Raw genomic sequence first — 54,269 nt, forward strand, 5'->3', positions numbered from 1 at the left:
CGGTGTTCATCCGGTCGGGGCCCAGCTCGCGCGAGGCCCGTACGACGCGGTGCAGGTCGCCGTGCCGTACGCAGGCGAAGGCGTCGGTGACGCCGAGGTTGGGGTACTGGCCGAGGCCGACGATCAGCATGAGCTCGTCGGTGCCGGCGTGGCAGTTGAAGTAGTAGCGGTCGTAGAAGTTGCGGTCGGAGGTGGCGACGTGCCGCATGACCTGGGCGGTCTGGTGCACGGGGTGATCGTCGAGCGGTGACAGCGCCATGCCCGGAGTTGTAGCAAGCGCTTGGTATGCCGTCAACAGGCCGGGGGAACACGAAGCGCGCCCCCGCTCTCACGAGAGCGGGGGCGCGCTTTTCGAGCCGGATCAGGGCCTGTGGTGAGATGCCTGGTCCGTCTTGTTCTGCACGTTGGACGCCATCCGGTCCGCCGACTGCGCGGACCTGTCCGCCTTCTCGCTGACCCAGCGTGACGCATCGGAGGCAGAGTCCTTCATGTGCTCGGTCCACTGCTGGGCGTTGCGGCGGTAGGCCATGTAACCGATCGCGCCGACCGCAAGACCGGTCAGCAGCACCATCGTCGGCCACCGCCGTGACCGGGACGGTTTCGGGTCGATTCGCTTGGCCGCCGCCGTCAGCATCCTGCTGACCTTGGGGGCGACCTGATCCTCGAACCCGTGCGCCGCGGCGTCGAGCCTAGGCGCCGCCCAGTAACGGGCGTCTTCGATGCGCTGGGCGGTGGCCACCTTGGCCTGGTCCGCCATTGGCGCCATGCGATGGCCGGTCTTGACGGCCTGGGCCTTCATTCGGCCCATCCACGTGGCGGGTACCTCTATTACCACGCGGCGTCTCTTCAGTGTCAGGGACACGACAACCTCCCCTGTCGTTGGGGCCCCGCGCTTGACCTTCCCTGGACAAGGCGGCTCAATCATGGCGGTCCATGGGAGGATGACCGAGGAGGCCGAACGGCCATATTCCTCAGGACATCACATACAACCCTGTACATAGAGGGGGGCAGCTGTCTCGTGGCTGAGAAGCTGATCGCTAATTTGAAGACCAATCGCGGCGACATCAAGGTCGAGCTTTTCCCGAACCAGGCGCCGAAGACCGTCCGGAACTTCGTGGAGCTCGCCGAGGGCACCCGCGAGTGGACCCATCCGGAGTCGGGCGAGAAGAGCACCGCCCGTCTGTACGACGGGACCGTCTTCCACCGGGTCATCTCCGGTTTCATGATCCAGGGCGGCGACCCGCTCGGCCAGGGCATCGGCGGCCCCGGCTACGAGTTCGACGACGAGATCCACCCGGATCTCTACTTCAACCGGCCCTACCTGCTGGCCATGGCCAACGCGGGCGTGCGGTTCGGCAAGGGCACCAACGGCTCGCAGTTCTTCATCACGGTCGTGCCCACGCCGCACCTCAACGGCAAGCACACGATCTTCGGTGAGGTCGTCGAGGGCCAGTCGGTCGTCGACGCCATCGCCAAGACCGACACCGACCGGCGCGACCGGCCCGTCCAGGAAGTCGTCCTGGAGTCGGTCACCATCGAGCGCGTACAGGGCTGAGCCGATCCCTGCGGGGGGCGGGCCACTCTCGGGTCCCGCCCCCTGGGGAAGCCCCAGCACCCCTGATCGACGGCACACAGCTGGGTCTGGTACGTCATAGGCTCTGGACATGACCAGCCAGCCGCCCAGCCCGCCCTCGCAGCCCGAGCAGCCCGCCGAGGCGGTCCCCACGTGCTTCCGGCACCCCGGCAGGGAGACCTGGGTCCGCTGCCAGCGCTGCGACCGGCCCATCTGCCCCGACTGCATGCGCGACGCCGCCGTGGGCTTCCAGTGCCCCGAATGCGTCGCCCAGGGCAACCAGGGCTTCCGCCAGGCCCGTTCCACCTTCGGCGGCCAGGTCGTCAGCACGCCGTACGTCACCTGGGCCATCCTGGCCCTCAACGTCCTCGTCTTCGGCGCCCAATACGTCATGCCCACGGTCACCGGCACGCTGCAGATGTGGCCGGCCGGAGTGGCGGTCCTCGGCGACTACTACCGGCTGGTCAGCGCCGCGTTCGTGCACGCGGGCGTCTTCCACATCCTGTTCAACTGCTGGGCCCTCTACGTCGTCGGGCCCTACCTGGAGCGCGCCTTCGGCCACGTGCGCTTCGCGTCGCTCTACCTCATCAGCGCCGTCGGCGGCAGCACGCTCAGCCTCTGGCTCGACCCGCTGAGCCAGCCGACGGTGGGCGCGTCCGGAGCCATCTTCGGCCTGTTCGGCGCCATCTTCGTGGTGAGCCGCAAGCTCAACATGGACGTACGCGGCATCGCCATGCTCATCGTGATCAACCTGGTGATCACCTTCGTGTTCCCCGGCATCAGCTGGACCGGGCACGTCGGCGGCCTGATCACCGGCTCGCTGCTGGCGGGAGCGATGGCCTACGCCCCCAAGAACAACAGGACCCTGTGGCAGGTGCTGGCGATCGTGGGAGCGCTGGCCGTGCTAGCCGTGCTCGTGATGGCCCGGACCTCGGCGATCCTGAGCTCGATCTGACTTCCCCAGGCTGTGGAAAAGACTGTGGAAAGAACTAACGCCAGCGGGTGGAAAGAACCACACCGAAGATGATGAACACAAACCCGATCAGCAGGTTCCAGTTCTGGAGGTCGCTGAAGAAGGGCGCCTGCGGGGCGACGTAGTAGATCGCGATCCACAGGATGCCGATGATCCACGACACCACCATGGTGGGCGCCAGCCAGCGCGGGCTGACCTTGATCTGCTGGGACTTCTGCGGCGGCGTGTAAACCGCCTTCTTGCGAGCCTTGGACTTGGGCACTGGGTAACTCCTGCTGAGGGCCTGGGCTTCCGGATCGTCCACAGGCTCTTCGTTAAGCGTAGTTGAAGCGTGCCCCAGGATAGTCGCCACGCGCACGCCATGGCGATCCCCCGCGTCGGGAGATGTGACGAATACGCTGACGACATGCGGTCCATCTTCCGGGCCGTGGGGGAGCTGAGCATCACCGCCGGCCTGGTCCTCATGCTGTTCTGCGCCTACCTGCTCTGGGGCACCGGCGCCTACACCAAGAGCCAGCAGTTGCTGCTCCAGCGCGAGCTGGCCGCCGAGAAGGCGGAGCACGACCGCGGCCGCATCGACAAGATCGAGCTCGGCAAGGCCGTCGCCATGCTGAGCATCCCGAGACTCGGCCACGACTACCGGTACGCCATCGTCGAGGGCGTGGACGCCGAGCACCTGAAGAAGGGCCCGGGACACTATCCCGACAGCGCCATGCCCGGCCAGATCGGCAACTTCGTGCTCTCGGGCCACCGGACCACGTACGCGGCCCCGTTCAACGAGATCGACGAGCTCGAACGCGGCGACGAGATCATCGTGGACGCCCCCGAGGCCCGCTACACCTACCGCGTCACGTCCCAGGACATCGTGGAGCCCACCGAGGTGGACGTGCTCGCCCCCGTGCCCGGCAAGCCCGACATCCGCCCCATCCGCGCCTACATCACCCTCTCCACCTGCCACCCCGAGTACTCCGCCGCCCAACGCCTCATCGTGTACGGCGTCCTCAAGAAGACCGAGCTCAGAAAGGAATGACATGTACGGCTGGATCTGGCGCAAACTGCCCGGCGACCCCCGTACCAAGGTGCTGACGGCCGCCTTGCTGGTCGTGGTCGTGGGGGTCGTACTCTGGTATGCCGTGTTCCCGCTCCTGGAGCCCGCGGTGACGCTCGACGAGGTGACCGTAAGAAGATGACCCGCCTGCTGGTCGTGGACAACCACGACAGCTTCGTCCACACGATCGTCCAGTACCTGCGCGTCCTGGGCGCCGACTGCGACGTCCGCCCCCGCGACGTCGTCGGCGTGCGCGACGGCGACGGCTTCGACGGCGTCCTCGTCAGCCCGGGGCCCGGCACGCCGGAGGCGGCCGGCGTGAGCGTGCCCCTGGTGCTGCGCGCCGCCGAGCGCGGCACGCCCCTGCTCGGCGTCTGCCTCGGTCACCAGGCCATCGCGGTCGCCTTCGGCGCCACCGTGGCCCGCGCGCCCGAGCTGGTCCACGGGCGCACCAGCCCGGTGTTCCACGACGGCAAGGGTGTCTTCGAGAGCCTGCCGTCGCCGGTGCCGATGACCCGCTACCACTCGCTCGCCGTGCTGCCGGAGACCGTCCCCGAGGTCCTCGACGTGACCGCCCGCACCGACGACGGGGTCATCATGGGCCTGCGCCACCGCCACGCGCCGATCGAAGGGATCCAGTTCCACCCCGAGTCGGTGCTGTCCGAGCACGGCCACCGGCTGCTGGGGAACTGGCTGCGCGGGATCGTGTAACGCCCGGCTCGCGCAGAGCGACTACCAAATGAGCGCCCCCGCCGTTGCCCCCGAGCGGCGGGGGCGCTCTTCGCGCCCGCCCCTGGACGGCCGGCGCCGCGGAACCCTTCCGGGAGAACGACGAGGGCCGCCCTCCCCGTGGGGAAAGGCGGCCCGTCGTGCTTCGTCAGCCGTCAGAACTCGTCGTCGCCGATCGGGTTGTCCTCGGTCGGCTCGTCGGACGGGAAGTCCGTCTGGTCGTCGGTCGGCTGCTGGGTCGGCTGCTCGTTGGTGGGCGGCGGAGCCGTCTCGGGACCGGTGGACACCACGATCGTGATCGTCGTGCCCGGCATCAGCTTCTGGCCCGCGGGCGGGTTCTGCTGGATGACCGTGCCCTCGGCCTGATCGTTGGCCTGCGGCGAGACCTTCACCTTGAAGCCGGCGCCCTTGAGCGTGGCGGTGGCGTCCTGCTGGGTGTAGCCGGTCACGTCGGGCAGCTCGGTCAGCTCGAAGGGCACGTAGAGGGTGACGCTGGTGTCCTTCTCGATCTCGGTGCCGGCCGCCGGCTTGGTCTCGAAGACCTTGCCCTGCGGCTTGCTGGACTGCTTGGTCTTGACCACGCCCTTCAGCCCGACGTCGTCGAGGGCCTTGATCGCCTCCGTGGTGGTCATGCCGATGAGCCCGTCGGGCACGGCGACCTTCTCCTTGCCCTTGGAGACGAACAGCTTGACCGTGGCGCCCTTGTCGACCTTCTCGCCCTCCGCGGGCTCGGTCCTGATCACCGTGCCCTTGCCGAACTCGTCGCTGGCCTCCTGCACCACCTCGGGCTTCAGGCCCAGGCCGATGAGCGCGCGCTGAGCGGGCTCCAGCTTCTGCGTGGCCAGGGCCGGGATGGGGATCCCGGCGTCGGTGGGCGTGGCCTTGGTGCCGAACACCAGGTAGCCGACCGTGACGAAGGCGCCGATGACCAGCAGCGGGATGACGATCCACAGCGCGGTCCTGAGCGCGTTGCCGCCACCGCCGCCGGACGCCCTGCGCCGCCCCACGCGGCTGCCGCCGTCGCCGCCTTCGTACTCGTACGGCGGGATCGCGCCGGTGCGCTGCGTGGCCGGGCCCTGGGCCGCCTGGGTGGCGGTCATCATGCGGGTGCCCTGGTTGAAGTTCCCGTTCATCGCCATCGTCTGCGCGTCGACCGGCATGCCGGACATGGCGCGCTGGATGTCGGCCCGCATCTCGCCGGAGTTCTGGTAGCGGTGGGCCGGGTCCTTGGCCATGGCCTTGAGCACGATCGCGTCGGCCCACGCCGGGATCTCGCGGTCGATCTGCGAGGGCGGGATCGGGTCTTCGCGGACGTGCTGGTAGGCGATCGCCACCGGGGAGTCGCCGGTGAACGGCGGCTGGCCGGTGAGCAGCTCGTACAGCACGCAGCCGGTGGAGTAGATGTCGCTGCGGGCGTCGACGCGCTCGCCGCGGGCCTGCTCGGGCGACAGGTACTGGGCGGTCCCTATCACCTGCGCGGTCTGGGTCATGGTGGCGGCCGAGTCGGCCATCGCGCGCGCGATGCCGAAGTCCATCACCTTGACATCGCCGGCGCGCGTGATCATCACGTTGGCCGGCTTGATGTCACGGTGGACGATGCCGCCGCGGTGGCTGTAGTCGAGCGCGCGCAGGATGCCGTCGACCAGCTCGGCCGCCCGCTCGGGCAGCAGCCGCCGGTCCTGGCGCAGCAGGTCGCGCAGCGTCCTGCCGTCGACGTACTCCATCACGATGTAGGGCACGGGGGTGCCGTCGGTGACGTCTTCGCCGGTGTCGTAGACGGCGACGACGGCGGGGTGGTTCAGCGAGGCCGCCGACTGCGCCTCACGGCGGAAACGGGCCTGGAAGGTGTGATCGCGCGCCAGGTCGGAGCGGAGGGTCTTGATCGCGACTATGCGGTCCAGCCGGATGTCTCGGGCGCGATACACCTCGGCCATGCCGCCGCGCCCGACGACACCGTCGAGCTCGTAACGACCTCCGAGTAGCCGAGGCTGAGTCATTTCCTGCACTGTCCCTTACCGTTCATCTTGGGTACCGGCCTGCTCGGGGGGCCGCCGGTGTCCATCATCGACCCCGTAGCGCATCACGTCTCCTCCTGCGGCGGGTTTGTACCACCCGGGTCCGGCGAAGCGGTTGGTGTCGGAGTTGTCGGTGTCCTGCTGGGCGTTGGGGTGGTGGGGGTGGGAGTCGGGGTACGGGTGGTCGGGGTTGGCTTCGGTGACGGCTTCTTCGTAGGTGCAGCCGACTTGCTTACCGTAGCCGACCGCGAGGGTACCGGCCGCGTCGACTTCACCGGAAGCGCGGGTGGTCGGCGCGTGTGCTTCTTCGTCCGCGTGGGCCTGAGCAGCTCAGGCGACTGCATCGGGGAGTGGCTGGGTTCGGCGATCTCCGGAAGCGGCGGCGGCGTCGTATCGCGATTGGCGAACGTGATCGCGCTCAGGCCCACCGCGGCCACGCAGCCGGCGGTGGCGACCAGCGCCAGCGTCCTCGCACTGCGGCGGCTGCGGGCCGGCGGCTCGGGCGGGCTCTGGACCGTCGTCGCCGGGGCGAGGTTCTCGGTCGCCTGCTGGTCCTCCGTGGCCGGCTCGCGCACCCGGAAACCCGCGGGATCGGTGAACATGCTGAGGACGGCGCCCTGCTCGACGCCCTCGACCAGCGACTGGCGCAGCACGTACGCCCGGTCGGCCGCCTCCAGCGCCGAGGCCGGACGCATCCCCGGCTCCTTGGCCAGCAGCGTCATGACCAGATCGCGCACCGGGACGGGCACGTCCGCGGTGAGCGGCGGCGGCTGCTCGTTGAGGTGCAGCAGCGCGATCGCCACCTGGCTGTCGGCCCGGAACGGCGTGTGGCCCGCCAGGCACTCGTAGGCCACCACGCCCAGCGAGTAGAGGTCGGTCGCGGGGGTGAGCGGGAAACCCTGGGCCTGCTCGGGGCTGACGTACTGGGCCGTGCCGAGCACCGTGCCGGTCTGCGTCACCGGCGCGGCCTCCAGGGCGCGGGCGATGCCGAAGTCGGTCACCTTGATCGTGCCCTCGCGGGTGACCAGCAGGTTGCCGGGCTTGACGTCCCTGTGGATGATCCCGGAGGAGTGGGCCGCGTGCAGCGCCTTGGCGGTCTGGTGCACCACGTCGAGCGCCACCTCGGGCCCGAGCGCGCCGTTGCGCGCCAGGATGGCCGACAGCGGCTCGCCGTGCACCAGCTCCATCACGAGGTAGGCCAGGTCGCTCTGCTCGCCGTAGTCGAAGATCTGGGCCACCCCGGGGTCGGCCAGGGCGGCGGTGAGGCGCGCCTCGTTGCGGAAGCGCTCGCGGAACGTGGGGTCGGCGTGCATGTGGCTGCGCAGGATCTTGACCGCGACCTCGCGGCCCAGAAGCTCGTCACGGGCGCGCCACACCTCTCCCATACCGCCCGTGGCGATGCGGGAGAGCAGGAGATAGCGGTTACGGAGCCGCATGACCCAGCACGTTACCGTCATTCACTTGTTCAGCACCGCCTCCAGCACAGCCTTTGCGATCGGGGCGGCGGTGTGGCCGCCCGTGGCCTCCGCGCCGACGTTGGCGGCGCCGGACTCGACGATGACCGCCAGCGCCACCTTCGGGTCCTCGGCAGGCGCGAAGGAGATGAACCAGGCGTGCGGTGGCGCGCCGTCGGCCGTCTCCGCGGTGCCGGTTTTGCCCGCCACCTGGACGCCCGGCACCTGCGCGAGGTTGGCCGTGCCGTTGTTGACCACGCTCACCATCATGTCGCGCAGCTTGCCCGCCGTCTCGGAACTGACCGCTTCGGTCAGCTCCTCGGGCTTGGCCTCCTCCATGACGTCGTTCTTGGAGTCGGTGATCTTGTTCACCAGGTACGGCTTCATCACCTTGCCGTCATTGGCGATGCCGGCCGCCACCATGGCCATCTGCAGGGGCGTCATCCGGTTGTCGCGCTGGCCGATCGAGGCCATGGCGAGCGCCGCGTCGTCGTACTTGCTGCCGAAGTCGCTCTGGGCCACCGACATCGGCACGCCGATCTGCTTGCCCATGCCGAACTTCTCGGTCTGCTCGTTGAGCTTGTCGTAGCCCAGCTGCATGCCGATCTTGGCGAACGGCGTGTTGCAGGACTTCTCCAGCGCGTACACGAGCTGGACCTGGCCGGCGCCGCAGGCCGCGCCGCCGTAGTTGGGCAGGCTGATGGTGGTGTTGGGCAGCGGCAGCCGCTGCGGCGCCTCGACGGTGGTGCTCGGGCCGCGCGAGGAGTCGTCCTCCAGGTACGCCGCCGCCGTCACCACCTTGAACGTCGACCCCGGCGGGTACGTCTGGGCGATGGCCCGGTTGAGCAGCGGCTGGCTCTTGTCCTTGTCCAGCTCGTTGTAGCGGCCGAACACCTTGCCCTTGTCGGTGCCCGACAGCTCGGCGGGGTCGAAGGTGGGCAGCGACACCATCGCCAGGATCCCGCCGGTCTTCGGGTCGAGCGCCACCAGCGCGCCGCGCTTGCCGCTCGAGCGCAACGCGTCGTAGGCCGCCTTCTGCGCCTTGGGGTTGATCGTGAGGTCGACGTTCGCGCCCCTGGTGGGCTCGCCCGTGAACAGGTCGATGCTCCGCCGCAGCAGCAGGTCGGCGCTGGAGCCGTCGAGCAGCTTGTTCTGGGTGCCCTCGATCGCGCTCGCGCTCTCGGGCGAGAAGTAGCCCGTGACGTGCGCGTAGAGCTTCCCGTCGGCGTACTTCCTGATGAACCGGAAGTTCTTGTTGTCGGTCTCCACCGACTGGGCGATCACCTTGCCGCCGGCGGTGATCCGGCCGCGCTCGACGGCGTAGCGCTCGTAGTAGTTGCGGCGGTTGCTCGGGTTGGAGCGGTAGTCGTCGGCCCGGACCGCCTGGAGGATGTTCACGTTGATCATCAGAAGCGCGAACATGACCAGGCAGGCCACGGCCGCGCGCTTCAAAGTGCTGTTCATCGCTGGAACACCTGGGTGAGTCCTTCGTTCTGGATCGCCTGGGGCGGGGGCCGTCGCGCCGCGTCTGACATGCGTACCAGGAGCGCGATAAGGATCCAGTTAGCCAGCAGGGCCGAACCGCCCTGCGACATGAACGGGGTGACCAGGCCGGTCAGCGGGATGAGGTTCGTCACGCCGCCGACGATGATGAACACCTGCCAGGCGAGGATGAACGACAGGCCGCCCGCCAGCAGCTTCGAGAACGGGTCGCGGGCCACGAGCGAGGTGCGCAGGCCGCGTTCGACCAGCAGGGCGTAGAGCATGAGCAGCGCCATCAGGCCGGTCAGCCCGAGCTCCTCGCCGGTCGCGGCGAAGATGAAGTCGGAGAAGCTCAGCGGGATCAGGTCGGGGTGGCCCTGGCCGAGCCCGGTGCCGAGGATGCCGCCCGCGCCGAACCCGAACAGCCCCTGCATGATCTGGTAGCTCTTGCTGCACATCGGGTCGCCCGGCGGGTCCTCCAGGCAGACGGGGGCCGTGCCGAAGTAGACCGGGTTGCTCGGGTCGAGCCAGGCGGCGAAACGCGCGCCGACGTGGTCGAAGACCTGCCCGGCGAGGAAGGCGCCGCCGACGAAGAGCAGGATGCCGATGAGCACCCACGAGGTGCGCTGGGTGGCGATGTAGAGCATCGCGATGAACGTGCCGAACACCAGCAGCGAGGTGCCCAGGTCCTTCTCGAAGACCAGCACCAGCAGGCTGAGCCCCCAGGTGACCAGGACCGGGCCGAGGTCTCTGGCCCGCGGCAGGTCGATGAAGAGCAACCGCCGCCCGGCCAGGGCCAGCACGTCACGCTTGGCCACCAGGTAGCCGGCGAAGAAGATCACCAGCGCCAGCTTGGCGAACTCGCCCGGCTGGATGGAGAAGCCGCCGATGCGGATCCAGATCTTCGCGCCCTGCACCTCGCTGAGCGAGCCGGGCAGCAGCGCCGGGATCGCCAGCAGCACCAGGCCCACCGCGCCCGCCGTGTACGTCAGGCGTTGCAGCATGCGGTGGTCGCGCAGCACGACCAGGGTGATCGAGAACATCACGACGCCGACCCCGGTCCACATGATCTGGTTGGTCGTGGAGGCGCCGCCCATGTCGGCCGACTCCAGCCGGTAGATCATCACCAGCCCTAGACCGTTGATCAGCGTCACCAGCGGCAGGATCAGCGGGTCGGCCCAGGGTGCGAACTTGGCCAGCACCAAGTAGGCCGCCAGCATCAGGCCGCCCAGGCCCAGCCCGTAGGCCAGCATGCCGGCGGGAACCTTGCCGTCGACGGCCAGGCCGACGTTGGCGTAGGCGCCCATGATGATCAGCACCGCCAAGGCGAGCAGGACCAGCTGGGCCATCCGCCGTTTGGCCGGCATCGGGACGGGGGTCGCGACCATTTCTGCCATTTATTGCGATTTCGTCTTGGTGGCGGAGGGAGTCGGGGACGTGGCCGTGGTGGAGGTCGTGTCGCCCGTGTCGCCCTTGTCGTCCTGGGAGAACTTCAATCCGTTTATCTTCGTCACGCCTTCGTCGACGTCGGTGACGGGGATGCCGCTCTTGATCAGGGCCTGGTCCGCCGGGGACAGCTTGGAGAGCGGACGGCCCGTGCGCTTCTCCACGTGGAAGAACTCGATCGGGCCCACCTCCTGCTTGATCCCCTGGAAGATGACCACTTCGTCGCCCCTGGCACCGACGAAGAACTGGTCCTGGGTCCACTGCCATCCGAGGTAACCGCCGGCGCCCAAGGCGACGACGCCCACCCCGAGCACGGTGACCAGCACGGGCCACACACGACGACGCCGCCCCGAACGCCGGGTCGCCTGCGCGACCGGCTCATCGAGGTCGTCGCCGTCGGTGATCGCCGGCTGGGGTGCGGTCACCGCGCTCACTCGCCCCGGCTGGGTCTCCGGGGCGCCTCCTCGTAGCCTGGTCATCCCCGCGGCGCCGACCACTGCGGGCTCCGCGGGAACCTCCTGGCCGTCGGTGATCTCCAGCACGTCGGCGAGCACGCACGTGATGTTGTCGGGCCCGCCGCCCCGGTTCGCCAGATCGATGAGCTGGCGGACCACCTCTTCGGGGTCGTCGATGTTGGTGAGCGTGGCGTGCAGTGTCTCTGCGCTCACCACGCCCGACAGGCCGTCGGAACAGAGCAGGTAGCGGTCGCCCACCTGCGCCTCGCGCAGCGTGAGGTCGGGGTCGACCTCGCCGCTGCCGTCGAGGGCGCGCAGCAGGATCGATCGTTGGGGGTGCGTGGCCGCCTCTTCGGGCGTGATGCGCCCGTCGTCGACGAGCTGCTGCACCAGGGTGTGGTCATGGGTGATCTGGTAGAGCTCGCCGCGTCTCAGGAGGTAGGCGCGCGAGTCGCCCACGTGCACCAGGGCGACCTGGGTGCCGTTCCAGAGCATGGCGGTGAGCGTCGTGCCCATGCCTTTGAGGCTGGGATCCCGCCCGACCATCTCGTGCAGCCGGCGATTGGCGTCGCGTACCGCTGCCTCGATGGCGTTGAGCAGGTCACCCCCCTGTTGGGCCTCTTCCAGAGAGGCCATGGCGGCGATGGCGACAGAACTCGCCACCTCGCCGTGTGCGTGCCCGCCCATGCCGTCGGCGACGGCCAGCAGGCGGCCGCTAGCGTACGCCGAGTCCTCGTTCCCTTCGCGGAGGAGGCCGACGTCCGAGCGGGCGGCGTAGCGGAGTGCGATGGTCATTTGCGCAATTCAATGACTGTCTTGCCGACACGGATCGGAACACCGAGCGGCACCGGGGTCGGACGGGTGACTTTCGAGCGGTCGAGATACGTGCCGTTGGTCGAACCGAGATCTTCCACGATCCACTGACCGTCCTGAGGGAAGAGCCGGGCATGCCGGCTGGATGCGTAGTCGTCGCTGACTACCAGCGTGGCGTCGTTCGCCCGGCCAATGGTGATGGGCGTCTCCGTGAGGTTAATGGTGGTGCCCTGCAATGGGCCACCGGTAACGATGAGCTGGCGTGGCTCGCCCTTCTTGCTCTTGGGCTTGGCCACCGGTTTGGCGGGCTTCACGGCTTTCCGTGGGCCCGCGGGAGCCGTGCGTGAACCGAACAAGTCAGTCCGGATCACGCCGACTGCGGCAATGACGAAGAACCACAGCACCGCCAGGAAGGCGAGCCGGATCAGCAGCAGCGTGAGCTCGGACATGGACCGTCTGTCTACCCCTAATCGCGCCGGAACACCAGAGTCGTGCGTCCCAGCGTCACTCGCGTGCCGTTCTGGAGCTCGATTCTGCGTACCGGCTGGCCATTGACGAAGGTGCCGTTCGTCGAACCGAGATCGACGAGGGCCACGAGCTGGCCCTCGACGCGCAGCTCCGCATGATGCCGCGACACTCCCGGATCGACAAGACGAAGATCGCAGTCGGTGCCCCTGCCGAGCAAGGTCACCGGCGTGGTGAGCTCGTAGGAGCGGTCGCCCTGCGGGTCGTCCTGGGTGGAGACGAGCAGCCTGGGCCGCCCGTTGAAGGCCCCGGGCCTGGACGGGGGCAGGTCGCTCGCCGGCTGGCGGATCTCGTCCTGCTCGACCGTCGCGCCGCGGATGACGCCCGACCGGATGCGGAACAGGCCCACAGCCAGGTCTCCGGCGGTCTCGAAGCGCACCCGGACCGGTCCCACGAAGGAATAGCCCTGTTCCTTGGCATACTCCCTGGCGAGGTTGGCCAGTTCGTGGCTGATGCTGTCGGCGTAGACCTCAAGCCTCTCGCTGTCGGTCGTGGACAGCTCCACCACGAAGTCGTTGGGCACGAGCGTGCGGCCCTGTGCGACGATCGCCGCCCGCTCATCCATCTCCCGCTGAACCGCGCTGGCGACCTCGACCGGCTGAAGGTCAGATTTGAACGCCCGCGCAAAGGCCCCCTCAACCAAGCCTTCGAGCCTTCGCTCGAAGCGCTGAAGGACTCCCACCGGGTACCTCCCTTCTTCCCTGCATATGATCGCGGCCCCAGACGCTTCTGGCGCCCGGTTTCCGCTCGTCCCACGTGGCGGCGTCGTGACGCTCGTTGCCAGTCGCGCCCAGCTCCTCCGCTTCCGTGTCTTCTGCGATCGTATCCGGGTTCAGTACCAGTGGCTGTTCCGTGCTACTGTTTCTCCGCACCCACAAACGGGCGGGTGGCGGAACGGCAGACGCGCACGGTTCAGGTCCGTGTGTCCGAAAGGACGTGAGGGTTCAAATCCCTCCTCGCCCACTTGGTGACTAGGGGATCCTTGGTCGCCGGCCTTACAGGCCGGCTTCCTCGGGTCCCCTCGTCATATCTGCCCGGGGGATAACCCCCGGACCCCCAGGGGGACAAGCTTCGGGGGATTCTCCCCCGGGCCCCCGTTCATGGTGGTTGCCCTCTCGCCTCTTTTGGACTGGCCCACCGTTTCGTACCGTGTCTTGGTTCGCAAGGGTCCTGTGGTTTCTTTCTTGTGACGTGGCTCAAACGACTTTAGATCGGGGTCCTTGCAGGGGGCTTTCGGGTGGCTTGCGTGATTTAGGTCACATTGGTTTGGTGGGCGGGTTCGGGTGATCCTGGGGGCTACGGCAAACTGTGGCCGCTGGGTTCCGTTCAGGGGGGTTGCCGCTCATGGATGACTCGATGGTTCAGTTGCTCACGCCCTCCGGCGAGCGCGTGGAGCATCCGGAATATCCGTTGCTTATCTCGGATGATGAGATTCGCAGTCTTTATCGGGATCTCGTGGTCGTCCGGCGGATCGACTCCGAGGCTGTCGCGCTCGCGCGGCAGGGGGAGCTGGGGCTGTGGACGTCCCTGCTCGGTCAGGAGGCCGCCCAGGTCGGTTCCGGGCGAGCCGTCGGCGATCTGGACGCCGTCTTCCCCTCGTACCGGGAGCACGGGGTCGCCTACTGCCGCGGGATGGACCCGCTCGACGTGGTCGCCATGTGGCGGGGCGTCAACCACGGCGGCTGGGACCCGGCCCGGCACAACTTCTTCCTCTACACGATCGTGATCGGGACCCAGGCGCTGCACGCCACCGGATACGCGATGGGCATGCAGCGCGACGGCGTCATCGGCACCGACAAGGCCGGGGCGACCATCGCCTACTTCGGCGACGGCGCCACGTCCCAGGGCGACGTGAACGAGGCGTTCGTCTTCGCGGGGGCCTGCCACGCGCCGATCGTGTTCTTCTGCCAGAACAACCAGTGGGCCATCTCCGAGCCGCAGGAGCGCCAGTCGCGCATCCCGCTGTACCGCAGGGCCGAGGGCTTCGGCTTCCCCGGCGTCCGGGTCGACGGGAACGACGTGCTGGCCTGCCTCGCGGTCACCCGCAAGGCGCTGGCGGACGCGCGGTCAGGGCAGGGGCCCACGCTCGTCGAGGCGTTCACGTACCGGATGGGGGCGCACACCACCTCCGACGACCCCACCCGCTACCGGGCCAAGGACGACGTGGAGGCATGGCGGCGGCGCGACCCCATCGAGCGGGTCAGGGCGTACCTGACCGCGGCCGGCACCGGGGAGGACTTCTTCGACGAGGTCGAGGCCGACGCCGCCAAGATCGGGGCCGAGCTGCGGAGGCGCTGCCTCGAACTGCCCGACCCCGTCCCTTCTGCGATGTTCGACCACGTCTACGCCGAGCCGCACGCGCTGATCGAGTCCGAGCGGGCCCAGCACGCCGCCTACCTCGACGGGTTCGCCGCCGGGGAGTAGGCGCGCGAGGCGGCCTTGGTGTCCAGGAGCTCGCCCAGCAGGTCCGTGAGGCTCACCATGCCGATGACCGCGCCGCCCTGGCCGGTGACCAGCGCCAGGTGCGCACGGGCTTCCTGAAGGGCCGTCACGGCCTCGGGGACCTGCGTGACGCAGGCGAGCCTCGGCAGCGGCCTGGCCAGTTCCCCGGCCGTCAGCGTGGGCTGCAGGAGGGCGTCGCGGGCGTGCAGGACGCCCTCGATCCCGGCGGGGCCGCCCACCAGCAGCCGCAGGTGGCCACTGCCCGCCGCCCTGGCCCTGATCTGGGCCGCTCCGGCGGTCGGGAGCACCTTGACGGCCCGGTCGATCGGGACCATCAGGCGCTCGATGCCCTCGGCCTGGAGCCGCAGCGCGCGGGTGAGCAGGTCGTGCTCCTCGCGGTCGAGCAGGCCCATCCGGCCCGACTCGCCCACCAGCATGGCGAGCTGCCGGGGAGTGCGGGTGGTGGCCAGCTCGTCACGCGGCTGCACGCCGAAGAGCCGCAGTATGAGGTTGGTCAGCGCGTTCAGCGACGACAGCAGCGGGCGCATGAGCTGCGTGAACCCGCGGAACGGCAGCGTCAGGACCAGCGCCGCCCGCTCGGGGTGCGTCAGCGCCCACGACTTGGGCGCCATCTCGCCCACCACCATGTGCAGGAACGTCACCAGCGCCAGCGCGATCGTCAACGCGATCGGCATGCGCAACGACTCCGGCACGCCGACGGCCGCGAAGGCCGGCTCCAGGAAGTGCTCGATGGCGGGCTCGGTGACCTGGCCCAGGCCCAGCGTGCACAGCGTGATGCCGAGCTGCGCGCCGGCCAGCATGAGCGAGAGCTGACGCCCGCCGCCCACGGCCGACTTGGCCGCGACCCTGACCAGGCGGTTGCCGCCCGAGGCCATCTCCTCCAGGCGGTGCCGTCTGGCGGAGACGAACGCGAACTCGGCGGCCACGAACAGCGCGTTGAAGAACAGCAGCGCGAGGCTGATGAGGATCATCGTCATCGGGACGCCTCCGCGTGCTGCACGGGCGCGAGCCGCACCCATTCGGGGACCCGGCGGTTGAGCGACATGACGGTCAGCTCCGCCAGGTGCTCGGCCGCGTCGTCGGCGAACGGGTCGGTGTCCCCCTCGATCGGTACGGTCACCACGTCGCCGGGGTCGGGCATCCGGCCCAGCCGGGCCAGCACCAGGCCGGCGAGGGTGTCGTAGTCGTCGCTCTCCGGCAGCGCGACGCCGGTCGCGCGCTCGACCTCGTCGAGCCTGAGCCAGCCGGGCACCTCCCAGACGCCGCCGGGACGCTCGACGGCGCCCGCCGGCTCGGGGTCGTTCTCGTCGACGAGCTCGCCGACCAGCTCCTCGGCCAGGTCCTCGACGGTCAGCACGCCGGCCAGGCCGCCGTACTCGTCGATGACGCAGACGATGTCGTCGTTGGCCGCGCGCATCCGGTCGAGCACGGCCGGCAGCGGCAGCGAGTCGGGCACCAGCAGCGCGGGACGGGTGACGCTGCCGACCAGGCCCTCGTCCAGGCCGGACTCCAGCAGTTCGCGCACGCCCGTCACGCCCACCACGTCGCCGTCGTCGCCGACCACGGGGTAGCGGGAGTGGCCGCGTTCGCGCATGACGTCAAGCAGGTCGGAGATGGGCTGGGAGTCGCGCAGCGCCACCACGCGGGGGCGCGGCACCATGATCTCCTCGGCGTTGTGGTCGCCGAACTCCAGGGCGCGCTCCAGCAGCTCCGAAAGCCTCGGGGGCAGCTCGCCCGCCTGGGTCGACTCCTCGATGATCCGGGACAGCTCCTCCGGGGTCGCGCCGTGCTCGACCTCCTCGACCGGCTCGATGCCGACGCGGCGCAGGAGCCCGGTGGCGGCGGAGTCGAACAGCTTGACGACCGGTCCCACGACCGCCAGGTAGACCAGCGTGGACCCGGCCAGGAACTTGGCCACGGTCTCGGGCCTGGCGATGCCGAGGTTCTTCGGCGCCAGCTCGCCGAGCACCATCTGCACCACGGTCGCCACGAACACACCGGCGGCCACGGACAGTCCCGTGATCGCGGCGTCGGGCAGGCCCGTGGTGCCGAGCCAGGGCCGTACCAGGACGGCGATGGCGGGCTCGGCCAGGAAACCGACGAGCAGGGCCGTGACGGTGATGCCGAGCTGGGCGCCCGAGAGCATGAACGAGAGCCGGGAGGTCACCTGCAGCGCCTTTTCGGCCGCAGGGTCACCGGCGGCGGCCTGCTCGCGCAGGAGACCCCGGTCGGCGGCGACGAAGGCGAACTCCTGGGCGACGAAGTAGCCGGTGGCGGCGGTGAGGAGGAAAAGGGCCAGCAGGCCGAGATAGGCGCTCACCAGAGTGAGCCCTCAGAGGAACCCGTGCCGAGGCACGGGCCAAGACTCCACGAGTCCGGAGCGGACACGATCATCCCTTCGATAGAGGTCGTCCATAACGCTAACGACGCAGTCCGCGTCTATGTTTCCGCAGTGACTCTCCGCTAGTTCTGTGTACTTGTCCGTGGGAGAAACTTGGTGAGATGTCTTCACTGCAAGGGGGTTGGACGTAGCGTCTATGGCAAATCGAAGGGAAGAAGGCGAAGTGTCTGAGGACGACCGTACGCGGGCCATGCGCTCGCCGGGCGACGGCCGCCCGCTGCCACCGAGGCCCGGCGACGGTCCCCGCTCCGGTGGCGCACCCGCCCACCAGGTTCCGCCGGGCGTGCCGAACGCGCCCACCCACAAGCTGCCCGCCTACTCCGACGAGCAGCAGTCCCCGCCGCCTCCCAGATCGGGCGGCAAGGTCTACGGGCGGGAGCGCGCCGGGAACAGCCCGGTCAAACCGCTCAGGTCGTCGGACGACGAGCCCACGCCGGAGGGGCCGCGCGGGCCCAGAAGGCCACGGGTGCGCGGCAGGACCGTGCTGAAGATCGTCGCCGGCCTGGTCGCGCTGCTCCTGGTGGCGGCCGTGGGCCTGTTCTTCTGGGTCGACTCCAGACTGGCGGGCATCGACGGCGTGCTCGACGAGTACGAGGGCCGTCCCGCCGACACACCCGGCACCAACTGGCTGCTGGTCGGCTCCGACAGCCGCAAGGGCCTGACCGCGGCCCAGCGCAAGAAGCTGGCCACCGGGCGCGCGGTCGGGCAGCGCACCGACTCGATGATGCTGCTGCACATCTCCGACAACGGCGACAAGCCCACCCTGGTCAGCCTGCCGCGCGACTCGGCCGTGACCATCCCGGGGCGGGGACGCGACAAGCTCAACGCGGCGTACGCGTCCGGCGGGCCGAAGCTGCTGGTGCGCACGGTCGAGACCGTCACCGGTGTGCACGTCGACAACTACATGGAGATCGGCTTCGCCGGGTTCGTGGGCATCGTGGACGCCGTCGGCGGCGTCGAGATCAACGTCCGGGCCGACGTGGACGACCCCAAGGCCGGGCTCAAGCTGAAGAAGGGCAAGCAGGTGCTCAACGGCTCCCAGGCCCTCGGCTACGTGCGGACCCGCAAGGGCGGCGCGCTGCCGGACTTCGAGCGCACCAAGCGGCAGCGGCAGTTCCTCGGCGCGGTGGTGAAGAAGGCCGCCAGCCCCGGTGTGCTGATCAACCCGTTCACGTCGATCCCGCTGGCCATGAGCGCCACGGACGCCGTCGAGGTGGACTCGAGCACGGGCGCGTTCGACATGCTCTCGCTGGGGCTGGCCATGGGCGACAGCCCGGTCACGACCGTGGTGCCGTTCGGCGGGAACGAGATCGTCGCGGGCGGCGGCGCGGCGGTCAAGTGGGACCGGCTCAAGGCGCTGGCCCTCTTCGACGCCCTGAAGGCCGACAAGCCGGTGCCGAAGGAGATCGTGGACGCGGGCTGACCCGCCCCCTGAGGCGCGCTCCCGGCGCGCCTCACAGGACCGCGGATCAGCTCGTGGCGGCGACGGTCGCGGCGGTGGTGGTGGTGAGGATGACGGCCGCGGTGATGGCGCTGATCGTCTTGGCGACCGCCTGGCCGGCCCACTCGCCCTCGGCGATCTCCTTGACGCGCCCGCGGTCGGCGCCGGGGAACGCCTTGAGGTCGAGCTTCGCGGCGTACATGATCGCGATCAGGGTGGCCGTGCGCTGGTCGGGCTCGGCGCCGGCGAGGACGGCCGTCACGCGTTCGCGCACGTCGGCCTCCACCTGAGGGTCGGACTCCGGCCAGCGGGTGGTCGGGAAGATCCCCAGGACCTTCCTGCGCTCCTCGGCCAGCACGCCCGACTCGGCGAGCCTGGTGAGCAGCCGCCGGCGCAGCTTGCCCGACTGCAACCGCTGCACCCACCACGCGGGCTTCCTGGCCTTGCCGTCCTCGGCCATGCGGGCGAGGGCGGCGTCGAGCTCCTCGTCGCCCAGCGGGGCCGGGTCCTTGACCGTCACCTTGTCGTCGGCCAGTTCCACGCGGCCCGCGGCGGCCAGCTCGGCGAGGATCGCGCCGCCGAGCGCGGGGTCGAGCTGGATGCCCCCGATGAGCTGCCTGCCTTCCTCCTCGCCGTAGGCGAGCAGGAGGAGTTCTTCGGCGATCGTCACGGTCATGCCTCGACACTAACCTCCCAGCATGAGCATCTCGGAAAGACTTCACGCGATCGGACGTCCGCTGCTCCAGGCGCAGCTCGACCATCCCACGGTGGCCGGGATCGGGCGTGGCGACCTGCCGGAGCCGGTCTTCCGGTCCTGGCTGGAGCAGGACTACCTGTACCTGCTCGACTACGTGCGGGTGTTCTCCAGGCTGGCCTGGCAGGCGCCGGACGGGCATCTGGGGGACCTGGTGGATCTGGCGCACGCGACGTACCACGACGAGTTGCGCCTGCATCGGTCGTTGTCGGCGGAGTTCGGGGCCGACCTGGACAACGCGGTGAAGGGGCCGGCGTGTGTGGCGTACACGGCGTTCCTGTTGGAGGCGGCGGGGTCTTATGGGGAGGGGCTGGCCGCGCTTTATCCGTGCATGTGGGGATATTCGAGTCTTGGGAAGATCCTTGCGGAGAACCCGCCGGCCGAGCCGCGTTACCGGGCCTGGGTGGACACGTACGCCGATCCCGGGTTCGCGGCGCTGACCGTACGGATCGGGCAGATGATCGACGAGGCCGACCCCGACCCCGTACGGGCGGAGGCGCTGTTCACCGAGGGCATGGCCCACGAACTCGCCTTCTGGGACGTGCCGTAGTCGCGTGACGGTCCGGCGCGCGCCATACCCTGGTGGCATGCCGGAACTTCCCGAAGTGGAGTCGCTCACCCACTTCCTGCGCGAGCGGGCGGTCGGCCGTTCGATCGCGGGCGTGGACGTCGTCGCCTTCCAGGCGCTCAAGACGTTCGACCCGCCGGTCACCGCGCTCGGCGGGCTCACCGTCACGGGCGTGTCGAGGCACGGCAAGTTCCTCGACCTCGACTGCGACGGCCTGCATCTGATCATCCACCTGGCCCGCGCCGGCTGGCTGCGCTGGCGTGACGACCTGTCCGGCGCGCGGCCGGTGCGGCCGGGCAAGGGGCCGCTGGCCGTACGCGTACGGCTGGCGCCCGACGACGACGGCCTGGCCCCCGGGTTCGAGCTGACCGAGGCCGGCACGCAGAAGCGGCTGGCCGTCTACGTCACCGACAAGCCGGAGGACGTCCCGGGCGTCGCCGCCCTGGGCCCCGACCCGCTCGACGACGCCTTCACCGTCGAGGCGCTCAAGCGCATCGTGGGCGGCAACCGTGCCCAGATCAAGGGCCTGCTGCGCGACCAGAAGGTGATCGCCGGCATCGGCAACGCCTACTCCGACGAGGTGCTGCACGCCGCCAGGATGTCGCCGTTCAAGATCGCGGCGACGCTGACCGACGCGCAGATCGCCGACCTGCACGAGGCCATCGTGACGACGTTGCACGACGCCGTGGAGCGGGCGCACGGGCTGGCGGCCAAGGACCTCAAGGCGGAGAAGAAGTCCGGGCTGCGCGTGCACAACCGGGCGGGCCAGCCGTGCGACGTGTGCGGCGACACGATCCGCGAGGTGTCGTTCGCCGACTCCTCGCTCCAGTACTGCCCGACCTGCCAGACGGGCGGCAGGCCGCTCGCCGACCGGCGGATGTCGCGCCTGCTCAAGTAGGGTCCCGGGCGCGGGATGATGGAAGCATGACCGTTCCAGAGATCGAGGCCACCGCCGTTCCCGACGACGCCTACCTGCTCGACGTCCGCGAACAGGACGAATGGCTGGCCGGCCACGCCCCCGAGGCCGTGCACATCCCCATGTCGCAGATCCAGGGCCGCGTCGAGGAGGTGCCCGCCGACCGCACCGTCTACGTGGTGTGCCGGGTGGGCGGCCGGTCGATGCAGGTCACGGCGTGGCTCAACCAGCTCGGGCGCGACGCCGTCAACGTGGGCGGCGGCATGCAGTCGTGGGAGTTCGCGCGCCGTCCGATGGTCAGCGAGACCGGGCAGCAGCCGTTCGTGGCCTGAATGCCCCACTGTGGCGGTTCCGCCGCCATTGAGGCATGATGAGGGCGCCAACTGCATAGTCGCGGGAGCTCGGGGTGCCGGGCTGAGAGGGCAGCAACACAGCCGCTGCCGACCGCCTGAACCTGTCCGGGTAATGCCGGCGTAGGGAGTGTGCGATGACGCATGTCGTCGACGAAGTTCCGCTGACCCTTGACGGCGCGCCCCCCAAGACCCTCGGCGTCCTCGACCAGGGCGCGCTCTGGGCCAACCTCGGTGTCAGCCTCCTCGGTTTCTCCGGGGCGCTCATCCTGATCGACCCGCTGGGCGGCGCGCCGCTCAGCCTCGTGGCCGCGCTCACGGCCGCCGTGGTCGGCAGCCTCATCGGCACCGCCATGGTGGGCCTGTCGGCCATTCCCGGCACGCAGACCGGGCGGCCGGCGATGGTGCTGCTGCGCGGGCTGTTCGGGGCGAAGATGTCGTACGTCCCGTCCGTGCTGAACATCGTGCAGATGCTCGGCTGGGGGGCCTTCGAGCTCTGGGTGATCGCCAAGGCCGCGAACGCCATCTTCGGGGACGTCCCGTACCAGGTGTGGGTGGTGGTGGCGGGCGTGCTGACCACCGCGCTGGCCGTCTGGCCGCTCGGGTCGATCAGGCTGCTGCGCCGGTACGTGACCGTCGGCGTGATCGTGTCGCTGATCTGGTTCACCGTGTCGTTCCTGGGCGAGGCGCCGACGTACACGGGCGGGTCGTGGACGGCCTTCGCCCCGGCCGTCGACTACGTGATCGCCCTGTCGGTGTCGTGGGTGCCGATGGCCGCCGACTTCGCCAGGCACTCGCGCTCCAGCCGGGCCGCCTTCACCGGCGTCGTCGGCGGCTACACCGTCGCCCAGGTGGCCTGCCTGGCCCTCGGCGTGTACGCGGTGGCCATCGCGGGCGCCCAGGCGGTCCAGGCCGACGGCATGGTCGTGTTCCAGCCGTTCGTCGTGGCGCCGCTGGGCGCGCTGTTCTTCGGCATCCTGGTGCTGCGCGAGACCGACCAGTCCTTCGCCAACGTCTACTCCACCACCGTCTCGCTCCAGAACCTCATGCCGAAGGTCGACCGGCGGGTCGTCTCCACCGCGATCGGCGTGCTCACCACCGCGATCGCCCTGGTCGTGGACGTCACCTCCTACGGCGCGTTCCTCGGCGTGATCGGCGCGGTGTTCGTGCCGATGTTCGCGGTGCTGGCCGTCGACTACTTCGTGCTCGGCGGCGCCGCCCGCTGGAACACCGCCGAGGACGCGCCCTCGCGCTGGCTGATGCTGCTGCCGTGGGCGCTCGGCTTCGCCGCCTACTGGTTCACCACCTCGACGCCCACCGTCGCCGGCTGGGACGACTTCTGGGCGGCCGCCCGCGACGCGGTCGGCTTCACAAGGGAGACGTGGATGAACGGCGCGCTCGGCGGCGCGCTCGTCGCCGCCCTGGTGACCCTGCTGATCGGTGGGCTGACCGGTGGGCTGACCAGGGGCCTGCGCCGGTCAGCGGGCCGTTGAGACGCGGCGCTCGATGTTGAGCAGGTGCTGCTTGGCGGCCACGCCTCCGGCGTAGTCGCCGAGCTCGCCGTCCTCACGGACCACCCGATGGGAGGGCACGATCACGCAGACGGGGTTGGCGCCGACCGCGTTGCCGACCGCGCGCAGCGCGCGCGGCCGTCCGATGCTCGCGCCGATCTCCTCGTACGTCGTGGTCGTGCCGTAGGGGACGGCCATGGTCTTCTGCAGCACGCTACGGGCGAACGGCGTGGCCAGCGCGAGGTCGACCGGCGTGGCGAACGTGCGCAGCCGCCCGGAGAAGTACGCGTCGAGCTCCCGGCGCACCGGGTCGAGACGGCGGGCGTCGGGCCCGATGAACGTGCCGACCTCCTTGGCCACCCGCTCGTACACGACGTTCTCGGACTCGAAACTGCAGGCCGCGATGCCTTTCCCGGTGACCGCCAGGACCAGCCTGCCCACGGCGCCGTCGTAGGTGCCGAACGCGATGTGCGGCGGGCCCTCGCCCTTGTAGGTGTTGGAGGTCACTCTCAGCAGGGCATCGAGGTCGCTGCTCGACATGCCTCTCACCCGTTTCAGCCACCGGAATCTTCGTGAGCGCAGCGTATCGGACGGATCGCCCGTCAGACCCACCACGCCACGTGCACTATGGAGGTGTGGGGGACACATGGGTCGGCAGTGACGAGGAGATCGCTCGCGCTGTGCTCGCCGGTTCCCCCAACGCCGTGGTGGCGCTCGACCGCGACCAGAGCGTGCTGGTCTGGAACGCGGCGGCCGAGCAGCTGTTCGGCTGGACGGCCGCCGAGATGCTGGGGCGCCGGGCGCCGATCGTCCCCGACGAGCTGACCGCCGAGCACAACGCGGTGCTGGAGCGCGTACGGACCGGGGGGCAGGTGTCGTTGCGCACCAAGCGCGTCCACAAGGACGGCGGCGCGCTCGACCTGCGGGTGGACATCAACGCCCTGCGCCTGGGCAACTCCGTGGTCGGCTACGTCTGCGTCCACCATCCCGCCCGGGCCGACGAGGTGGCCGGGCTGCGCATGGAACGCCGGGCCAGGCTGGTGCGCCGGCTCACCGACGTGGTCGGCGACATCAACTCCGAGCTGGAGCTGCCGGCCGTGCTCGACCGGATCTCGGCCAGCCTGACCGAGCTGACGGGCGCGGACGCGGGCGGCTTCGTGCTGATCGAGGGGGAGCGGCTGCGGCTGGTCAGCACGTACCGGCTGCCGGAGACGCTCAGGGGCACCACCACCGGCCTGCGGACGAGCCTGGTGGACAAGCTCTTACGCACGGGCAAGACCGTGATGCTGGAGTCCCACGGGCTCGACGACCTGGTGTGGGCCAGGCTCAACGGGCTGCACACGATCGCGCTCGGCCTGGCCGCGGTCGGCGGACGCCCCTACGGCGCCCTCTACGCGCTGTTCGCCGGGGCCGCCCCCGGGCACCTGGAGCTGGAGCTCCTCGAACTGCTGGCCGGGCACGCCGGCATCGCGGTCGGCAACGCGGTGGCCTACCAGGAGGCGGTACGGCAGCGGGCGCACGAGCGGGCCGTGTTCGACGCCAGCGCCGACGGCATCGCCGTGCTGGACGACGCCGGCCGGGTCGTGCGCTGGAACCCCGCCGCGGCCGAGCTGACCGCCTTCCCGGCCGACGTCGTGATCGGCGGGCCGCCGCCGTTCCCGCTGCCCAGCCCCGGGGAGAAGCTGACGTTCCAGATGGAGAACGGCCGGTGGCTGGACGTGGTGAGCGCGAAGATCGAGGAGACCGGCGAGGTCGTCATCGACTTCCGCGACGTCACCCAGGCCAAGGAGCTGGAGGAGGCCAAGGACCTCTTCCTGGCCACGACCAGCCACGAGCTGCGAACGCCGATCACGATCGTGCGCGGGTTCGCCAGCACGCTCGACGCGCGCTGGGACAAGATGAGCGACTCCGAACGGCGCTCGGCCGTGCACACGATCGCCGAGCGGGCCGGCTCGCTGGGTCAGCTCATGGACCATCTCCTGCTGGGGGCCAGGGCGGGCGCGGACGAGCTGGCGGTGCGGATCGAGGCGTTCGACCTCGCCGCCCGCATCCACGCCGCCACGCTCGGCCTTCCCGTGTTGTCCGACCGCCACCGCGTCGAGGTCCGCATTCCGGACGAATTGCCCCCGGTGCTGGGCGACGCCCTGGCAACCGACATCGTTTTGGGGCAATTGCTGGAGAACGCGTTTAAATATTCCCCAATGGGTGGATTGATCTGTGTTGAGGCTTGGTCCGAGGGCGACGACGTGGTCGTAGTGGTGGATGACGAGGGGGTCGGAATCTCACCGCCTGACCGCGAACGGATCTTTGAGCGCTTCGTCCAGGTGGACAGCGGGGACCGGAGGCGCTTTGGTGGAGTGGGGCTCGGGCTCTATATCGTGCGCGGTCTGGCCAGGGCGCAGGGGGGAGAAGTGAGTGCTCAACCGAGGTCCGGAGGGGGTACGAGGATGCGGTTGGTGCTGAGGCGCGCTTCCACTATCCGATCCGACACACCGATGCGGTAACGAGGTGGTCACAGTTGAGCTGATCTATCGTCCAATGTGTACAAGCTGTGATCGAGATGCGGTTTCTGCGATTGGCTAACGGGGCATTTCGGTCGTACCGGGGAGTGTTCCCGCGGGGGGCACAGGGAACGGGGAGGTGGGTGTGTCAAGCGTGGTGCTGCTGCCGTACGCGCCGTCCAGCGTCGCCGTCGCCCGCCAGCGTCTGAGCACTGACCTGCAGGATTGTGGGGTCTACACCGCCGCGATCGACGATGCCGTGCTGGTGGTGAGCGAGTTGCTGAGCAACGCGCTGCGGCACGCGCATCCGCTGCCTTCAGGCATGGTGAGGGTCGCCTGGATGCGTAGCGACGATCACATCGAGGTGGCGGTGAGCGACGGGGGTGCGGCGACAGAGCCGCGGGCGGGCCGCCCGACCCTGTCTTCGCTCGGGGGCCGGGGGCTGGGAATCGTCGAATACGTGGCTGAGAGCTGGGGGGTTCGTCACGACGGGGACACGACGACCGTGTGGGCCATCCTGCCCGCACCCAACGGCGCGTCGGTGAACGGGCAGGTCGCGGCCCTGAAGGAGGCCGGTTAGGCGGCCCTGGCCGCTAGCACGGCCCGTTCGGTGACGGCCCATGCCGTGGAGACCACGAGGTACAGGCCGCCCGCCAGGGGGAGCACGAGCGCGGCCAGCGCCGAGCCGTACGGAAGCAGCGGCATGACCTTCCGCAGCAGCTCCGGCTGGTCCTCCGAGACCTTGATCGAGCGTGCCGACAGCCATGCCAGCAGCACGAGCCCCGCGATCACGACGACGAAGACCGAAACCGGCCAACTGATCAGACCGAAATTGGCCACCACACCCGCGATCTGCTGCCCCAGCGGAGCTCCGAACAGCGTGTGCCCGGCCAGCGCGGTCGGATGCGTGGCCACCCTGAACATCAGCCACATGAACGGCAATTGCGCCAGCATCGGCAAGATCCCCGCGAACGGCGACGTGCCTTCCCGGGCGTACAGCGCGGTCAGCTCCTTGGACAACCGCTCGGGATCGCGTCCGTGACGCTTCTGCAGCTCCCGCAGCTCCGGCGCGAGCCGCTGCTTGACCCGGTTGGTACGCGCCTGGCGCACGTTGAGCGGCAGCAGGGCCAGGCGTACGGCGAGGGTGAACAGCACGATGGCGAGCGCCGCGTGACCCCCGGACACGCCGATGACGAACGTGACAAGTGAATCGATCATGAGCCCTTCAGACATGACGACGGATCAGGGCTCACAGGTGATGAGCCCCGCTTGACCGGAAGCGGGGCTCGGCTAAGGCGCTCGTGGACGCGGGCGTCCGGCCGCGTCGGGATCGCGCAGCCGCTGGAAGGCCGTGCGGCGCGCGTAGGACAGCGGGAAGCCGGAGTGCTCACCGCCGAGTGCGGGCAGCAACGTGGCTGCCCACGTGGCCAGCAGGAGGATCGCCATCATGGTGATCCCCACCAGCCACGGATCGAACAGGAACGACGTCACTGTGACGAACGGGACTTACCGACGATGGTGACCGCGATGAAGACGATCAGTGCGACCACACCGACGATCAGGACGAGCTTGAACAGACCTGCCAGCAGGGGCAGAACGAAGGTGAACAGCACGAAGAGACCGAGGATGGCCCCTAAAACGAGCATGACGACTCTACTCATGAGGCCACCGTACGTCCTCCGAGGATGATCCGCGAGGCTTACGAAGCTGTGACGTACATGTCCCCTACGTGGGGCTCAGCCGTACGGTGAGACGGTGAACACCCGCATCCTGGTGGTCGACGACGATCCGACCGTGTCCGAGGTCGTGGCGCGCTATCTGGAGCGCGACGGGCACGAGGTCGAGTGCGTGGACGACGGCGCCGAGGCGTTGCGCAGGGCGCTGGCCGATCCGCCCGACCTCATGGTGCTCGACCTGATGCTGCCCAGGATCGACGGCCTCCAGGTGTGCAGGAAGCTCAGGGAGCGGTGGCCGGTCCCGGTGATCATGCTGACCGCGCTCGGCGAGGAGATCGACCGCGTGGTCGGCCTGGAGACCGGGGCCGACGACTACGTGACGAAGCCGTTCAGCCCGCGGGAGCTGGCGTTGCGCGTCCAGTCGGTGCTGCGCCGGGCGCGGGGGGCGTCCGTCACGGCCGGGACCGGCGTGCTGCGCGACGGCGATCTCGTCGTCGACGTCGGGGCCCACGAGGTGCTGCTGGGCGGCCATCGGGTGCTGCTGACGGCCAGGGAGTTCGACCTGCTGGCCTACCTCATGCGCAACCCGCGGCAGGCGTTCAGCCGGTCGGCGCTGCTCGACCAGGTGTGGGGCTGGTCGTTCGGCGACTCCTCGACCGTGACCGTGCACGTGCGGCGGTTACGGGAGAAGATCGAGGCGGACCCGACGCAGCCGCGGCGGATCGTCACGGTCTGGGGCGTCGGATACCGGTACGAGCCACTGGAGATCGCGCGGTGACACCCGCCGAGCCGTGTCTGCTGGAGACGTGCCCGGAGGTCGTGGTGTCCGTGAGCGAGCTGCCCATGGTGGTGGCCGTCTCGGCGGTGCTGGGGCTGCTGGTCGCGGCCGCCGGCGTGTGGGCGATGGGACGGCTGCGGACCAGGTCGATCGGGGTGATGCTGGCCGTCGTCGTGGTGGTCGCCGTGGCGGCGACGCTGGCGGGCGTGGTCGCGATCACCATGAAGATGATCATCGAGGGTGCGGTCAAGGACTTCGTGCTCAGCGTGGTCGCGGTGGGCGGCCTGGTGGGGCTCGGGGTGGCGTTCGTGCTGGCCAGGCGGGTGGTGGGCGAGAGCAGGCGGCTGGTGGCGGCCGTGCGGGAGGTGCCGTTCAGGGCGCCGCAGGGGTTGCCGGCCGAGCTCCAGGAGATCGCCGGCACCCTTGAGGAGGCGTACGCGCGGGAACGCGCCCTGGAGGGCGCGCGCCGGGAGCTGGTCGCCTGGGTGAGCCACGACCTGCGCACGCCGCTCGCCGGCCTGCGGGCCATGGCCGAGGCCCTGGAGGACGGGGTGGTGGCCGACCCCGCGACGGTCACGCGCTACCACGCCCAGATCAAGCTGGAGGTCGAACGGCTCTCGGCCATGGTGGACGACCTGTTCGAGCTGTCGCGGATCCACGCGGGCGCGTTGCGGCTCTCGCGGGCCAGGATCGGGCTCGCCGACCTCGTGGCCGACACGCTGGCCGGGGTCGAGCCGCTGGCCAGGGCCAAGGGGGTGGTGCTCACGGCGGAGGCGGCGGGGGCCGTGCCCGTGGAGGTCGACGCGGCCGCGCTGGGCCGGGCCCTGCGGAACCTGGTCGTCAACGCCGTCCGGCACACGCCCTCTGACCGGGCCGTGGTGCTGCGGGCCGCGGTGGACGGGCAGGGGATGGCCTGTCTGTCGGTGGCCGACGGTTGCGGGGGGATTCCCGAGGAGGATCTGCCTCGGGTGTTCGAGGTGGCGTTCCGGGGGGAGGCCGCGCGTACGCCCACCGCCGACGGCGGCGCCGGGCTCGGGCTGGCGATCGCCCAGGGGATCGTCGAGGCGCACGATGGGATGATCGGGGTGGTCAACGAAGGACCGGGGTGCCGGTTCGAGATCCGCCTGCCCCTGGTGCCCGGAAGTTGACGTTCCCGCACGGTGTCCTGCCTCGATCTTCCGCTTGTGGCTCCGCTCCTCGATCGTGGGCTGCCCCGTCTGGCTGCGGGGTCAGGCGGGTTCGGGGAGCGCCGTGTCGCGATGGCCGAACGACTCTGACATCGCCCGGAATGTCGGGCAGGGCCAGCGCCACATGCAGCTCCGGCACCGCAGGATCGGGTTGGCGGTGTCGCTCGTGATGCCACCCGCGTCGCGCGGCTGGTGCAGGTCGAGCAGCCGCAGCCCGAGCTCGGCGAACCTGAGCAGGTCGGCGCGTGAGCCGGCCAGGAAGTCGAGGTCTTCGCTCGCCAGCCTGGTGCGGATCGGGACGTAGCCCTCGTGGTTCAGCAGCCCGCGCAGGCGCGCCGCTTCGTCATGCCATGACGTGGCCTTTTCTGTACGGATGAGGATGGTCTCCAGACGCTCCCGGAGCCCCTGACGCTGTGGATCTTCAGGTTTCTCTGCATTCATCGATACGAGGCCCATGGGGCGGGCCCCAGCCCCTCCTTCTCCGTGAAGCGTTGCCGGTTCCGGTGTCACGCTGTCAAGCTTCGCGTACTCTCCGTTTTGATGGAGCCCAAACGGAGGACAAAAACCTGTCGTTCCCCTCTCGGCGTGACAACGTGACCGGAAGCCTCCGCGCCGCTAGCCTGCCCATGTGGAGCTCAAGGTCTCGACTCGATCACATGCCGGGTGCGCACTCGTTGCCATCACCGGAGAAATCGACCTCTATACGGCGCCTCACCTGCAGGCCGAGTTCACTCGGCTGCTGCAGGACGGGCCCAGCCGGGTGGTCATCGACATGTCCGCCGTGGATTTCTGCGACTCCACGGGGATGAACGTGCTGCTCTCGGCGCTCAAGCGCATGAAAGAGCGGGGAGGCGTGCTGGAGGTGGCCGCGCCGCGTCCGGCCGTCCGCAAGATCCTGCAGGTCACGGGGCTCGTCTCGGTGTTCACCGTGCATGACGAGCTGCCGCAGGAGTTCCTCATCACCGAGGGATCATGACGCAGGCTGACACGGCTGTCGTCATTCCCGCGGTGAACGAGGGCGACCGCATCGCGGCCACCGTCGCCGCCGCGGCCGGCCTGCCCGGTGTCGATCTCGTCGTGGTCGTCGACGACGGCTCGACGGACCGCACCGGCAAGGTGGCGCGGGCGGCGGGGGCGCGGGTGGTCCGCCACAGCCGCAACCGGGGAAAGGCCGCGGCCATGGAGACGGGTGCGGAGGCCGTACGCCTCCTCGACGAGGACCGTACCCCTCGCCACCTGCTCTTCCTCGACGCCGACCTGGGTGACACGGCGCGCGCCGCGGCGCCGCTGGTGGAGCCTGTGCGCGAGGGCAAGGCCGACATGACGATCGCGGTGTTCGGCACGCGGGTGAAGCTCGGCGGCCACGGCTTAGTCGTGCGCGTGTCCAGAGACGGCATCCGTCGTGCCACCGGCTTCGAGGCCGCCCAGCCGCTCAACGGCCAGCGCTGCCTGACCAGAGCCGCCTTCGAGGCCGCGCGGCCGCTGGCGCACGGGTTCGGTGTGGAGACGGCGCTGACGATCGACCTGTTGCGCAAGGGGTTCAGGGTCGTCGAGGTCGAGGTGGAGATGTCCCACCGGGCCACCGGCAACGACTGGCGCGCCCAGTTGCACCGGGCCCGGCAGCTGCGGGATGTGGCGCTGGCTCTGGCGAGTCGCGAGCCGGTGGTCGTGGAAAACCTTGGCAAACTTCTTCCGAAGCGCTGATTTCGGGCTCCGGGTTATCCACAGGCGTGGATGATCTGGGGCTGGGGTCGTCATGAGTGTGCTGGAATTTGCGGGTGACTTCGGAGAGACGCCGCAAACAGGCACAAGCGCGACCCTTCTGGGTGAAAGCGCTGCGTCTTCCGTGGTCCGGCGGCACGACGACCATGTCCGGCCTCCTCGCCGACGGCGACGGGCGCCGGTTCTCGCCGGCCCCGATGGCCCGGATGTCCGGCGCGGGTGAGTGGGCCGCCGCGCCTCGGCGGGATCGGCCGGTCGGCGCGGTCCGGGAGCGGCTGGCGTTCCCCGGGCTGATGATGATCGCGGTCTCGGTGCTGCTGACGATCACGATCGGGTTGCTCGGGCCCTCTCCCATGGTTCCCGCGCTGGGCGGGCCGGGGTGGCAGCCGCCGTACTCGCTGGCGGCCGGGCCTGATCCGTATGTGGTGATCGTGCTGGCCGCTGCGGCCGTGGTCATCGGCGGGCTCGGGTTGCTGGCGGCGCTGGCGGCCGGTCCGCGTCCTGTGCCGAGCCCCCGGCTCCTGGTGCTTCTCGGGTGTCTCGCCGCGGGGGTGCTCGCGTTCCTGCCTCCTTCGGGTTCCGGTGACCATCTCAACTACGCCGCATATGGCCGGATGGTCACGTTGGGGGTGAACCCCTACACGCACGGCGCCGACGACCTGCCGGGTGATCCGATCGCCGACGCCGTCGAGCGTCCCTGGCGCGAGGAGCCCAGCGTCTACGGGCCCGTCGCCACCGCTCTCCAGGCGCTGGCGAGCTGGATCGGCGGCGACTCGCTCCGGCTGACCATCTTCGTGCTGGCGGTGTTCAACGTCGCGGCCTTCGTCGTCACGGCGCTGCTGATCGACCGGTTCACCAGGCACGACCCCGTCCGCCGGACGCGTGCCGCCTTGTTGTGGGCGGTCAATCCGCTGCTGCTCTACCACCTGGTCGCGGGCATGCACGCCGACACTCTCGCGATCGCCTGCATGGTGGCCGCGTTGCTGGCCAGGGCGCATCCGGTGAGGTCGGGGGTGCTGCTCGGGCTCGGGGTGGCGACGAAGCTCAACGCGGGGCTGGTGGCGCTGGGGCCCGCGTGGGAGCTGCGCCGCCGTCCGGGGCGGCTGGCCGTCATGGCGGTGAGCGCGCTGGCCGTGGTGGTCGTCGGCTACACGATCGTCGGGCCCGAGGCGATCGCGCCGGTGACGACGACCAGCAAGGCGATCTCGCACGCCTCGTTCTGGAAGCTGGTGCAGGGGTGGCTCTGGGCCCTGGTCGCCCCCGGGAGCGCGTACCGGGGGGAGATCCAGGTCGGCGCGCTGGTGGTGCTCGCCCTCGTCGCCTGGCCGTTGCTCCGGCTGGCGTCCCGGCGGGCCTCGGCCGGTCAGGGCGCGGCGGCTGCCGGGGGGTTGCAGGCGCCCGTCGTGGCGGCGGCCCTGGTCGTGGCCTACCTGTTCGCCACGCCGTACATCCTGCCCTGGTACGACGGGCTGGCGTTCGGGATGCTGGCCCTGGTGGGCGCCTCGGCCGTCGACCGGTTCATGGTCGCCCACCTGCTGGTCCTGTCCCTGGCCTACCTGCCCGCCCGGGTGGACGGGCAGCCGCCGGGCGTCGAATGGCTCAGCGGCGTCCTCAGGCCTCAGATCGCGTGGGCGCTGCTGGCGTTGACCGTCCTGCTGGTGGTGTGGGCGTGGCGAGCTGGAGGGCCCGTACGCAGGCCGCGAGCGTCAGCGGCACCGCCACCGTGAGCGCCATGGCCGGGATGGCGATGCCCGAGTCGTTCATGAGGAAGCCCAGGAAGGCGCAGGTGAGCGTCCCGAGCAGGCCGGCCCTGAGCGGCGGAGCCAGCGCGTACGCCTGACCGAGCGCCGAGGCGCCCCACCGCGACGGACGGGCCAGCACCAGGAACAGGAACGCCAGCGCGACCAGCGAGAGAAGGGTCAGCGGCCAGTTGCCCACGGTCACGCCGATCATGGCCCCGAACTTGCGTCCGACGACGGTCCACGCCTGGCCGTCGATGATCTGCTGCACGAAGGCGCCGAGGTGGGTCCGCCTGTCCGCGGGGCGCATCCAGTCGACGAACGAGATGGCGGCGATCAGCGCGACCGCGACCGCTCCGACCAGGAGTAGTTTCAGCACCGACACGCGCCTGCCGGACAGCAGGATGAGAAAGACCGCCAACCCGATCACGAACGCCGGAACGCCGCCGAAGTCCGCACCCCACGAGGGTGAGCCGTCCGCGAAGACGGCGAACGCGCCGTACAGGCCGCACAGCGCCACCACGACCGTCCGGGAGACGCCCCTGCCGAGCAGCCAATGCGCCACGCCGGCCAGGCCGAGGATCGTGCCGGTGGCGTAGACGGCGAAGGCGATGTTGCTGAAGCCGTAGAACCGTCCTCCGGTGACGGGTTCGTAGCCGGTTACGGCGTTCACCTGGAGTGCTGAGCCGGTCATCACGTCGATGAGGAGGGCGAGCGAGGTGACGGCGGCGACCACGGTGAGCGGGCCGAGCACGTGCGTACGCCAGGGGCCGGCGAAGGCGAGGGCGGTGATCAGCGCGGCGATGGCCAGGATCGTCACGATCACCGAGACCATCGGCATCGGCAGGCTCCACCACGGCACGAGCTGAGCCAGGAAGGTGGAGACGGCGACGGCGCCGCTGACGGTCGCCACCACCTGGATGGCCGCCAGCAGCTTCGAGGCGTCGGCCGGCTCGCCGTCCGCTTGGGGGGCCGGGTGGTCCTTCGCCGTGGCGGCGTCCGCCGGGGGCGCGTGGCCGTTGGTGGACGGCGTGCTCTTCCCGGCGCGGGTGGAGCGGCGGCGGCGGAGCGCCAGGGCGGCGAGGGCGTAGAAGATCAGCTGGACGGTGACCAGGACGGTGAAGAAGGGCCCGCGTACGTCGCGGAGCACCTGGCTGGCCAGGTCGCCGTCGGCGAGCCGCGTCACTGTGGCGGTGGCCGGGTCGGGGCCGTTGCCGTCGGGCTGCCAGGCGCGGCCGACCACGTCGCGGGGGGCGGTCAGGCCCAGGAGCTGGATGGCGGTGGCGGTGAGGTCGGTGATGGTGACCAGGGCGTCCTGGCGGGTGGAGGAGGCCGTGAGGTAGCCCTGCGGGTACGGCTGCCCGGTCGGGGACGGTCCCGTGGCGATGGCCGCGTGGAGGTGGGCGTTGGGGCTGACGTCGGAGGTCCCGGCGAGCAGGAGGGTGGTGTTCGGCGGCAGCTTGCCGATCAGGGCGGCGATCTGCTGGTCCGCCCGGGTCGCGGCGGCTTGGCGTTCGGCGGCCGGGAGGGAGCCCGGGATGCCGGCCTCGTCGGGCACGCCCTTGGTCCAGGCGGTGGCGAGGTCGGCGGCTTCGAAGACGATCAGGTTGTAGGGGGTCAGGTCGTTCAGGCCGTCGAGGGTGGGGGCGTATTTAGTGATTTTTCCGGCTTTGTCGGCGGCGGCGAGGGCGGCACCGGGGCCGATCGCCGCCACCTTGCCCCCGCCGTCGGCCACCAGCTGGCCCAGCGTGCCCAACTGGGCCGCGTAGCCGGTGTCGGCCTGGAAGGCCACCAGGTCCCGCCAGTTGGGGACGGTGGCGCCTTCGCCGGCGGGCTGGGGGGACGCCGGGGAGGGGCATCCTCGGCCCGGGGCGCCGGCGCGCTGGCCCGCGGAGATGGTCAGCCAGCCGGCGATGGGACAGGTGATGCCGCGGTCCGGGGGCGGGACGGCGCGGGTGGACAGCGATGCCGAGCTGCCCTGGGTGACGAGCTTCCACAGGGTGGGGGTGCCCGACTGGCTGAAGTCGCTCCACTGCAGGCCGGGAACCCCGACCAGCGCCACCCGCCGACTTTCCGGACCGGCTGGGACGTGCATGCCGCCTACGGTCGTCGTGGTGGCCGGGCCGTCCAAGCTGCCTGAGGTCGTTGCGGCGGTGGCCGGGCCGGGGAGGAGGACGGTTGCGAGCAGGAGGCCGAGGATCACGGTGACGAGCGGGCGGCCTGCCCGAGGTCCCACCGCCCTGAGCCGCCGCCGGGCGGGGACATCCGAAGTCGGACGGAGGCGCGGCAGAAGGCGGCGGGCGGGGGCGTTCGAGGTCGGGGCGAGGGGTGGCAGAGGGTGGGGCATGGGGCGTACGCGGGGCTCTTGGTGCTCGGCCCCGAGCGTGGCGTAAGGCATGTACGGAACCCCCAGTGTCTGCGCCCTCGATGAACAGCCACGGTAACGTGCCACATCGTGACAAGAGGCGAGGTGCGGGTGATCCGGCGGCAGTGGTGGGCGTGGGTCGTCGTGGCGCTCGTCGTCGCGGCGGCGGCGGCGCCCCTGGTGCACACGTGGCTGACCAACCCGGACGACCAGCGGCTCGTCGACCTCGACGTCTACCGTACCGGCGGCCAGATGCTGCTCGACGGCCGTCCGGTGTACGACTTCTTCACGCCCGCGCCCCAGCTGCTGCCCTTCACCTATCCGCCCGTCGCGGCGATGCTGGCCGTGGCGCTGGCCGAGATGTCCTGGGGCACCGCCCAATGGGTGTGGACGGCCGGGATCTTCGTGGCGCTGGCCGTCACCGTCTGGTTCGCCTTCCGGCAGGCTCTGCGGGCCTACGTGCCGTGGGTGTTCGCGCTGCTCATGGTGGCCTGCACGTACCTGATGCCGATCCGCGACCAGGTGCGGTTCGGTCAGGTGGACATCCTGCTGGTCGCCCTGTGCCTGGTGGACTGCGTGGCGCGGCGGCCCTGGCTGCCCCGGGGGTTCCTGGTCGGGCTGGCCACGGCCGTCAAGCTGACGCCGGGCGTCTTCCTGATCTACTTCCTGGTCACCAAGCAGTGGCGGCCGTTCTTCATGGCGGCGTTCGTGGCGGCGGTGCTGACGTTGCTGCCGTTCGTGGTGATTCCGCAGGACGCGTCCGCCTTCTGGTTCTCGGCGCTGCTCGATCCGGAGCGGCTGGGGGCGAACACGGCCACCACGAACCAGTCGATCCGGGGCATGCTGCTGCGGCTGTACATGCCGGATTCGCTGACGTTCGTGATCTGGGCCGTGATCGTGGCGGCCGTGGCCTGGTACGGGTTCCGAGCGGCGCGGGCGGCGTACCAGGCGAAGGACGAGCTGACGGCGGTCGCGCTCACGTCGCTGATGGCGGTGCTGCTCTCGCCCGTCGCCTGGATCCACCATCTGGCCTGGGTGGTCGTGGTGCTCGGGGCGATCGTCGGCGACGGGCGCGATCCGGTCAGGCTGCGGGTGGCCGCCGGCGTCTGGCTGTTCTACGCGGTTCCCGTGCCGTGGTGGGGGGTCTCGCTGATCGCCGCCAAGATCCCGGGGGTGAGCCTGGTGCTCGGGAAGATCGTCCAGGACGGGTTCGGGCTCGGGGCGCTGGTCCTGGTCTGGTTGCTGGCGTCCTGGTTGCCCAAACGGCGGCAATTGGCTTGACCGAAGTATTACCCTCTGTGGCGTGCTCATTACCGCGTGGGTAGTCGTGGGTCTCGTGGCCGGGGTGAGTGGCGTGTTCATCGGCTACATGGGGCTCAGGCAGGCGAGGTCCGCCGTCGACGACTGCCTGCGCAGGGTGGCCAGGCAGACGAGCGAGGGCGCCGGCGATCTCAAGGCCATCAGAGACGTGGCCGTGTGCCGCTACGACGCGCTCGCCGAGATGAGCGGCAGGCTCTCGTTCTCGGTGGCCATGATCAACGGGCTGGGCGACGGCATCGTCCTGACCTCGATCAACGGCACCAGCGAGACGCGCACGTACGTGCGGCCGGTGGTGGGCGGCAAGGGGCAGCAGCCGCTGTCGCCGGAGGAGGAGCAGGCGGTCCGGGCGGCCCGGCTGGGGCTGGGGCCGCTGGTCCCGCCGCGGATGCTCAAGAGCTCACACTGAGTGTCCGGACGGATGCCGTACGCGGTCGGCGAAAGGGCGGCGTGCTGCGGCCACCTGCGGATACTCTGGATGCATGCCCAGACTCGCCTATCTCGGACCGGAAGGGACCTTCACCGAAGAGGCCCTGAGGCTCCTCGACCCCGCCGCCGAGCGCCTGCCGTGCGCCACGGTCAGCGCGGCGCTCAACGCCGCCCGTTCCGGTGACGCCGACGGCGCCGTCGTGCCGCTGGAGAACTCGATCGAGGGCGCGATCACCACGACACTCGACGAGTTCGCCTGGGGCGAGCCGCTGACGATCACGGCCGAGCTGCTGCTCCCGGTCCAGTTCTCGCTGCTGGCCAGGCCCGACACCGAGATCGTGCACATCAAGCGGGTCTACACGCACCCCGCGGCCATCACGCAGTGCCGCGCCTACATCGCCCGCGAGCTGCCCGACGCCGTGGTGGTCGCCGCGCCCTCGACGGCGGCCGCGGCCCAGGAGGTCTCGCTGCCCGGCTCGCCGTACGACGCGGCCATCGCCGCGCGCATCGCCGGCGAGCACTACGGGCTGGTCCCGCTGGCCGGCGACATCGGCGACCGGTCCGACACGGTGACCAGGTTCGTCAAGGTGAGCCGTCCGGGGCCGCTGCCCGAGGCGACCGGGTCCGACCGCACCACGCTGGTGGTCTTCCTCGCCGACGACCACCCGGGCGCGCTGCTGGAGATGCTGACCGAGTTCTCCGTGCGCGGGGTCAACCTGACCCGCATCGAGTCGCGGCCGACGGGCGACGGCATCGGGCGCTACTTCTTCCACTTCGACTTCGAGGGGCACATCGCCGACGCGCGGGTGGGCGAGGCCGTCTCCGGCCTTCACCGGATCTGCGGCGAGGTGCGCTTCCTCGGCAGCTACCCCCGCGCCGACGGGGTCGCGCCGCAGATCAAGAGGGGCACGGCCGACACCGAGTTCGCCGGGGCCGCCGACTGGCTGGCCCGCGTCCGGTCCGGGCAGGTCTGACCCGCCTGGGGGTGCGTTCAGGCGGGCCGTCCGGCTTCCGAGCGGCGTGCCGGGGAATCCGGGGGCGGGTCGGGGGCGCGCGCCGGTAGCCTTTCCTTGTGATTGACCTGCGTACCCTTCGTGAGGATCCCGACCGGCTACGGGCGTCGCAGCGTGCCCGCGGTGAGGACGACTCCGTCGTCGCAACGCTGCTCGACCTCGATGAGCGTCACCGATCCGCGCTGACCTCGTTCGAGTCGATGCGCGCTGAGCAAAAGAGCATGGGCAAGTCGGTCTCCAAGGCGCAGGGCGAGGAGAAGGCCGCGCTGCTCCAGCGGGCCAAGGACCTCGCGAGCCAGGTCAAGGCCGCCGAGGCCGAGGCGGAGAAGCTGGCCGCCGAGCTCGACGAGCTCATGCAGACGGTGCCCAACATCGTCGAGGAGGGCGCCCCTCCCGGCGGCGAGGACGACTATGTCGTCCTGGAGACGTCCGGCACGCCGCGCGAGTTCGACTTCGAGCCGAAGGACCACCTGGAGCTGGGCGAGGCGCTCGGCGCGATCGACATGGAGCGCGGCGCCAAGGTGTCCGGCTCGCGGTTCTTCTTCCTCAAGGGCGTCGGCGCCCGGCTCCAGCTCGGCCTGCTCAACATGGCGATGCAGCAGGCGATCGAGGCCGGGTTCACGCCGATGATCACGCCGGTGCTGGTCAAGCCGGAGACCATGCAGGGCACCGGCTTCCACGTCGCCCACGACAAGGAGATCTACCGCCTGCCCGAGGACGACCTCTACCTGGTCGGCACCTCCGAGGTGGCGCTGGCCGGCTACCACGCCAACGAGATCGTGAGCGGCGACGAGCTGCCGCTGCGCTACGCCGGCTGGTCGTCGTGCTTCCGGCGCGAGGCCGGCTCGTACGGCAAGGACACCCGGGGCATCATCAGGGTCCACCAGTTCGACAAGGTGGAGATGTTCTCCTACGTCCGTCCCGAGGACGCGCACGAGGAGCACCAGCGGCTGCTGGCCTGGGAGAAGGAGATGCTCGCCAAGATCGAGGTCCCCTACCGGATCATCGACACGGCGGCGGGCGATCTCGGCATGTCGGCGGCGCGCAAGTTCGACTGCGAGGCCTGGATCCCGACCCAGGGCCGCTACCGCGAGCTGACCTCGACCTCCAACTGCACCGAGTTCCAGTCCCGCAGGCTCGCCGTCCGTTATCGGGACAAGGACGGCAAGCCTCAGCATCTGGCCACGCTCAACGGCACGCTGGCCACCACCCGGTGGATCGTGGCGATCCTGGAGAACCACCAGCAGGCCGACGGCTCGGTGGTGGTTCCCAAGGCACTGCGTCCCTACGTGGGGCTCGACGTGCTGGAGCCGTCCAAGTAGGGGTGGCGGCGGGCGTCGATCGCGATGACGGCGGCGCCCGCCACCACGACCAGGCAGGTCAGCACGGCCGCCAGCGCGGCGGCGGTGCCATGGGTCTCGGGCGTGCCGATCGCCCAGCCGCGGAAGGGCAGGTAGACGGCCGCGTAGACCAGCGGCGCGGCCACCACGCCGACCGTCGCGCTCACCGCCCGCGGCTTTCCGTCCCAGGCGAACATGACGCATGCCACCCCGGTCGCCAGCGCCACCGACCAGCCGAACAAGCCGGTGAGGTTGACGAGCAGCACCTTGTGGGTCTCGCTGTCCAGCGCGGCGTACATGGCCAGCGCGCCGATCATCCCTGACCCCGCGAACCAGCCCTGGCGCCTGCGCATCCCGGCGCCGACGCCGCCGAGCAGCATGCACACGGCCAGGAAGAGCGCGATGTTCCGTTCGGGCGTGAGGTCCACCTCGTCGGCCTGCACGGCGTCGGCGCTGTAGGACCAGCCGAGGCGGCGCCAGGCGCCCGACACGTCCCGGACCAGGATGCCGTCCACGCCGTTGGCGACGACCACGACGTGCCCTCCCGGCCTCGCCTGCACCGCCAGGTCGTAGGACCTGAGCGAGCTCTCGTCCTCGTCGTACTGCCTGGTCAGCCGGTCGTGGGCGTCGGGGGTCGGCGGCCAGGAGGGCTGCCAGGTCCGGCCGCCGTCGTCGGACTGGTCCACGCCCAGGCGGTCCTGGCGGACGCGGTAGCAGCGGGTCACGTGGCCGGGGACGCACTGGGCGCTGATCGACGTCCGGGGCGAGGCCGGGGCCGTGCCGTCGGTCCAGGTGGTCCCGCCGTCGTCGGAGAGGCGGGAGCCTTGTTCGGCGCCGGTCGTCCGGACCACGATCTTGCCCGAAGCGGTCACGTCCACGGACACGGCCGCAGGCGGCGAGACGGGCGCGGCCGTGGCGGTCACGGCCAGGACGGCCAGGGGCACGGTGGCCATGATCCGCCGGCGCGGGGAGTCCGTGGTGGCGCTGCGCCGCCGTACCCACCAGGCCAGGGCGAGGGCGGGCAGGGCGATCAGGTCCGTGGGGTCGGCCAGGACGCGCGAGGGCCCGGCGACGAGGCTCCAGGCTTGGGAGGCGAGCTCGGCGCCCGTCCCGGTGGTCTTCACGAACGTGAACAGCAGGCCGGTCAGGACGGTGGCCGCCAGGTCGGCGCGGCGTCCGAGGAGCAGTGCCGCCAGGGCGGGGGCGACCACGAGTCCGGCCAGGTCACTGAGCTTGCCGGTGAGGAAGCCCGGCCAGAGCGGTTTGAGAAGGTGGTCGTTGACCAAGAGCACGATGACCCCGGTGATGGTCACGGGGTGACATAACCACGCGTACCTCATATACGGGTGGATGGCGGAGAGTGGCGGGAAGTTGGGCCTTCCTCAAGGCCGTGACTGACTTGTGAGGCTCCCCGGTCACGGCAGGAGTTTTCCACAGGGTGACGCGCACCTGTGGATGAACAATGCCTATGTGGCGAACCGGCCCCGTGAGGGCTTCAGACGGCCCTTACGCGCGAGCACATGTCTGGACAATGCAGGAGAGCGGATGACGCCCGTCAGGGCCACCACGGCGTTGTGAGGCTCGTTCCGAAGGCATGGATGCGGTTGTCCGGAAGCTCGGTCGGGGTGAGAAGCAAAAAGACCGGAGTCCGCTGGAATGCGGACCCCGGTCTTACTTGTCGAACTACGAACTACAGGTCAGAGGGCACGGACCTGGGAGGCCTGCGGCCCCTTCTGTCCCTGCGTGATCTCGAACTCGACCCGCTGGCCGTCTTCAAGGCTGCGGTAGCCGTTGCCGACGATCTCGGAGAAGTGCACGAACACGTCCGGCGCACCGCCGTCCGGGGCGATGAAGCCGAAGCCCTTCTCGGCGTTGAACCACTTGACGGTTCCCTGAGCCATAAAAGCTCTCCCTCAGGATGTGAATCTATGGGATCCACACCTCGTGGATCCCGGTGTGTCGTACAGCAAGCACCCGGGGTGGCTCAGACAAAGTCATGCTGGTTTTCACTACGGGATCAGCTAATACAACGCCATCACATCTAACACCATTCTGGCGCGTTGGTGTTCCCGTCCCTACGAAGATTTCTGTCAGGCGGCATCACCGGGCAAACTGGAACCTGTTATGCGAAGCCTTGCACCGCCGCGCCTAGTGGCCACCGACCTCGACGGCACCGCTCTGCGCGCCGACGGAACCGTGTCTCCCCGGACGGCTGCGGCCTTCGCGAAAGTCGAGGAATCCGGGGCCGCGCTGGTCTTCGTGACCGGCCGGCCGCCGAGGTGGATGAGCGGGGTCGCGGGCGCCGTAAGGCACCGTGGCCTGGCCATATGCGCGAACGGTGCACTGATCTACGATCTCCATACCGAACGGATAGTGGAATCTCACCTGATCGAAGCCGACGTACTCGGGGAAGTCGTCGCTCAGCTACGAGCGAACGTGTCCGATCTCGCATTTTCGGTCGAGTATGAAGGTGGTTTTGCGCATGAGTCAGATTTCAGGCTCGGCGGGCTGGATCGCAAGGGTGTCGGAGTTGTCCGGATTGACCGGGACGCGCTGACTGCCCGGCCATGCGCCAAGCTGCTCGCCCTTCATCCCGACATGGGCGCCGACGAGCTGCACGCGGCCGTGCACGACCTGGTCGGGCACCTGGTGACCGCGACCCATTCCAGCTCGGGCGGCCTGGTCGAGATGAGCGCCCAGGGCGTGACGAAGGCCACGGCGCTGGCCGCGCTGGCCGGGCGGCACGAGATCAAGCCGGCCCAGGTGATCGCATTCGGCGACATGCCGAACGACCTGCCCATGCTGAGCTGGGCAGGCACGTCGTACGCCGTCGCGAACGCCCACCCCGACGTGCTGGCGGCGGTCGATCACGTGACCGCGTCCAACGACGAGGACGGCGTCGCTCGGGTGCTGGAGCGGCTCTACAGGTAGGGGCCCGAACCGCTCGGCGGCCGGTGGCCCTCGTCACCCTGCGGTACACCGGGCAGCGCCCGCCGCATCTGCTCCAACTGCGCCCTGGCCGCCATCTGCTGGGCGAAAAGGGTGGTCTGGATACCGTGGAACAAACCCTCCAGCCAGCCCACGAGCTGGGCATGCGCGATACGCAGCTCGGCCTCGCTGGGCGGCGTGCCGTTGTCGTCGGTGAACGGGAGCGACAACCGTTCCAGCTCGTCGACCAGCTCCGGCGCCAAACCGTCCTCAAGCTCCTTGATGGAGGACTCGTGGATCTCCTTCAAGCGCTTGCGGCTGGCCTCGTCGAGCGGGGCCGCGCGCACCTCCTCCAGCAGCTGCCTGATCATGCTGCCGATGCGCATCACCTTGGCGGGCTGCTCGACCAGGTTGGTGACCGAGCGCTCCTCTTCACCGCTGTCGCCCTGACCTTGGAAGTCGGGCCCCACCACCACGATGTGAGGGGTGTTGTTGTCCTCAGCATTCATAACACTCACCGTACTAGCAGGATCTTGCCGACGTGCTCTCCCGAATCCAACATTCGGTGTGCATCGGCCGCCTCCGCCATGGGCACCCTCGCGTACACGATCGGACGTACGGCACCCGCCTCGACCAGCGGCCACACGTTGTCCACGACGCTGCGCACGATGACGCCCTTCTCGTCCACCGGACGGGCGCGCAGCGTGGTGCCGTGGACGGCGGCCCGCTTGGTCAGCAGCGCGCCGAGGTCGAGCTCGGCCTTCCCGCCGCCCTGGAGGCCGATGACCACCAGCCGGCCGCCGGTGCGCAGCGCCCGTACGTTGGCCGCCAGGTATTTGGCGCCCATGATGTCGAGGATGACGTCGGCCTCCACCCGGTCGGCGAAGTCCTCCTCGCGGTAGTTGACGACCTCGTCCGCGCCCAGCTTCCTGACCTGCTCCGCCTTCGCCTCGGACCCGACCGTGGCCGCCACCCGCGAGCCGAGCGCCTTGGCGAGCTGCACCGCGAACGTGCCGATGCCGCTGGCGCCGCCGTGCACCAGCAGGGTCTCGCCGCGGCGCAGCCGGCCGACCATGAAGACGTTCGACCACACCGTGCACGCCGCCTCGGGCAGCCCCGCCGCCTCCTCCAGCGGCACGCCCTGCGGCGCGGGCATGACCTGCTGCCAGGGCACCGCCACGCGCTCGGCGTAACCGCCGCCGGCGAGCAGCGCGCACACCTCGTCCCCGGCCTTGAACTGCTCGACGTCCGCCCCCACGGCGGCCACCACGCCCGACACCTCCAGCCCCGGGTACGGGGGCGCGCCGGCAGGCGGGTCGTAGAAGCCGTGCCGCTGGTGGACGTCCGCGCGGTTCACCGCCGAGGCGGCCACGTCGATGAGCACGTCGCCGCGCCCGACGGACGGATCGGGCACCTCACGCCACTCCAGGACCTCGGGTCCACCCGGTTCGGTGATCTCAATGGCTCGCATGCGATCCACGGTAGCCGGGCAAAGAAGTTGTGGGTTGCCGAGCTGCGCGGGAACGCGTGGCGTTAACCTGCAAAGTATTTGCTGCCCCTTTAGACCCACCCGAGGGGGAACACGGTGGCAAGACACGATCGAGAAGAATCTCTCGAGGAACAGCTGGCCTGGCTGGACGCGATCAAGGAGACGGAGGAGACGCCGGTCTCCGTCGGAGCCTCGTCCGCGTCGGTGGACGAGCCGGTCGCTTCGCCGTACCCCAAGGACCCGTGGCTGCTCGTACCGGCCCATGACACGCCGACGCCGCCGCTGTTCCGCGCCGCCGTCGACTCCGTGTACGGCCACGCGGCGGCCGAGGAGCTGCCCGAGGAGGAGAGCGAGGCCGGGGAGTGGCTGGACCGGGCCGGCACGCAGGAGGGCGGCACGGAGCAGGAGAGCGCCGCGGGCGAGCCCGCCGCGCCGCCGGTGAGCCTGGGCCGGTCCGAGGACCCCTTCCTGGCGCCGCTCAAGCCGCTGCCGCGGCCTGACGACACCGACAGCTACCCGTTGTCGTTCACGTCCCCCGAGCAGGCGGAGAGCGGGGAGAAGGCCGAGGAGCAGGACGAGGAGCCGGGCTGGCCGTCCCCCGCCGACTGGTCGCGGCCCGCCGAGCAGTCGAGCGAGACGCAGCCGATGATCACCGAGCTGCCCCAGGTGTTCGACGTGCCCGCCCGCACCGAGCCGCCCAGGGCCTTCGACGAGCAGCCGAAGACGTTCGAGCAGCCCAGGGGGTTCGAGGAGCCGAAGACGTTCGAGCAGCCCAGGGGGTTCGAGGAGCCCAAGCCCGTCGAGGAACCCGAACCGGTCGAGGAGCGCGTACAGAGAGAGCCGGTCGAGGAGGCCCCGGCCGACGAGCGGCCCCGCTGGGACGAGCGGCCGCAGTGGTCCGACACCTCCTTCCGCGAGGGCCGCCCCCAGCCGCCCGAGATCACGCACGGCGAGCCCGCCCCGGCCCCTCAGGAGGCTCCGCGGGACGAGCGCCCGCAGTGGAGCGACCGCCAGGAGTGGCGGCCGGCCGAGCGGGAGATCCCGCCGCCGCACGAACGCCGGCGACGTCCGGCGCCCATCCCCGTGTTCACCGCGCCACAGCGGCCGCCGCTCACCGGCAGGCCCACCGCCGACAGCCTCGACCCCGAGTCGCTGCTGCGCGGCAGGCGCAACGCGCCCTCCAAGGGCTGGCGGCGGCTGGTCTACAAGGCGTCCGGCGGCTGGATCAAGCCGGGCGAGGCGCCGGAGGTGCGCCGTCGCCGCGAGCTGGTGACCAGGGCACGCACCCCTGTGACCACCGGCCACCACCGGGTCGCCGTGCTGAGCCTGAAGGGCGGCGTGGGCAAGACCACGACCACGGTCGGCCTCGGCGCGACGCTCGCGCAGATGCGCGGCGACCGCGTGATCGCCGTCGACGCCAACCCCGACCGGGGCACGTTGTCCGACAAGCTGGTGCTGGAGACCTCCGCCACCGTCCGCGACCTGCTCAACGAGCGCGACCAGGTCAAGCGGTACGTGGACATCAGGGCGTTCACCTCGCAGGCGCCCTCACGGCTGGAGGTGCTGGCCTCCGACCGCGACCCGTCGGTGTCGGAGGCGTTCAGCGGCTCCGACTACCAGGCCGTCTCCCAGGTGCTGGAGAACTTCTACTCCATCTGCATCACCGACTGCGGCACCGGCCTGCTCCACTCCGCCATGGGCGGCGTGCTCGGGCTCGCCGACCAGATCGTGCTGGTCAGCAGCCCTTCCGTGGACGGCGCCAGGGCCGCCTCGGCCACCCTCGACTGGCTGGAGGCCCACCACTACGCCGACCTGGTGAAGAACGCGACCGTGGTGCTGTGCAGCGTCCGGCCGCGGTCGAAGTCGGCGGTGGACATCAGAAAGTTGGAGGCCCATTTCGCCGCCAGGTGCCGCGCGGTGATCAGGGTGCCGTACGACCCGCACCTGGAGGAGGGCGCGGAGATCGACCTCGACCGGCTCCAGGAGGCGACCAGGGAGGCCTACCTGCAGCTCGCCGCCAGCGTGGGCGACGGGTTCGCGGGGATGCGCGAGTGAGCGGAGGGTGTGGGATTCGAACCCACGAGGCCATCGCTGACCTGGCCGCTTTCAAGGCGGCTGCACTCGTCCACTATGCGAACCCTCCTGTGCGCACACCACGATAGCGGCTGTGGTGGCAGGGGAGTACGTTCAGGAGGCGGCGGATCCGGAGGCCCAGGTCGAGGCGCTCGCTCCGACCGGTCTGCGAGCGGCCGCCTCCGACGGCGTGCTCGCGGTCTAGCCTCGGCCGAGCTGTGACAGCAGCCAGCGGGGGCCCTCGGTCTCGGCTCCGAGCTCGGCCACCCGCTCCTTGAGCCGGCGGTCGGCCGTGACGACGAGCACCCGCTCCCACGGCTTCACCTGGCCCACGATGTCCACGATCGCGTCGTCGCCGCTGCCCGTGGCCGCGACCACCTGAAGCCCCGGGATCTCGGGGGTGCTCCTGGCCGCGCCCTCCACCACCGCGACCACCCGCGGGAACCACTGCGACAACACCGGATGGGTGAGCCTGAGCTCGGCCACCTCGGTGAGCAGGCGCGTGGTGGCGCCCAGCCGGTCCTTCCACCAGCCGTGCTCGGCGCGCGCGCCGATGATGTTGGCGACGTCGAGCACGATCGTCTCGGGGCGGATTGCGGCCTGGACGCGGTCCCACGTGGCGGCGAAGCCGGGGTGCAGCTTGCGGCCGGCCAGTTCGGGCAGCGGCAGCCAGCGCAGGTCGGTGCTCTCGCTGTTGGCGGGCCTGGCCGGGACCAGCTCGGCGGACTCGGCGATCACCGTCTCGAAGGTCCAGCCTCCGTGGTCGTCGAGGTAGACGCCCTGCACGCGGAACCCGTCGCCGCCGAGGGCTGCCTCCTCGTGGGCCTCGCGCAGCGCGCTGGTGACGGCGTCCTCGTGGCTGTCGCGGGCGCCGCCGGGCAGGCCCCAGGTGCCGCCGTGGTGGCTCCACAGCGAGCGTTCCTGCATGAGCACGTGGGGCACGCCGAGCGGGTCATGATGGACGAGGAGCAGGCCCGATGCTCCGTGGATGCCCCAATGTCTGTGTCCGAGCCCGCATTCGGCCCAGCCGTCGCCGTCCTTAGCCGCCATGAGGGATTGTCTCAGCCTCCGCCCTTACTGAAATGTTGCAGGTCCTTGGCACCCGCCCAGTAGCCGCCCCACTCCCAGCCGACGTCGGCGAAGGCCCTTACGACCTTGTCTCCAGGGTTTACCACACCTTTACCCTTCAGTGGGCGCTCGGTGTACCTCTTGGCATTTTGGTGTGCGGTGCCACCGCTTGCAGTGACATATGGGTTCTCGCGGGGATTGATGTCAATGGCTTGGCCGTACGCATGGTTCGACCAATTGCTGGAGCCGGTCGCGCGACGGCAGTTGAATGCCGAGGTGTTGTCCGCCTCGATGGAGGCGAAGTCGTCGCCTTTGTAGACGTCGACCAGCTTCATCTGCCTGATGGGCCAGCGCCAGTCGTACAGCTTGCGGAAGACGGTCTCGATGTCGTCGGTGACCGTTTTGCGGACGACCAGCTCGCCCGTGTGCGGTTTGTCGTCGAAGCCCCAGAACGACATGGTGACGAGCCGGAGGTCCTGGTAGGAGACCGGGCACCCGGGCCGCCACGAGTACGGCAGCCGTTCGCGCGCCACCTTCGTGACCTTCGACGTGAACGGCGGCGGAGCCGTCGGGCTCGGCTCGCTCGTCGGTGAGGTCGTGGGCGAGATCGTCCCGGATGCCGGCGCGGAAGGCGTGGGCGTGGCGCCGGACGAGGCGACGGGCTCCTGCCCTGCGCACGAAACGGACGCGAGCACCACGAACGCCATGGCGGCTGTACGTTTCATCTAGCCACCATATGCGACGTCATGCCAGGTCAGGGGACTATCAGCACGGTACGGCGAGCCCGTTTCGCCAGGCCGACGGCCACCGAGCCGCCCAGGGCGTGCCAGGAGGAGCGCGACCTGCCGACCACGATGGCGTCGGCCCGGTAGGAGCTGGCCAGTGCCTCCAGCTCCCGGGCGGTGTCCCCGCGGACGCTGACGAACTGCCAGGGCACGCCCGCGCCTCTCAGCTCGTCCCGGAGGTCGTCGGTGAGGTCGGCCGCGGAGTCGGGGATGACCGGAGAGCCGGCGAAGAACCACATGGTGGTGCTGTTGATCGGCTCCACGAAGGCGACGAGCAGCGCGGCGGCGTCCCGACGGGCCAGCCCGGCCGCGTACGCGAGCGCGTTGCGGCTGGGGTCCGACCCGTCGAAGCCGACGACGAGCAGTCCGGCGCCGTCCTTGCCGATCTCGAACTGCCCCGCGGGGAGCCGGCCCTCCAGTGGCTCCCAGCCGGAGTCTGTGCTACCGCCGAACACGGCATGACTCGCGTCAGGCGTCCGCGTGCTTGCCGCGGCGGGCCAGCTCGCGCAGGGAGTCGGCGGCGTAGATCACCAGGGCGACGAACGACACGGCGGCGAGCCCGCCACCGACCCACAGGTCGTTGACCGTCGCGTTCGCGTACGAGGCGCCCCGGGGCTGGTAGCCGACCGCGAACGGCGCGGCGACCAGCCACAACCCGGTCAGGAACAGCAGGACGAGGGCGGCGATGCCCAGTTTGGTCTTCATCGGGACTCCTCCAGACCCACCAGGGTGGTCTTGCCGTTCTGACGGTGCTCACCGCCGCGGCTCGGGTTGTGCATGTCCTCGCGCAGCGCCTCCACGAGCGGGGCGAGCAGGCTGGCCAGCTCGGCGGAGGACGCCTGCGGCGCGACGGGCACGGGCTCGGGCTCGGGCTCCGGCTTCACGCGCTCCTTGACCGCCACCAGGCCGCGCACCACGAGCTCTTCGTGGATGGCCAGGACGAAGCCGACGACGCCCACGAGACCGAAGACGGTCACGCCGAGGCCCGAGAAGAACTCGGTCGTGGTGGGGTCGGCCCAGTCGGCGTTCTCGGGCTGCGTACCGAGGGCGAAGGGGGCGATCATCAGCCACAGGCCGGCCATGACCGCCAGGGCCGCCGCTACGGCGCCCACGAACTTGCGAATCATTGAGAGACTCCTCCGGATACGAGGTCTTGCTGCGCCGGCCTGGCCTGCGCGATGAGGGCGCGCGAGGTGGGCCGAAGCACGTTCTGTGCGACCGTCCAGGCGCGTTCGCGCTCGGGGCGGCCGTCGGGCGGCGCCATCCTGGCGACCGCGGAGAGCAGCGCGGACGGCTGGCCGTTCGACCGCTCGACACGCTGGGCGATGAGCTCCAGGAGCAGCCCGGCCAGGACCAGGTCGTCCTTGCCGAGGGGCTTGGGGCCGGCCGGCATCGTCGTGCCGCGCAGCGGCAGCTCCTTCAGGAACAGCGCCGCGACGAACCCGAGCAGCGCGATCGGCACGCCGACCAGGAACACCGTCTCCAAAGCCCGGGTGAAGGACTCCAGGATGATGCCCTTCAGCGGCTCGGGCAGGTGCTGGATCGCGGCGGGGCTGCCCAGCTTCTGCCCGGTGCCGGGCAGGTGGAGGCGGGCCTTGGCCACGAGGTCGGCGAACTCGCTCGCCTGCCGGTTGGTCAGGATCGCGCCGAAGCCCGCGACGCCCATCGCGCCGCCGAGCGAGCGGAAGAACGAGACGCCGGCCGTGGTCGAGGCCATGTCACGCAGCTCGGAGCCGTTCTGGGCGGCCAGGATGAGCATCTGCATGGACAGGCCGAGGCCGATGCCCAGCACGCCCACGTCGAGGCCGATGAGCCATTCGCTGGAGTCGACGTGCAGCCGGGAGAGCAGGAACAGGCCGACGGCCACGATCACGAGGCCCGCCACCGGGAAGATCTTCCACTTGCCGGTGTTCGTGACGATCTTGCCGGAGATCACGCCCGCCAGGAACAGCGCCACCACCATGGGCAGCGTCATCAGGCCCGAGTTCGTCGGACTCAGGCCCTTGACGATCTGCAGGTACTGCGGCAGGTAGATCATCGCGCCGAACATGGCCATGCCGACGAACAGCGAGGCCGCGCTGGTGAGCACGAACGTGCGGTTCCTGAACAGCCGCGGGGGCAGGATCGGGTTGCGCGCCGTACGCTCGGCGAGCACCGCCAGGGCCAGCATGAGCACGGCGAACGCGCCCAGGAAGTAGGTCCAGAACGAGTTCCACTCGAACTCGGTGCCGCCCAGCGTCAGCAGCAGCATCAGCGAGGCCGCGCTGGCCGTGATGGTCGTGGCGCCCCAGATGTCGATCGAGGTGTTCCGCTTGACCTTGGGCAGCCGCAGCACCTTCTGCACCACCGCGAACGCGACGATGGCGAACGGCACCACGACGTAGAAGCACCAGCGCCAGCCGAGCCAGTCGGTGTCCACGATGAACCCGCCGAGCAGCGGTCCCGCGACGGTGGAGATCCCGAAGACGGCCCCCATGTAACCGGAGTACCGGCCGCGTTCACGCGGCGAGACGATGTCTCCCAGGATCACCTGCGCAAGGGCCGACAAACCACCCACACCCAGGCCCTGTACGGCACGTGCCGCGATGAGCTGTCCCATGTTCTGGGACAGACCGGCCACCAGTGAAGCCGCCACGAACAGACCGAGAGCGGTCTGGAAGAGCAGTTTCCGTCCGAACAGGTCGGACAGTTTGCCCCACAACGGTGTCGAGACCGTCATCGTCAGCATGGTGGCGCTGGCCACCCACGAGTACTGGTCCTGACCGCCGAGTTCCCCCACGATCGTCGGCAACGCGGTGCCCACCACGGAAGTGGAGATCATCGACGTCAGCATGGCGAGCATGAGCCCGGACATGACCTCGAGGATCTCGCGGTGGGTGTACTGCCTTCGGGCGGGGGGAGCGGCCTGTGCCTGGGCTACCAAGACACCACATCCCCTTCATACGCACTTGTCCAAGGTTGAGTATACGCATGTTTACTAGCCGCGCGGCAAGTGACTTTATTCCTGAGTAGAGTTCGAAACATGGACGCCCAGACGACGGACGCCCGGCCCCGCGGACGCGAGGCCACCCGGCAGCGCATCCTTGACGCGGCACGCGTGCTGTTCGGCGAGCACGGGTACGAGCAGGTCACCGTCCGCATGATCGCCGCGGCCGCGGAGGCCAACATCGCGCTGGTCGGCCGCTATTTCGGCTCCAAGGCCGGGCTCTTCGGCGCGGTGCTCGAAGGCGAGCCCACGTTCGTCGCCCTGCTGGCCGGCGAGCCCGGGAGCCTGCCGCGCCGCCTGGCCGAATACGCGGCCGAGCGCATGCACCACGACCCCGAGAGCCCGGTCCTGCGCACCCTCGAACGCTCGGCCGCCCATCCGGAGATCCAGGACGTCGTGCGCGAGCGCCTGCGCACGTCCATCCTCGATCCGCTGGCCGCGCAGCTCGACGGCCCGGACGTCCAGGCGCGGGCCAGGATGGCGACGGCCGTCTTCCTGGGCATCGGCGCGATGCGCCGCCGCCTGGGCCCGGAGCAGCCCACGGCGGCCGACGTCGAGCGGCTGACCGCGGTGTTCGAGGCGTGTCTGGCGGAGTGAAACTTTCATCGCTCTGACCGGCTGTGGCCTGGGAGAAGCCGGTTCGCAGCGGTCCGATGTCTTTCTGCGGGACAGCCCGGCTACCTACGATCCAGACATCGTGGGAGCGCTCCCACTCCCACATGACGGACGGAGTAACCTCATGTCTCGCAGAAAGCCCGCGCTCGCGGCGCTCCTCGCCGCCACCGCCATGGCCGCGGCGGGAGCGGTCGTCCTCGCCTCGTCCACCGCCCAGGCCGCCGACTCCGCTTTCTACGTGGATCCCCTGACGAACGCCGCCAAATGGGTCGCCGCCAACCCGGGCGACAGTCGTACGGCGGTGATCAGGGACCGGATCGCCGCCGTGCCTCAGGGCCGGTGGTTCGCCACGTACAACCCCGCGACGGTCCGGAGCGAGGTCGACTCCTACGTCGGGGCCGCCGCGGCGGCGGGCAAGGTCCCGATCGTCGTCGTGTACGACATGCCCAACCGCGACTGCGGCGGCGCGAGCGCGGGCGGCGCGCCCGACCACGCGTCCTACCGGGCGTGGATCGACCAGATCGCGGCCGGTCTGGGCGGGCGGGCCGCGACCGTCGTGCTCGAACCCGACGCGCTGGCCATCATGACGAACTGCATGAACGCCTCGCAGCAGGCCGAGGTGAAGGCGTCCATGGCGTACGCGGGCAAGAAGTTCAAGGCGACGTCGTCGCAGGTCAAGGTGTACTTCGACATCGGTCACGACGCGTGGTTGTCGGCCTCGGAGGCCGCGTCCAGGCTCAACGGCGCCGACGTCGGGGGCAGCGCGGACGGCATCGCGCTCAACACGTCCAACTACCGCTCGACGCCGGGGCTGGTGTCGTACGCCAAGAGCGTCATCGCGGCGACCGGCGTCTCCAGGCTGAAGGCGGTCATCGACACCAGCCGCAACGGCAACGGCCCGGCGGGCAGCGAGTGGTGCGACCCCGCCGGCCGGGCCACCGGCCTCTGGAGCACCACGAACACCGGTGACGCGGCGATCGACGCCTATCTGTGGGTCAAGCCGCCGGGCGAGGCCGACGGGTGCATCGCGGCGGCCGGGCAGTTCGTGCCGCAGCGGGCGTACGACCTGGCCATGGCCGCGCCCTCACCGACCGTCACCCCGACCGTCACGCCAACGGTCACTCCCACTGTGACGCCCACCACCGGCCCGGCCGGCTGCTCGGCCGCCTACAAGGTGACCAGCCAGTGGCAGGGCGGCTTCCAGGCCGAGGTCACCGTCAAGAACACCGGCTCGTCGCCGACCGCGGGCTGGAAGGTCCAGTGGACGTTCCCCGGCGGCCAGACGATCAGCCAGCTCTGGAACGGCACCCTGTCCGGCAACGCCACCGTGACGAATCTGAGCTGGAACGGCGCCCTGGCCGGCGGCGCGACGACCACGTTCGGCCTCCTCGCCAACGGCAACGCCGCCACCAGCACCCCACCCGCGCTCACCTGCACCGCGTCCTGACGCCCGCCCACGCCCCTCGCGCACCGTCGCGAGGGGCGCCGGGGAACAGGCGGGGAAATAAGCGGAGAGCCGTTACGGTTGCACTCGCCGATGGCCACCGTCCAGGCGAAAGGGCTCGTACCCCATGACTGTTCCACTCTCCATCCTTGATCTGGCGCACATCGGCGACGGAGAGACGGCGAGCGAGAGCCTGGCCGCGAGCGTGGGCCTGGCCCAGCGGGCCGAAGAACTGGGATACCACCGCATCTGGTACGCCGAGCACCACAACATGCCGAGCATCGCCTCCTCGGCCACCAGCGTGCTCATCGCCCACGTAGCCGCCCACACCAGAACGATCCGTCTCGGAGCGGGCGGCATCATGCTGCCCAACCACTCCCCGCTGACCATCGCCGAGCAGTTCGGCACCCTGGAGACCCTCCACCCCGGACGCATCGACCTCGGCCTCGGCCGCGCCCCCGGCAGCGACCAGCAGACCATGCGCGCCCTGCGGCGCACCCCCGGCGCCGCCGACACCTTCCCCCAGGACGTCCTCGAACTACAGGGATACCTGACCGGCGAGTCGCGCATCCCCGGTGTGGACGCCACGCCGGGCAAGGGCACGAACGTGCCGCTGTACATCCTCGGCTCGTCGCTGTTCGGCGCCCAGCTCGCCGCCGCGCTCGGGCTGCCGTACGCGTTCGCCTCGCACTTCGCGCCCGACGCGCTGGAGGAGGCCGTGGCGCTCTACCGGCGCGAGTTCAAGCCGTCCGAGCAGCTGGCCGAGCCTTACGTGATCGCCGGGGTGAACGTGATCGCCGCCGACACCGGCGAGGAGGCGCAGGAGCAGCTGCTGACGGCCAAGCGGTACCGGGTGAGCCGGTTCCTCGGGCGCGGACGCACGTTCACGCCGGAGGAGGCCGACATGGTGCTCGAATCGGCGGCCGGGCAGCAGATCCTGCGGATGATGCAGTACTCCGCCGTCGGCACACCCGCCGAGGTGGAGGACTATCTGACCCGCTTCGCCGCGCACGCCCAGGCCGACGAGCTGATCGTCGTCTCCTCGGCGCCCGACAGGAAGGCGTGGCTGCGTTCCATCGAGCTGCTGGCCGCCGCCCACGGCCTCGCGGGCGCCGCCTCCTAGTCGGCCGAGCGCTGCGGCCTCAGCAGGTGAGGCCCGGTCAGGTCGGACGGCGGCGCGGGCGACAGGCCGGCGTCGACGAGCTGGGAGCGCAACGCGAGCACCGTGCGTTCGAGGGCCCGGATCTGGGCCTGCAACCGGCGGATCTGGTCGCGCATCGCGACCGAGCTGCTCTGCTCGTCGACCAGCTCCGCGCCGAGCTGGCTCGCCTGGCCCTGCATCCTGGTCATCTGCTTCTCCATCTGCGCCAGGGCGTCCTCGTAGATCGTCTTGGCGCGGATGAAGGCCTCGGCGTCGACCTTCGAGCGCTCGACCTCGGCCTGGTGCTCGACCTGGAGCAACGCGCTCTGCTGGGACTTCTTGCTGGCGTCCGTCGCGGACCGGAAGGCGAGGTAGGCCACGCCGAGCGGCACGACGCCGACGCCGAGCTGGACCAGGATGTCACTCAGACCGGACATGGCGGCCCCCCAAGGGACGGATCACCCCTGTGTAGGTGACGCCGTCGTCGCTGTACCAGGCGTTGACCGTCAGCCCGATCGCGAACTCGCTGCCGTCGCGATGGAGGCCGACCAGCGGGATGATCCGGCCGGCCAGCTCGGAGTGGCCGTCGGAGAGCACCCGGGCCAGGCCGTCGATGTGCGGGTCGCGGAAGCGTGGCGGCATCAGGATCGTCAGCGACCTGCCGACCGCCTCGTCGGTGTCCCAGCCGAACAGGGCCTCGGCCTGCGGGTTCCACGACTGGATCGTCCCCGAGGAGTCGGCCACGATGACGGCCGT

At 70.2% G+C, this 54,269-nt stretch carries 58 protein-coding genes, 2 tRNA genes and 1 riboswitch (2 of these 61 running past the window's edge); of the genes, 28 read left to right on the top strand and 32 right to left on the bottom strand.

Annotation, left to right across the window (positions count from 1 at the left end):
* Both ACWCSU_RS19020 and ACWCSU_RS19025 read right to left on the bottom strand, forming a co-directional pair.
* Nucleotides 1-259 carry the start of a hypothetical protein gene (locus ACWCSU_RS19020; protein WP_449936339.1) on the bottom strand. The gene continues 818 nt to the left of window position 1, outside the view, so only the first 259 of its 1,077 coding nucleotides appear in the window; it begins with the start codon at nt 257-259; its stop codon lies beyond the left edge, outside the window.
* A gap of 102 nt (nt 260-361) precedes the next feature.
* Nucleotides 362-799, bottom strand: a complete 438-nt coding sequence (locus ACWCSU_RS19025) for a hypothetical protein (protein ID WP_357693160.1) — start codon at nt 797-799, stop codon at nt 362-364.
* 219 nt (nt 800-1,018) lie between these two features.
* Between ACWCSU_RS19025 and ACWCSU_RS19030 the strand changes: the two genes are divergently transcribed.
* Both ACWCSU_RS19030 and ACWCSU_RS19035 read left to right on the top strand, forming a co-directional pair.
* Nucleotides 1,019-1,555: a peptidylprolyl isomerase gene (locus ACWCSU_RS19030; protein ID WP_357693158.1), complete on the top strand. Its 537-nt coding sequence runs from the start codon at nt 1,019-1,021 to the stop codon at nt 1,553-1,555.
* A 109-nt stretch (nt 1,556-1,664) separates the two neighbouring features.
* Nucleotides 1,665-2,528 carry a rhomboid family intramembrane serine protease gene (locus ACWCSU_RS19035; RefSeq protein ID WP_357693156.1) on the top strand — a complete coding sequence of 288 codons (864 nt, stop codon included), beginning with the start codon at nt 1,665-1,667 and terminating at the stop codon, nt 2,526-2,528.
* A gap of 34 nt (nt 2,529-2,562) precedes the next feature.
* Here the strand turns inward: ACWCSU_RS19035 and ACWCSU_RS19040 are convergent, their stop codons facing one another.
* Nucleotides 2,563-2,808, bottom strand: coding sequence for a cell division protein CrgA (locus ACWCSU_RS19040; RefSeq protein WP_357693154.1), 246 nt, complete (start codon nt 2,806-2,808; stop codon nt 2,563-2,565).
* Between the two features lie 144 nt (nt 2,809-2,952).
* Here ACWCSU_RS19040 and ACWCSU_RS19045 point away from each other — a divergent pair, with 144 nt between their 5' ends.
* From ACWCSU_RS19045 to ACWCSU_RS19055, 3 genes are read left to right on the top strand one after another with little or no spacing between them, the layout of a single operon-like run.
* A complete protein-coding gene (locus tag ACWCSU_RS19045; RefSeq protein WP_357693152.1) occupies nt 2,953-3,576 on the top strand; it encodes a class E sortase in 624 nt (207 codons plus the stop codon).
* 1 nt (nt 3,577) lies between these two features.
* Entirely contained in the window at nt 3,578-3,736 is a 159-nt protein-coding gene (locus ACWCSU_RS19050; RefSeq protein ID WP_449936343.1) for a hypothetical protein, read from the top strand.
* Nucleotides 3,733-4,305 (top strand): anthranilate synthase component II, encoded by a 573-nt coding sequence (locus tag ACWCSU_RS19055; RefSeq protein WP_357693148.1) that lies wholly within the window; start codon nt 3,733-3,735, stop codon nt 4,303-4,305. Before ACWCSU_RS19050 ends, ACWCSU_RS19055 begins: the two co-directional genes overlap by 4 nt.
* A gap of 173 nt (nt 4,306-4,478) precedes the next feature.
* On the opposite strand, the gene pknB is transcribed toward ACWCSU_RS19055, so the two are convergent.
* The 7 genes from pknB to ACWCSU_RS19090 form a co-directional block, all read right to left on the bottom strand.
* Complete coding sequence (gene pknB, locus ACWCSU_RS19060; protein ID WP_449936346.1) at nt 4,479-6,320, bottom strand: Stk1 family PASTA domain-containing Ser/Thr kinase; 1,842 nt, start codon at nt 6,318-6,320, stop codon at nt 4,479-4,481.
* A gap of 83 nt (nt 6,321-6,403) precedes the next feature.
* Complete coding sequence (locus ACWCSU_RS19065) at nt 6,404-7,774, bottom strand: protein kinase domain-containing protein (RefSeq protein ID WP_449936348.1); 1,371 nt, start codon at nt 7,772-7,774, stop codon at nt 6,404-6,406.
* 21 nt (nt 7,775-7,795) lie between these two features.
* A complete protein-coding gene (locus tag ACWCSU_RS19070) occupies nt 7,796-9,256 on the bottom strand; it encodes a peptidoglycan D,D-transpeptidase FtsI family protein (protein ID WP_357693142.1) in 1,461 nt (486 codons plus the stop codon).
* The gene (locus ACWCSU_RS19075) at nt 9,253-10,671 is read right to left on the bottom strand and encodes an FtsW/RodA/SpoVE family cell cycle protein (protein ID WP_449936350.1); all 1,419 of its coding nucleotides are present in this window, start codon (nt 10,669-10,671) and stop codon (nt 9,253-9,255) included. The genes ACWCSU_RS19070 and ACWCSU_RS19075 overlap by 4 nt, the downstream gene beginning before the upstream one ends.
* Nucleotides 10,672-11,970 (bottom strand): Stp1/IreP family PP2C-type Ser/Thr phosphatase, encoded by a 1,299-nt coding sequence (locus ACWCSU_RS19080; RefSeq protein WP_449936351.1) that lies wholly within the window; start codon nt 11,968-11,970, stop codon nt 10,672-10,674.
* Entirely contained in the window at nt 11,967-12,437 is a 471-nt protein-coding gene (locus tag ACWCSU_RS19085) for an FHA domain-containing protein FhaB/FipA (protein WP_357693136.1), read from the bottom strand. The genes ACWCSU_RS19080 and ACWCSU_RS19085 overlap by 4 nt, the downstream gene beginning before the upstream one ends.
* A gap of 17 nt (nt 12,438-12,454) precedes the next feature.
* On the bottom strand, nt 12,455-13,195 hold the full coding sequence (locus tag ACWCSU_RS19090) for an FhaA domain-containing protein (RefSeq protein WP_125640997.1): 741 nt from the start codon (nt 13,193-13,195) through the stop codon (nt 12,455-12,457).
* A 198-nt stretch (nt 13,196-13,393) separates the two neighbouring features.
* On the opposite strand from ACWCSU_RS19090, the gene ACWCSU_RS19095 reads away from it, so the two are divergent.
* A tRNA-Leu gene (locus tag ACWCSU_RS19095) sits at nt 13,394-13,476 on the top strand.
* Between the two features lie 381 nt (nt 13,477-13,857).
* Entirely contained in the window at nt 13,858-14,937 is a 1,080-nt protein-coding gene (gene pdhA / locus ACWCSU_RS19100) for a pyruvate dehydrogenase (acetyl-transferring) E1 component subunit alpha (protein WP_449936353.1), read from the top strand.
* Here pdhA and ACWCSU_RS19105 read toward each other — a convergent pair.
* A complete protein-coding gene (locus ACWCSU_RS19105; protein ID WP_357693132.1) occupies nt 14,907-15,953 on the bottom strand; it encodes a hemolysin family protein in 1,047 nt (348 codons plus the stop codon). The two genes, pdhA and ACWCSU_RS19105, sit on opposite strands and share 31 nt — an antisense overlap.
* The gene (locus tag ACWCSU_RS19110) at nt 15,950-17,296 is read right to left on the bottom strand and encodes a hemolysin family protein (protein ID WP_357693130.1); all 1,347 of its coding nucleotides are present in this window, start codon (nt 17,294-17,296) and stop codon (nt 15,950-15,952) included. The genes ACWCSU_RS19105 and ACWCSU_RS19110 overlap by 4 nt, the downstream gene beginning before the upstream one ends.
* 244 nt (nt 17,297-17,540) lie before the next feature.
* On the opposite strand from ACWCSU_RS19110, the gene ACWCSU_RS19115 reads away from it, so the two are divergent.
* Nucleotides 17,541-18,800, top strand: coding sequence for an LCP family protein (locus tag ACWCSU_RS19115; RefSeq protein ID WP_449936355.1), 1,260 nt, complete (start codon nt 17,541-17,543; stop codon nt 18,798-18,800).
* Nucleotides 18,801-18,846: 46 nt separating this feature from the next.
* Here the strand turns inward: ACWCSU_RS19115 and ACWCSU_RS19120 are convergent, their stop codons facing one another.
* Nucleotides 18,847-19,494, bottom strand: coding sequence for a GOLPH3/VPS74 family protein (locus tag ACWCSU_RS19120; protein WP_449936357.1), 648 nt, complete (start codon nt 19,492-19,494; stop codon nt 18,847-18,849).
* 22 nt (nt 19,495-19,516) lie between these two features.
* On the opposite strand from ACWCSU_RS19120, the gene ACWCSU_RS19125 reads away from it, so the two are divergent.
* From ACWCSU_RS19125 to ACWCSU_RS19140, 4 genes are all read left to right on the top strand, one after another.
* The gene (locus ACWCSU_RS19125; RefSeq protein WP_449936358.1) at nt 19,517-20,122 is read left to right on the top strand and encodes a TenA family protein; all 606 of its coding nucleotides are present in this window, start codon (nt 19,517-19,519) and stop codon (nt 20,120-20,122) included.
* Nucleotides 20,123-20,159: 37 nt separating this feature from the next.
* Nucleotides 20,160-21,038 (top strand): Fpg/Nei family DNA glycosylase, encoded by an 879-nt coding sequence (locus tag ACWCSU_RS19130; protein ID WP_357693122.1) that lies wholly within the window; start codon nt 20,160-20,162, stop codon nt 21,036-21,038.
* Nucleotides 21,039-21,064: 26 nt separating this feature from the next.
* Nucleotides 21,065-21,388: a rhodanese-like domain-containing protein gene (locus ACWCSU_RS19135; protein WP_357693120.1), complete on the top strand. Its 324-nt coding sequence runs from the start codon at nt 21,065-21,067 to the stop codon at nt 21,386-21,388.
* Between the two features lie 51 nt (nt 21,389-21,439).
* Nucleotides 21,440-21,553, top strand: a riboswitch (TPP riboswitch).
* On the top strand, nt 21,544-22,899 hold the full coding sequence (locus tag ACWCSU_RS19140) for a purine-cytosine permease family protein (protein WP_449936360.1): 1,356 nt from the start codon (nt 21,544-21,546) through the stop codon (nt 22,897-22,899). It overlaps the preceding riboswitch by 10 nt.
* Here the strand turns inward: ACWCSU_RS19140 and ACWCSU_RS19145 are convergent.
* The gene (locus tag ACWCSU_RS19145; protein WP_449936363.1) at nt 22,885-23,457 is read right to left on the bottom strand and encodes a methylated-DNA--[protein]-cysteine S-methyltransferase; all 573 of its coding nucleotides are present in this window, start codon (nt 23,455-23,457) and stop codon (nt 22,885-22,887) included. The genes ACWCSU_RS19140 and ACWCSU_RS19145 overlap by 15 nt on opposite strands.
* Nucleotides 23,458-23,552: 95 nt before the next feature.
* Here ACWCSU_RS19145 and ACWCSU_RS19150 point away from each other — a divergent pair, with 95 nt between their 5' ends.
* Both ACWCSU_RS19150 and ACWCSU_RS19155 read left to right on the top strand, forming a co-directional pair.
* Nucleotides 23,553-25,421 (top strand): ATP-binding protein, encoded by a 1,869-nt coding sequence (locus tag ACWCSU_RS19150; protein WP_449936366.1) that lies wholly within the window; start codon nt 23,553-23,555, stop codon nt 25,419-25,421.
* 151 nt (nt 25,422-25,572) lie between these two features.
* Nucleotides 25,573-25,998, top strand: coding sequence for an ATP-binding protein (locus tag ACWCSU_RS19155; RefSeq protein ID WP_357693112.1), 426 nt, complete (start codon nt 25,573-25,575; stop codon nt 25,996-25,998).
* On the opposite strand, the gene ACWCSU_RS19160 is transcribed toward ACWCSU_RS19155, so the two are convergent.
* From ACWCSU_RS19160 to ACWCSU_RS19170, 3 genes are all read right to left on the bottom strand, one after another.
* The gene (locus ACWCSU_RS19160) at nt 25,995-26,636 is read right to left on the bottom strand and encodes a YidC/Oxa1 family membrane protein insertase (RefSeq protein WP_449936368.1); all 642 of its coding nucleotides are present in this window, start codon (nt 26,634-26,636) and stop codon (nt 25,995-25,997) included. The genes ACWCSU_RS19155 and ACWCSU_RS19160 overlap by 4 nt on opposite strands.
* A 72-nt stretch (nt 26,637-26,708) precedes the next feature.
* Nucleotides 26,709-26,909, bottom strand: coding sequence for a DUF6412 domain-containing protein (locus ACWCSU_RS19165; RefSeq protein WP_357693109.1), 201 nt, complete (start codon nt 26,907-26,909; stop codon nt 26,709-26,711).
* A complete protein-coding gene (locus ACWCSU_RS19170; RefSeq protein WP_357693107.1) occupies nt 26,906-27,079 on the bottom strand; it encodes a hypothetical protein in 174 nt (57 codons plus the stop codon). The genes ACWCSU_RS19165 and ACWCSU_RS19170 overlap by 4 nt, the downstream gene beginning before the upstream one ends.
* Nucleotides 27,080-27,173: 94 nt before the next feature.
* Between ACWCSU_RS19170 and ACWCSU_RS19175 the strand changes: the two genes are divergently transcribed.
* Together ACWCSU_RS19175 and ACWCSU_RS19180 are read left to right on the top strand one after the other, a co-directional pair.
* Nucleotides 27,174-27,872 carry a response regulator transcription factor gene (locus ACWCSU_RS19175; RefSeq protein ID WP_357693105.1) on the top strand — a complete coding sequence of 233 codons (699 nt, stop codon included), beginning with the start codon at nt 27,174-27,176 and terminating at the stop codon, nt 27,870-27,872.
* Nucleotides 27,869-29,020, top strand: a complete 1,152-nt coding sequence (locus tag ACWCSU_RS19180) for a sensor histidine kinase (RefSeq protein WP_449936369.1) — start codon at nt 27,869-27,871, stop codon at nt 29,018-29,020. Before ACWCSU_RS19175 ends, ACWCSU_RS19180 begins: the two co-directional genes overlap by 4 nt.
* An 81-nt stretch (nt 29,021-29,101) precedes the next feature.
* On the opposite strand, the gene ACWCSU_RS19185 is transcribed toward ACWCSU_RS19180, so the two are convergent.
* A complete protein-coding gene (locus ACWCSU_RS19185) occupies nt 29,102-29,515 on the bottom strand; it encodes a hypothetical protein (RefSeq protein ID WP_357693101.1) in 414 nt (137 codons plus the stop codon).
* Nucleotides 29,516-29,687: 172 nt separating this feature from the next.
* On the opposite strand from ACWCSU_RS19185, the gene ACWCSU_RS19190 reads away from it, so the two are divergent.
* From ACWCSU_RS19190 to mptB, 3 genes are all read left to right on the top strand, one after another.
* A complete protein-coding gene (locus ACWCSU_RS19190) occupies nt 29,688-30,035 on the top strand; it encodes an STAS domain-containing protein (protein WP_357693099.1) in 348 nt (115 codons plus the stop codon).
* Entirely contained in the window at nt 30,032-30,763 is a 732-nt protein-coding gene (locus ACWCSU_RS19195) for a glycosyltransferase family 2 protein (protein ID WP_364083312.1), read from the top strand. Before ACWCSU_RS19190 ends, ACWCSU_RS19195 begins: the two co-directional genes overlap by 4 nt.
* Nucleotides 30,764-30,885: 122 nt before the next feature.
* On the top strand, nt 30,886-32,508 hold the full coding sequence (gene mptB, locus ACWCSU_RS19200) for a polyprenol phosphomannose-dependent alpha 1,6 mannosyltransferase MptB (RefSeq protein WP_449936371.1): 1,623 nt from the start codon (nt 30,886-30,888) through the stop codon (nt 32,506-32,508).
* On the opposite strand, the gene ACWCSU_RS19205 is transcribed toward mptB, so the two are convergent.
* The gene (locus tag ACWCSU_RS19205) at nt 32,393-34,615 is read right to left on the bottom strand and encodes a hypothetical protein (protein WP_449936374.1); all 2,223 of its coding nucleotides are present in this window, start codon (nt 34,613-34,615) and stop codon (nt 32,393-32,395) included. The two genes, mptB and ACWCSU_RS19205, sit on opposite strands and share 116 nt — an antisense overlap.
* Before the next feature lie 360 nt (nt 34,616-34,975).
* Between ACWCSU_RS19205 and ACWCSU_RS19210 the strand changes: the two genes are divergently transcribed.
* The 4 genes from ACWCSU_RS19210 (at nt 34,976) to serS (ending at nt 38,966) form a co-directional block, all read left to right on the top strand.
* Nucleotides 34,976-36,166, top strand: coding sequence for a glycosyltransferase 87 family protein (locus ACWCSU_RS19210; RefSeq protein WP_449936375.1), 1,191 nt, complete (start codon nt 34,976-34,978; stop codon nt 36,164-36,166).
* 22 nt (nt 36,167-36,188) lie between these two features.
* Nucleotides 36,189-36,611 carry a DUF4446 family protein gene (locus ACWCSU_RS19215; protein ID WP_357693089.1) on the top strand — a complete coding sequence of 141 codons (423 nt, stop codon included), beginning with the start codon at nt 36,189-36,191 and terminating at the stop codon, nt 36,609-36,611.
* Nucleotides 36,612-36,684: 73 nt separating this feature from the next.
* Entirely contained in the window at nt 36,685-37,605 is a 921-nt protein-coding gene (gene pheA / locus ACWCSU_RS19220; protein ID WP_357693087.1) for a prephenate dehydratase, read from the top strand.
* 98 nt (nt 37,606-37,703) lie between these two features.
* Nucleotides 37,704-38,966: a serine--tRNA ligase gene (gene serS, locus ACWCSU_RS19225; RefSeq protein WP_357693085.1), complete on the top strand. Its 1,263-nt coding sequence runs from the start codon at nt 37,704-37,706 to the stop codon at nt 38,964-38,966.
* Here serS and ACWCSU_RS19230 read toward each other — a convergent pair.
* Nucleotides 38,930-40,297 carry a hypothetical protein gene (locus ACWCSU_RS19230; protein WP_449936376.1) on the bottom strand — a complete coding sequence of 456 codons (1,368 nt, stop codon included), beginning with the start codon at nt 40,295-40,297 and terminating at the stop codon, nt 38,930-38,932. The genes serS and ACWCSU_RS19230 overlap by 37 nt on opposite strands.
* A 384-nt stretch (nt 40,298-40,681) precedes the next feature.
* Complete coding sequence (locus ACWCSU_RS19235) at nt 40,682-40,885, bottom strand: cold-shock protein (protein ID WP_080043977.1); 204 nt, start codon at nt 40,883-40,885, stop codon at nt 40,682-40,684.
* A gap of 250 nt (nt 40,886-41,135) precedes the next feature.
* On the opposite strand from ACWCSU_RS19235, the gene ACWCSU_RS19240 reads away from it, so the two are divergent.
* Entirely contained in the window at nt 41,136-41,915 is a 780-nt protein-coding gene (locus ACWCSU_RS19240; protein WP_449936377.1) for an HAD family hydrolase, read from the top strand.
* Here ACWCSU_RS19240 and ACWCSU_RS19245 read toward each other — a convergent pair.
* Entirely contained in the window at nt 41,906-42,421 is a 516-nt protein-coding gene (locus tag ACWCSU_RS19245; protein WP_357693078.1) for a bacterial proteasome activator family protein, read from the bottom strand. The two genes, ACWCSU_RS19240 and ACWCSU_RS19245, sit on opposite strands and share 10 nt — an antisense overlap.
* A gap of 5 nt (nt 42,422-42,426) precedes the next feature.
* The gene (locus ACWCSU_RS19250) at nt 42,427-43,383 is read right to left on the bottom strand and encodes an NAD(P)H-quinone oxidoreductase (protein WP_357693076.1); all 957 of its coding nucleotides are present in this window, start codon (nt 43,381-43,383) and stop codon (nt 42,427-42,429) included.
* A 114-nt stretch (nt 43,384-43,497) separates the two neighbouring features.
* Between ACWCSU_RS19250 and ACWCSU_RS19255 the strand changes: the two genes are divergently transcribed.
* Nucleotides 43,498-45,456, top strand: a complete 1,959-nt coding sequence (locus ACWCSU_RS19255) for a nucleotide-binding protein (RefSeq protein ID WP_449936378.1) — start codon at nt 43,498-43,500, stop codon at nt 45,454-45,456.
* A 1-nt stretch (nt 45,457) separates the two neighbouring features.
* Here ACWCSU_RS19255 and ACWCSU_RS19260 read toward each other — a convergent pair.
* From ACWCSU_RS19260 to ACWCSU_RS19290, 7 genes are all read right to left on the bottom strand, one after another.
* A tRNA-Ser gene (locus ACWCSU_RS19260) sits at nt 45,458-45,544 on the bottom strand.
* 131 nt (nt 45,545-45,675) lie between these two features.
* Complete coding sequence (locus tag ACWCSU_RS19265; RefSeq protein ID WP_364083288.1) at nt 45,676-46,524, bottom strand: NUDIX hydrolase; 849 nt, start codon at nt 46,522-46,524, stop codon at nt 45,676-45,678.
* An 11-nt stretch (nt 46,525-46,535) separates the two neighbouring features.
* A complete protein-coding gene (locus ACWCSU_RS19270; RefSeq protein WP_449936380.1) occupies nt 46,536-47,267 on the bottom strand; it encodes a M15 family metallopeptidase in 732 nt (243 codons plus the stop codon).
* 29 nt (nt 47,268-47,296) lie between these two features.
* Nucleotides 47,297-47,782, bottom strand: coding sequence for a universal stress protein (locus ACWCSU_RS19275; protein WP_357693068.1), 486 nt, complete (start codon nt 47,780-47,782; stop codon nt 47,297-47,299).
* A 13-nt stretch (nt 47,783-47,795) separates the two neighbouring features.
* Complete coding sequence (locus ACWCSU_RS19280) at nt 47,796-48,032, bottom strand: hypothetical protein (protein WP_357693066.1); 237 nt, start codon at nt 48,030-48,032, stop codon at nt 47,796-47,798.
* Nucleotides 48,029-48,454, bottom strand: a complete 426-nt coding sequence (locus ACWCSU_RS19285) for a hypothetical protein (protein ID WP_449936382.1) — start codon at nt 48,452-48,454, stop codon at nt 48,029-48,031. The genes ACWCSU_RS19280 and ACWCSU_RS19285 overlap by 4 nt, the downstream gene beginning before the upstream one ends.
* Entirely contained in the window at nt 48,451-50,250 is a 1,800-nt protein-coding gene (locus ACWCSU_RS19290; protein ID WP_449936384.1) for an MDR family MFS transporter, read from the bottom strand. Before ACWCSU_RS19290 ends, ACWCSU_RS19285 begins: the two co-directional genes overlap by 4 nt.
* Nucleotides 50,251-50,349: 99 nt before the next feature.
* Between ACWCSU_RS19290 and ACWCSU_RS19295 the strand changes: the two genes are divergently transcribed.
* The 3 genes from ACWCSU_RS19295 (at nt 50,350) to ACWCSU_RS19305 (ending at nt 53,495) form a co-directional block, all read left to right on the top strand.
* Complete coding sequence (locus ACWCSU_RS19295) at nt 50,350-50,910, top strand: TetR/AcrR family transcriptional regulator (RefSeq protein ID WP_357693060.1); 561 nt, start codon at nt 50,350-50,352, stop codon at nt 50,908-50,910.
* Nucleotides 50,911-51,052: 142 nt separating this feature from the next.
* Complete coding sequence (locus ACWCSU_RS19300; RefSeq protein WP_449936385.1) at nt 51,053-52,375, top strand: glycoside hydrolase family 6 protein; 1,323 nt, start codon at nt 51,053-51,055, stop codon at nt 52,373-52,375.
* 124 nt (nt 52,376-52,499) lie between these two features.
* Entirely contained in the window at nt 52,500-53,495 is a 996-nt protein-coding gene (locus tag ACWCSU_RS19305; RefSeq protein ID WP_357693057.1) for an LLM class flavin-dependent oxidoreductase, read from the top strand.
* Here ACWCSU_RS19305 and ACWCSU_RS19310 read toward each other — a convergent pair.
* The gene (locus tag ACWCSU_RS19310; protein WP_357693055.1) at nt 53,492-53,950 is read right to left on the bottom strand and encodes a hypothetical protein; all 459 of its coding nucleotides are present in this window, start codon (nt 53,948-53,950) and stop codon (nt 53,492-53,494) included. The genes ACWCSU_RS19305 and ACWCSU_RS19310 overlap by 4 nt on opposite strands.
* Nucleotides 53,934-54,269: the 3' portion of a PAS domain S-box protein gene (locus ACWCSU_RS19315; protein ID WP_449936387.1), read on the bottom strand. Its footprint extends 381 nt past the window's final position; only the last 336 of its 717 coding nucleotides appear in the window; its start codon lies beyond the right edge, outside the window — the gene reads right to left on this strand; it ends in the stop codon at nt 53,934-53,936. Before ACWCSU_RS19315 ends, ACWCSU_RS19310 begins: the two co-directional genes overlap by 17 nt.

Source organism: Nonomuraea sp. NPDC001699, assembly GCF_053596455.1.

What these genes read in the sequence shown, in the direction of transcription:
- ACWCSU_RS19025 (WP_357693160.1), bottom strand. Translation starts at nt 799, where the DNA reads ATGAAGGCCCAGGCCGTCAAGACCGGCCATCGCATGGCGCCAATGGCG.
- ACWCSU_RS19035 (WP_357693156.1), top strand. Translation starts at nt 1,665, where the DNA reads ATGACCAGCCAGCCGCCCAGCCCGCCCTCGCAGCCCGAGCAGCCCGCC.
- ACWCSU_RS19045 (WP_357693152.1), top strand. Translation starts at nt 2,953, where the DNA reads ATGCGGTCCATCTTCCGGGCCGTGGGGGAGCTGAGCATCACCGCCGGC.
- ACWCSU_RS19050 (WP_449936343.1), top strand. Translation starts at nt 3,578, where the DNA reads ATGTACGGCTGGATCTGGCGCAAACTGCCCGGCGACCCCCGTACCAAG.
- ACWCSU_RS19055 (WP_357693148.1), top strand. Translation starts at nt 3,733, where the DNA reads ATGACCCGCCTGCTGGTCGTGGACAACCACGACAGCTTCGTCCACACG.
- pknB (WP_449936346.1), bottom strand. Translation starts at nt 6,320, where the DNA reads ATGACTCAGCCTCGGCTACTCGGAGGTCGTTACGAGCTCGACGGTGTC.
- ACWCSU_RS19065 (WP_449936348.1), bottom strand. Translation starts at nt 7,774, where the DNA reads ATGCGGCTCCGTAACCGCTATCTCCTGCTCTCCCGCATCGCCACGGGC.
- ACWCSU_RS19070 (WP_357693142.1), bottom strand. Translation starts at nt 9,256, where the DNA reads ATGAACAGCACTTTGAAGCGCGCGGCCGTGGCCTGCCTGGTCATGTTC.
- ACWCSU_RS19075 (WP_449936350.1), bottom strand. Translation starts at nt 10,671, where the DNA reads ATGGCAGAAATGGTCGCGACCCCCGTCCCGATGCCGGCCAAACGGCGG.
- ACWCSU_RS19080 (WP_449936351.1), bottom strand. Translation starts at nt 11,970, where the DNA reads ATGACCATCGCACTCCGCTACGCCGCCCGCTCGGACGTCGGCCTCCTC.
- ACWCSU_RS19085 (WP_357693136.1), bottom strand. Translation starts at nt 12,437, where the DNA reads ATGTCCGAGCTCACGCTGCTGCTGATCCGGCTCGCCTTCCTGGCGGTG.
- pdhA (WP_449936353.1), top strand. Translation starts at nt 13,858, where the DNA reads ATGGATGACTCGATGGTTCAGTTGCTCACGCCCTCCGGCGAGCGCGTG.
- ACWCSU_RS19105 (WP_357693132.1), bottom strand. Translation starts at nt 15,953, where the DNA reads ATGACGATGATCCTCATCAGCCTCGCGCTGCTGTTCTTCAACGCGCTG.
- ACWCSU_RS19120 (WP_449936357.1), bottom strand. Translation starts at nt 19,494, where the DNA reads ATGACCGTGACGATCGCCGAAGAACTCCTCCTGCTCGCCTACGGCGAG.
- ACWCSU_RS19125 (WP_449936358.1), top strand. Translation starts at nt 19,517, where the DNA reads ATGAGCATCTCGGAAAGACTTCACGCGATCGGACGTCCGCTGCTCCAG.
- ACWCSU_RS19130 (WP_357693122.1), top strand. Translation starts at nt 20,160, where the DNA reads ATGCCGGAACTTCCCGAAGTGGAGTCGCTCACCCACTTCCTGCGCGAG.
- ACWCSU_RS19135 (WP_357693120.1), top strand. Translation starts at nt 21,065, where the DNA reads ATGACCGTTCCAGAGATCGAGGCCACCGCCGTTCCCGACGACGCCTAC.
- ACWCSU_RS19140 (WP_449936360.1), top strand. Translation starts at nt 21,544, where the DNA reads ATGACGCATGTCGTCGACGAAGTTCCGCTGACCCTTGACGGCGCGCCC.
- ACWCSU_RS19145 (WP_449936363.1), bottom strand. Translation starts at nt 23,457, where the DNA reads ATGTCGAGCAGCGACCTCGATGCCCTGCTGAGAGTGACCTCCAACACC.
- ACWCSU_RS19160 (WP_449936368.1), bottom strand. Translation starts at nt 26,636, where the DNA reads ATGATCGATTCACTTGTCACGTTCGTCATCGGCGTGTCCGGGGGTCAC.
- ACWCSU_RS19170 (WP_357693107.1), bottom strand. Translation starts at nt 27,079, where the DNA reads ATGAGTAGAGTCGTCATGCTCGTTTTAGGGGCCATCCTCGGTCTCTTC.
- ACWCSU_RS19185 (WP_357693101.1), bottom strand. Translation starts at nt 29,515, where the DNA reads ATGGGCCTCGTATCGATGAATGCAGAGAAACCTGAAGATCCACAGCGT.
- ACWCSU_RS19195 (WP_364083312.1), top strand. Translation starts at nt 30,032, where the DNA reads ATGACGCAGGCTGACACGGCTGTCGTCATTCCCGCGGTGAACGAGGGC.
- ACWCSU_RS19205 (WP_449936374.1), bottom strand. Translation starts at nt 34,615, where the DNA reads ATGCACGTCCCAGCCGGTCCGGAAAGTCGGCGGGTGGCGCTGGTCGGG.
- pheA (WP_357693087.1), top strand. Translation starts at nt 36,685, where the DNA reads ATGCCCAGACTCGCCTATCTCGGACCGGAAGGGACCTTCACCGAAGAG.
- ACWCSU_RS19235 (WP_080043977.1), bottom strand. Translation starts at nt 40,885, where the DNA reads ATGGCTCAGGGAACCGTCAAGTGGTTCAACGCCGAGAAGGGCTTCGGC.
- ACWCSU_RS19245 (WP_357693078.1), bottom strand. Translation starts at nt 42,421, where the DNA reads ATGAATGCTGAGGACAACAACACCCCTCACATCGTGGTGGTGGGGCCC.
- ACWCSU_RS19250 (WP_357693076.1), bottom strand. Translation starts at nt 43,383, where the DNA reads ATGCGAGCCATTGAGATCACCGAACCGGGTGGACCCGAGGTCCTGGAG.
- ACWCSU_RS19265 (WP_364083288.1), bottom strand. Translation starts at nt 46,524, where the DNA reads ATGGCGGCTAAGGACGGCGACGGCTGGGCCGAATGCGGGCTCGGACAC.
- ACWCSU_RS19270 (WP_449936380.1), bottom strand. Translation starts at nt 47,267, where the DNA reads ATGAAACGTACAGCCGCCATGGCGTTCGTGGTGCTCGCGTCCGTTTCG.
- ACWCSU_RS19280 (WP_357693066.1), bottom strand. Translation starts at nt 48,032, where the DNA reads ATGAAGACCAAACTGGGCATCGCCGCCCTCGTCCTGCTGTTCCTGACC.
- ACWCSU_RS19285 (WP_449936382.1), bottom strand. Translation starts at nt 48,454, where the DNA reads ATGATTCGCAAGTTCGTGGGCGCCGTAGCGGCGGCCCTGGCGGTCATG.
- ACWCSU_RS19295 (WP_357693060.1), top strand. Translation starts at nt 50,350, where the DNA reads ATGGACGCCCAGACGACGGACGCCCGGCCCCGCGGACGCGAGGCCACC.
- ACWCSU_RS19300 (WP_449936385.1), top strand. Translation starts at nt 51,053, where the DNA reads ATGTCTCGCAGAAAGCCCGCGCTCGCGGCGCTCCTCGCCGCCACCGCC.
- ACWCSU_RS19305 (WP_357693057.1), top strand. Translation starts at nt 52,500, where the DNA reads ATGACTGTTCCACTCTCCATCCTTGATCTGGCGCACATCGGCGACGGA.
- ACWCSU_RS19310 (WP_357693055.1), bottom strand. Translation starts at nt 53,950, where the DNA reads ATGTCCGGTCTGAGTGACATCCTGGTCCAGCTCGGCGTCGGCGTCGTG.